This window comes from Streptomyces sp. NPDC031474 (assembly GCF_055581185.1).
Genome location: NZ_JBVIJX010000005.1, coordinates 454,386 through 509,757, shown reverse-complemented (window position 1 = coordinate 509,757; position 55,372 = coordinate 454,386). Strand labels below are relative to the sequence as shown.

The window sequence follows — 55,372 nt, the reverse complement described above, 5'->3', positions numbered from 1 at the left end:
CCAGGACGACGCTCGAGTACGCGCCCGACCAGGCGGACCAGGCACGCAAGCTCGCCGCCGTCATGGGGCTGCCCGGTACGGCTCTGAAGCCGGGCAAGAGCGTCCTGAACTCCCAGGGTCTGCCGACGATGACGCTGACGCTGGGCAAGGACTTCAAGGGCGCGGGCGTCTCGCTCACGGCGACGGCGAAAGTCCCGGACTCGGTCCAGAAGTCCACAGCGGACAAGGTCCAGTGCGCCAAGTAGGTAACCCTTCGGGCCCGTCAAGCGTCTGACTTGACGCGGGACGGGCCCGTGTCAGGCGCACGGCGGGGAGGGGCAGGGGAATTGGCGGGGAGCAGTGGGGTGCGAGGTGAGGTTCCCGCGGTCGAGGACACGATGTCCTTGACCGCCCGGGAGCAGGACCAGGACGCATCCGATAAGGACGGCAGACACGGCGGCGGGCACAAGGGGGGCCACGGCGGCCGTGGGCCGGGGCGCAAAGGCCGGGGTCGACGCGCGTTGCGCTGGTCGGCGACGGTGCTCGCGGTGGTGATACTCGGCGGCGCGGGGGCCGGATACCTCTACTACGAACACCTCAACGCGAACATCAAGCACGACGACCTGAACATCGGCGACGCCAAGGACCGGGCGGCCGGCACCAAGGCCAACTCGGCCGGCCAGACGGCGCTGAACATCCTGCTGATCGGCTCGGACGCCCGCGACACCGCGGCGAACCAGAAGCTCGGCGGCGCCAAGTACGACTTCGGCGGCCCGCCGCTCGCGGACGTCCAGATGCTGCTGCACGTGTCGGCGGACCGCAGCAACATGTCGGTGGTGAGCATTCCACGCGACACCCTGCTGTCCATCCCCAAGTGCACGAACCCCGACGACGGGACCACGTACAAGGCGCTGACCAGCGAGATGGCGAACGCGTCGCTCAGCCGGGGCGGGCCGGGCTGCACGGTGGCCACGTGGGAGAAGCTCACCGACATCCACATCGACCACTTCATGATGATCGACTTCTCGGGTGTCGTCTCGATGGCGGACGCGATAGGCGGCGTCCCGGTCTGTGTGGACGCCAACGTCTACTCGCACACCAGCACCGGCAAGGGCTCCGGCCTGAAACTGGAGAGGGGCACGCACTCCATCAAGGGCGAGCAGGCCCTGGAGTGGCTGCGCACCCGCTACGGCTTCGAGGACGACACCGACCTCGCGCGCGCCAAGGCGCAGCACATGTACATGAACTCGATGGTCCGCGAGCTGCGCGCCAACGCCAAGCTGACCAACCCCAACAAGCTGCGCAAGCTCGCCGAGGCGGCCACGAAGGCGATCACCGTCGACGACGGCCTGGACACCATCACGAAGATGTACGACCTGGCGGGCGAGCTGCAGAAGGTGCCCACCGACCGCATCACGATGACGACGATGCCGAACCGCTACCAGGGCGAGCGGGTGGTGCCCACGGAGGATGCCAAGCAGCTGTTCCGCCTGGTGCGCGAGGACATCGCGCTGGACGGCAAGGACGCCAAGAAGGCCACCGCGAGCCCGTCGCCGACGACGACGCCCGCTGACCCGGCCGCCCCCAACGACAAGATCGCGGTGCAGGTCCACAACGGCACGCGCACCGACGAGCTGGGCGCGGTCCGCGGCCGCGCGTCCGACGTGACGCAGGCGCTGACGGGCAAGGGCTTCACCGAGGCCGTCGCGGACACCTCGGCGGCCACGGCCGTCGTGAGGACGGTCGTCCGGTACCCGAGCGCCGACCTGCAGGGCGACGCCCAGGCGGTCGCGAAGGCCCTCGGCATCCCGACGAGCCAGGTGAAGAAGTCCACCGAGGTCACCGGGGTCACGCTCATCGTGGGCGCGGACTGGCGGTCGGGGACGACGTACAAGGCGCCGGTGAAGAACGACAGGACGCCCGTCTCGGCCGGGGCGATCAACGCCTCCGACACCAGCCAGTGCATGCACGTGGACCCGAACTACACCTGGTAGCCCGGGTCCGGCGGTCTGTGACGGCGCCTCGGGGGCGCCGTCCTCAGTCAGTGGGTGTCGCTGTGGGTGTCGCTGTGGGTGTCGCTGCCGGTCTCGACGGGGGTGTCGCCGAGGACCGCGGGGCGTCGTGACGCGATGACCTTCCTGGCCAGCGCCTTCGGGCTGGTCAGGAAGCCGAAGCCCCACGACATGTGCATGGTGGCGAGGGCGACGGGGATCTGCAGCCGTGCCTTCACGGGCAGCCCCTTGCCGGCCGGGAGCGACCCGGCGACGATCGCCGCGAGGTAGCCGCCGGGGATCAGGAAGCCCAGCGGGGTGAGCGCGGCGCCGACCACGATCCCGGCCGCTATCGCGCACACCGCGGTCGGCGGGGCGAGGTAGCGCAGGTTGATGGAGCCCTCGTGGTAGCGGGCGACGACGTGCCGCCACCGGCCGTAGTCCTTGTACTGCTTGGCGAGCGCCCGCACGCTGGGCCGCGGACGGTAGGACACCTTCAGCTCGGGCGAGAACCAGATCAGGCCGCCCGCCTCGCGGATGCGGAAGTTCAGCTCCCAGTCCTGGGCGCGGATGAACTCCTCGTTGTAGCCGCCCTGTTGCTCCAGCGCCTCGCGCCGGAACACCCCGAGGTACACCGTGTCGGCGGGCCCGGCCTGCCCTCCCGTGTGGAAGGCGGCGTTGCCGACCCCGATCTTCGAGGTCATGGCGGCGGCGACCGCGTGCTCCCAGTCGTTCTCGCCCTCGGCGTGCATCAGGCCGCCGACGTTCTGCGCGCCGGTCTCCTCAAGGAGCCGCACGGCGGTGGCGATGTAGTTCGGCGAGAGCATGCCGTGGCCGTCGACGCGGACGACGATCGGATGGCGGGAGGCCTTGATCGCGGCGTTGAGAGCGGCCGGCGTGCGACCGGTGGGGTTCGGGACGGTGTGCACGCGCGGGTCTTCTGCCACGAGCTGGGCCGCGATCTCGTCCGTACGGTCCTTGGACGGACCGATGGCGATCACGACTTCCAGCTCGCCGGCGTACTCCTGCGCGAGGATCGCTTGGACGGCTCCGCGCAGATGCCGCTCCTCGTCGAGGACGGGCATGATGACGGAAACGGCGGGGAGCTGCACGTCGGGATTGGCGTTCATAGGGGGCTCACGTTACCGCGAACGGGGGACACGGCCCGCCCCGCCGGGTGCGCTGCACCGGTCGGCAGATCGTATGGGCCTACCGTTCTCACGGCTTCCCCCGCCCACCGCCGCCGCCCGGAGGTGCCCCCGTATGCCCACCACTTCGCCCCGGCCCCCGCGCCGCCCCCACCCGCAGCGCCACGCGCCGCGTTCGTCCGTCCGGCCCGCCCGGCGCAGTCGTCGTCCGCGCTGGGCCATGCGGGCGGCGACGACACTGTCGGTGGTGCTGCTCGCCGCCGCCGGGATCGGCCACTCGGTGATCAGCAGCATCGACGCGGGCATCGCCCGGGTCGACCCGTTCAAGGACATGAAGAACCGTCCCCGGGCCGGTCACGGCATGAACGTCCTGCTGGTCGGCACCGACGGCCGCGACCGGATCACCCCGGCCGAGCGCCGCCGCTACCGTCTGGGCGGGGCGCCCTGCCACTGCACCGACACGATCATGATCGTGCACATCTCGGCGGACCGGGAGCGGGCCAGCGTGGTCAGCCTCCCGCGCGACTCCTACGCCGAGACGCCCCCGCACACCGACCAGGTCACCGGCGAGGAGCACCACGGCCACCCCGTCAAGCTCAACGCGGCGTACGCGGAGGGCGGCCCGCAGCTCACCGTGCGCACCGTCGAGAACATGACCCACGTCAAGATCGACCACTATCTGGAGGTCGACTTCGTCAGCTTCATGAAGACGGTGGACGTGCTGGGCGGCGTGCGGATCTGCACGGCCACGCCCCTGAAGGACTCCTACACGGGCCTGGACCTGGCGCCGGGCACCCACACGCTGCTGGGCGGCGAAGCCCTGCAGTACGTGCGCTCCCGGCACGCGGACGCCACCTCCGACCTGGGCAGGATGAAACGCCAGCAGCGCTTTCTGGCGGCCCTGGTGGAGCGGGCGACGTCCTCCGGGATCCTGCTGAACCCGCTGAAGTTCCGCGACGTCACCCGGGCCGTCCTCGGCTCGGTCCGCGCCGACCGCGGCTTCGGCGCCGACGAACTCCTGGACCTCGGCCGGGCCATGCGCACCTTCTCCCCTTCCTCCTCCGAGTTCACCACCGTCCCCATCGGCCGGATGGGATACGTCGTGAAGGGCATCGGCTCGACGCTGAAGTGGGACCCGGTGGAGTCGCAGCGCCTCTTCGCGTCCCTGCGTGACGACGAGCCCCTCGCCGTCCGGCATCCCGACCGCCGGGTCACGCGCGTGGACGTCGCCCCGCAGCAGATCCGGGTCCAGGTCGAGAACGGCACCCGCACGGCGGGATTCGGCAGGCGCGTCGACAGCGCCCTGGCGGCGACGGGCTTCCGCACGACCCGCCACCCGGTCAGCGCGACCGCCCCCGCCGCCCGGCGCACGGTCGTCGCCTACGACCCCCGCTGGGACCGCTCCGCGAAGTCCCTCGCGACGGCCCTGCCGGGCAGCGAACTGCGCGCCGTCCCCGGCCTCGGCCCCACCCTGAAGGTGATCACGGGCACGGACTTCCGGGGCGTGCGGAAGGTGCGGGGGGACGCGAACGGGGACGCGGCGGAGGCGGCGTTCGGGGTGGTTCGGGGCGACGAGGTGGGGTGTTCCTGAGGGGTGTGCCGTAGGGGGCGACGGCCGGACCGTAACCCTGATGGACCTGCGGCGCTGCCGACGATGTGCCGGTGGGTCGCCGACGGGACGTCGTTGAGACGTCCGGTCGAATGTGCGTTTCCGTTGCGAATCGGTGCGGATCGGTGCGGATCGGGGCCGTCCGCCCAATGGCGTGGGGGCCCCGGAGGGCGTAGGACGGAAACGCACGCGCGGGCCCGCCCCGGGCCCCCTCACCCCCCAGGAGGAGCCATGACCCAGCCCGGAACCATGACCGCCATGAGCAAGCAGATGCAGGACTGCGTCGAGGCGTGCATGTCCTGCCACAGCATGTGCGAGGAGACGATGAGCTCCTGCATGCAGATGGGCGGCCAGGCCCAGATGCAGATCATGCGCGCGCTCATGGACTGCTCCGAGATGACCCGTATGTGCGCCGACATGATGATGCGGCGCTCGCCCATGTCGGCCGAGATGTGCGCGCTGTGCGCCAAGGCGTGCGACATGTGCGCCGAGGCGTGTATGGCCATGCCGGACGATCGGCAGATGATGCGCTGTGCCGAGTCCTGTCGCCGCTGCGCCGAGATGTGCCGCGCGATGGCGGGCGCCCGGATGTGACCGCCGTCTGAACGAGCTCGGGGGCACCCTGTGTGGGTGCCCCCTAGCAGGCCCGTGGCCTGCCGGTCCGCCGCCGGGTCAGTTGCCCGAGACGGTGACCTTCTCGTCGTTGTTCAGCTCGCTCACCAGCTGCTTCACCTTCGCCTTGTCCCAGACGAGGTTGCCGCCGGTGGAGCCGGAGATCGGCATGTTCATCGAGGTGCCGTCGCCGCCGTTGACGCCCTTCATCGCGAAGAACATCGATCCCAGGTCGTACAGGCCCATGTCCTTGTCGACGATCAGGGAGTCCAGGCCCGCGCCCAGCGTCGGGTACAGCTTGAACGGGTTCATGACCGTCGACGGGGTCGCCACCTCGTGGGCCAGGGCCGCGAGGAACTTCTGCTGGTTCTTCGTACGCTCCAGGTCGGACGCGGCGAACGCGTGCCGGGTACGGACGAAGGCGAGCGCCTCCTCACCGTTCAGCTTCTGCTTGCCCGCCTGGAAGTCGGCGCCCGAGTACTTGTCCTTGAACGCCTTGTCGATGGTGATCTCGACGCCGCCGACCGCGTCCACGATCTTCGCGAAGCCTGCGAAGCCGATCTCGACGTAGTGGTCGATGCGCAGGCCGGTGTTGAACTCGACGGTGCGCACCAGCAGCTCCGGGCCGTCCATCGCGTACGCGGCGTTCAGCTTCACATGCCGGCCGGTGCCCTTGAAGGTCTTGCCGGACTCGGAGCCGACGAACGTCGGGATCTCCACGTCCGAGTCGCGTGGCAGCGAGACCAGCGTGTCGCCGTTGGACCCGACGTGCAGGATCATCATCGAGTCGGTGCGCTTGCCCTCGGCGGAACCGGTGTGCAGCTCCTGCTTCTCCGCGGCGGACAGGCCCTCACGGCTGTCGGAGCCGACGATGAGGTAGTTGGTGCCGTCGCCCCCTTCCGGCCGGTCGATGACCTTGGACAGGTCGACCTCGCGGCGCAGCTTGGAGTCGGCCCAGAAGTAGGTGGCGACCGACGTCACGACCAGCACGGTCACGACGGTGATCGCGGTCCACTTGATACGGCGTCGCCAGTTCGGCGCGGGCCGCGGACCCCGGGTGGCCGTACCGCCGGGGCCGGCCGGTCCGCCCGGCCCCCCGGAGTCACCGCCGCCTCCGTAGACCTGGCCCGTGTTGTAGCCGCTGTCGTACCCCGACCCCCGCGCGTCGGTGTAGTCGCCGTATCCCTGACCGTTGACGTACGACGGCTGCGGCGGGACGCCGGGGCCGTGCGGCGGGGCGGCCGGGCCGCGGCGGACCTGCCGCATGACGCGTGCGCTCTCGGGCTGTGCGCTCGCGCTGCCGCTTCCGTACCGGTTGCCGCGGTCGTTGTCGGACCATCCCTCGGGCCAATCGTTCATGCGGACCAGTGTGCAGGGCAGCACTGTGTGCCGTACAAGGGCCGTCGGAGAATCAGGGCCCCGCTGTTGCCAAGCTGACACAAAGTCCCGGGTTGTCCCCCTCGGCATAAGGTGGAGGACATGACAGACCAGGTCACCGCGGCGGACTCGGGCAGCACCCCGGACATCCCGGGCAAGCCCACATCCGCGTCGCGCACCACTCTCAGCCACATCATGACCCACGCCGACACCAACCTGCTGGGCACGGTGCACGGCGGTGTGATCATGAAGCTCGTCGACGACGCGGCGGGCGCCGTGGCCGGACGGCACTCCGGCGGGCCCGCCGTCACCGCGTCCATGGACGAGATGGCGTTCCTGGAGCCGGTCCGCGTCGGCGACCTCGTCCATGTGAAGGCCCAGGTCAACTGGACCGGCCGGACGTCGATGGAGGTAGGCGTCCGGGTCCTTGCCGAGCGCTGGAACGAGTCCGCCCCGGCCACCCAGGTCGGTTCGGCCTACCTGGTCTTCGCCGCCGTCGACGCCGACGGCAAGCCCCGGGCGGTCCCCCCGGTCCTCCCGGAGACGGAACGCGACGAACGCCGCTACCAGGAGGCCCAGATCCGCCGCACCCACCGCCTGGCCCGCCGCCGGGCCATCAGGGAACTACGGGAGCGCCGAGTGGCCGAGGGCTTGGACGACTGAGGCCACGGGGGGGCTGGGCTTCCGTGGCCTCAGTCGTCCAAGCCTGGCCGCCCTATCCGCCGCCCTACCCGCCACTTCACCTGCTGCTTTACCTGCCGCTTTACCTGGTCGGCCCGGCATGATCAGCTTCCTCCTGTCATGTACAGACGGCCTCTGGGGAGGGGCCGGGGAGGGAGGTGGCGTCGATGAGCGTCGGCACGCAGGAAAGAACCCGGCCGTGTCCGCAGTGCGGGGCCGGGATCGGCGGGGACGAGCGGTTCACCGTCTGGTGCGCGGCCTGCGACTGGAACGTCGACCCGGCAGGGCCGCGCAAGGAGCCGGGGCGGCTCGAACGGATGCGGCGCGCACTGGCCCGCCGGCACGGCGAGAAGCTGCTCGCCGAGGTCGTTTCCGGCGAGACACTACGCGCCCGCAGGGACACCCCCGCCCTCCTGGCCGCCGTGATCGCGCTCGCCGTGCACGGCGTGACGGTGGCGCTGGCGGCCGGCGGGATCTGGTGCATCGTCCGCGGCTGGGGCGGCTTGCTGATGCTGCCCGGCTTGTTCCTGTTGCTGCTGACCTGGCCTCTCAGGCCCCGGTTGCCCCGGCTCCCCGACAACGTGCCGGTGTTGTACCGCGTCGACGCACCTGCCCTGTTCGCGTTGGTCGACGAGGTGGCCGAAGCGGCCGGCACCCGGGGCGTGGACGCGGTCGTGGCCGACGACACGGTCAACGCGAGCGTCCAGACGTACGGACTGCGGGGGCGCAGGATGTTGGTCCTGGGGTTGCCGTGCTGGGAGATCCTCACTCCTCAGGAGCAGGTCGCCCTGCTGGGTCACGAACTCGGCCATTACTGCAACGGCGATGTCCGCCATCACCTGGTCCTGGGGAACGCGTACGCGTCGCTGACCACTTGGTGGTACTACTTCGCACCCGTCGAGCACCCCGACACGGCCATGGAAGTGATTCTCGACCTGCTTCTCACGGTCCCGCGCTCACTCGTCACCGGTGTGCTGCTCCTGCTGGACCGACTGACGCTGCGCGCGGCCCGGCGCTCCGAGTACCTCGCCGACCGGACGGCCGCCCGCATCGGCTCCACCGAGGCCGCCGTAGGGCTGCTGGACCGTGCGCTGGTGGTCGACTCGGCCGAGGGCGTCCTGCTCCGGGAGGCGAACCGGGCTGCCCTGACCGGGCCGCACGGCTCCCGAAGCGCCGCGGACCGGGCGGACGAGCTGTGGGAGCAGTTGACCGCGCACATGGCGTCCATCCCGGAGTCCGAGTACGAATGTCAGCGACGAGTCGGCGCGTTGCGCGGCCACAGCGTGGACGCGACCCACCCGCCGACCCACCTGCGGCGCGCCAGTCTGCTCGCCGGCGATCCCATGCCGGGGGCCGTGGTGACGGACACCGGGCGGCACCGCCGCATCGCCACGGAACTCGCCGCAGCACGCCGTCTGATAGGCGCACGGATCATCCGGGACGGACCGTCTTCCGGCGCCTGAACAGCGACGCCCGTGCCTCGCACGCACGTCGCCCCCGCCCGGCGAGGACGCGGGCGGGGGCGACCATGGCGTCAAGGCCCCCAGGGACCCCTGGGGAACCCTGAGGAACCCTAGGGAAGGTTCCTTGCCATCACTATGCGCTGGACTTGGTTCGTGCCCTCGTAAATCTGGGTGATCTTGGCGTCGCGCATCATGCGTTCCACCGGGTAGTCGCGGGTGTAGCCGTAGCCGCCGAGGAGTTGGACCGCGTCCGTCGTGACCTCCATGGCGACGTCCGAGGCGAAGCACTTCGCGGCCGCGCCCTGGAAGGTGAGGTCGGAGTCCAGGCGTTCGGACTTGGCGGCTGCCGCGTAGGTCAGCTGGCGGGCGGCCTCGATCTTCATGGCCATGTCGGCGAGCATGAACTGGATGCCCTGGAAGTCGGCGATCGCCTTGCCGAACTGCTTGCGCTCCTGGACGTAGCCCTTGGCGTAGTCGAACGCGCCCTGGGCGACGCCGAGGGCCTGGGCCGCGATGGTGATGCGGGTGTGGTCCAGGGTCTTCATGGCGGTGGCGAAGCCGGTGCCCTCCTCGCCGATCATGCGGTCCGCCGGGATGCGCACGTTGTCGAAGTAGACCTCACGGGTCGGGGAGCCCTTGATGCCCAGCTTCTTCTCCGGCGCGCCGAAGGAGACGCCCGGGTCGGACTTCTCCACGACGAAGGCCGAGATGCCCTTGCTGCGCTTGGTGGGGTCCGTGACCGCCATCACCGTGTAGTACTCGGAGACGCCCGCGTTGGTGATCCAGCGCTTCACGCCGTTCAGGATCCAGTGGTCGCCGTCCCTGACCGCCTTGGTCTTCATGCCGGCCGCGTCCGAGCCCGCGTCCGGCTCGGAGAGGGCGTACGAGAACATCGCGTCGCCCTTGGCCAGGGGCGTGAGGTACTTCTTCTTCAGGTCCTCCGAGCCGGAGAGGATCACCGGCAGGGAACCCAGTTTGTTCACGGCGGGGATGAGGGAGGAGGACACGCAGGCGCGCGCCACCTCCTCGATCACGATGACCGTCGCCAGCGCGTCGGCGCCCGCGCCGCCGTACGACTCGGGAACGTGCACCGCGTGCAGATCGCTCGCCACCAGGGCGTCCAGCGCCTCCTGCGGGAAGCGGGCCTCCTCGTCCACCGCGGCGGCGTACGGCGCGATCTTCGCCTCGGCCAGCGAGCGGATGGCGTCGCGGAGCATGTCGTGCTCCTCGGACGGGCGGTACAGGTCGAAGTCAGCCGATCCGGCCAAGGTGTCTCACGCTCCAAAGACGCTACGGTCACTGACGCTAATTACCGTTAAGTAACTCAAATTTTAGGGGTCCGCCCGACCGAGTGATACGTGAGCTTGGCGACAGGCGGCGCCCCTCCCACATCTGCCCGGTGAAGAGCGCCGACACGCCCCGACTATGCTCGGGCGCGCAGTGACGGCATCCCCCACCAGGAGCATCCATGGCCCTCAAGATCACCGTGATCGGCACCGGCTATCTCGGCGCCACGCACGCCGCGGCCATGGCCGAGCTGGGTTTCGAGGTGCTCGCGCTCGACGTCGTGCCGGAGAAGATCGCGATGCTCGAGCGGGGCGAGACCCCGATGTACGAGCCGGGGCTCGAGGAGCTGCTGCGCAAGCACGTCGCCGGGTTCGAGGGGACCAGCGGGCGGCTGCGGTTCACGATGGACTGGGCCGAGGTGGGGGCCTTTGGCGACGTCCACTTCGTCTGCGTGAACACTCCGCAGAAGCACGGTGAGTACGCGTGCGACATGTCCTACGTCGAGTCCGCGATCGCATCGCTCGCCCCGCATCTGACGCGTCCGGCTCTCGTCGTCGGCAAGTCCACCGTGCCGGTGGGGTCCGCCGAGCGGCTGGCCCGGACGATCGCCGAGCTCGCTCCCGCCGGTGAGGACGCCGAGCTCGCCTGGAACCCGGAGTTCCTGCGGGAGGGCTTCGCCGTCGACGACACGCTGCACCCGGACCGAATCGTCGTCGGGGTGCGCAGCGAGCGGGCCGAGGCGATGCTGCGGCAGGTGTACGAGTCCCCGATCGGGGAGGGGTCGCCGTTCGTGGTCACCGACTTCCCGACCGCCGAGCTGGTGAAGACCTCCGCGAACTCCTTCCTGGCCACCAAGATCTCCTTCATCAACGCGATGGCGGAGATGTGCGAGGCCTCCGGCGGTGACGTCGCCAAGCTGGCCGAGGCCATCGGGCACGACGACCGGATCGGGAAGAAGTTCCTGCGGGCCGGGATCGGGTTCGGCGGCGGGTGTCTGCCCAAGGACATCCGGGCGTTCATGGCGCGTGCCGGTGAGCTCGGGGCCGACCAGGCGCTCACCTTCCTGCGCGAGATCGACTCCATCAACATGCGCCAGCGCGGGCAGATGGTCGAGCTGGCCCGGGAGGCGCTGGGGGGCGGGTCGTTCCTGGGCAAGCGGGTCGCCGTGCTGGGCGCCACCTTCAAGCCGGACTCGGACGACGTACGGGACTCGCCCGCCCTCAACGTCGCCGGGCAGATCCATCTGCAGGGCGGACAGGTCACGGTGTACGACCCGAAGGGGATGGAGAACGCCCGCCGGGTCTTTCCGACGCTCGGGTACGCCGATTCGGCCCTCGCGGCGGTACGGGGCGCCGACGCCGTGCTGCACCTGACGGAGTGGCGGGAGTTCCGCGAGCTGGACCCGGCGGCGCTCGGCGAGGTCGCGACGACCCGCCTGATCCTCGACGGACGCAACGCGCTCGACCCCGTCCTGTGGCGCAAGGCCGGGTGGACGTACCGGGCGATGGGGCGTCCCACCGCCTGACCTGTACGAGACCGCGCACGACATACGAGACCGCGCACGACAGGTGACGCCGGTTCGGCCGAGGCTCAGTCGGCCGAACCGGCGTCTGCTTGCATTCTGCACCACCGGCCCGTGCCGTGGCTGGTGAACTTCGCCCGGGACTGCTTCGCCCGGGACTACTTCGCGCGGTACCGGCGCATCTTGGCGCGCGCGCCGCACACCTGCATCGAGCACCAGCGGCCCCGGCCGGCCGGGCTGCGGTCGTAGTACGCCCAGTGGCAGTCGGTGGCCTCGCAGGCCTTCAGCCGGGTCCAGGTGCCCGCGATCAGCGCCTGCGCCACGGCGGCGGCCGTACGGGTGAGCAGCGCGGGCTCCTCTGCCTGCGCGGGGGCGAGACGGGCCGAGCCGTCGTGCGCGTCCACGGTCACCAGCAGGGGGGCCGAGGCCAGCAGCTCGCCCAGCGGGGTGACCTCGCGGTGCGGTGAGTGGCCGGCGTGGGCCAGGAGGGCCGCGCGCAGGGACTCCCGCAGCTCGCGGGCCCGCTCCGCCTCCTCGCCCTCGGCGAGCCCGAACCGCGCCCGGCCCTCCGGCGTGTCGAGCGCGTCGGCGCCCGATTCGATGTCCAGCGTGTTCACCAGGGACTCGACCAGGGCCAGGTCTCCGGGCGCGGCCGATCTGTCACTCATGCTTGCGACGTTACCGCCAATACGGGAGCATGCAGTAACCGTTACCGGTTACCCGTCCATACAGGTAACCGTACAGGTAACCGCCGTACAGCTAACTTCAAGGAGGAAGTCATGGCTCTCGCCAAGCTGGGTTCCGTCGTCCTGGACTGTCCCGACCCGCGCGCGCTGGCCGAGTTCTACGCCGAGGTGCTGGGCGGCAGCGTCGTGGACGAGGAGGACTGGGTGGACCTGAAGCTGCCCGGCGGGCAGGCGCTGGCCTTCCAGGCCGCCCCCGGGTTCGTACCGCCGAAGTGGCCCGCGCCCGACGCCTCGCAGCAGTTCCATCTGGACCTGACGGTCGACGACCTGGACGCGGCGGAGAAGGGCGTGCTGGCGCTCGGCGCGAAGCCGCTGGACGCCGAGGACCGCTCGCGGACCTTCCGGGTTTACGCCGATCCGGCCGGGCACCCGTTCTGTCTCTGCGCCGGCTGACCCCTGGAGGCACCATGCCGCCCGTCGCCCGTTTCCGTAGCGTCGTGATCGACTGCCCCGACCCGCGCGCGCTCGCCGACTTCTACGCGGCGGTCGTGGGCGGTACGCCCGAGGCCGAGGAGGGCGAGGAGGACTGGCTCGTCCTGCCGGTCCCCGGCGGTCCCCGGATCGCGTTCCAGCAGGTGGAGGGGTTCACCCCGCCCGAGTGGCCGCGGGCCGACCGCAACCCCCAGCAGTTCCACCTCGACTTCGACGGCGGCGCCACCTGGGCGGAGATGGACGCGGCCCATGAGCGGGTGCTGGCGCTGGGCGCGCGGCCGCTGGATCTTCAGGATCGAGAGAAGAAGGAGTTCCAGGTGTACGCCGATCCGGCGGGGCATCCGTTCTGCCTCTGCCGGATCGATCACCCCTGAGGCCGTGAGGCCCTCGGACCCTGGGCTGGTTCAGCCGTCCAGGTGGGCGATGTGTGCCGTCGACGGCTCGCGGCGTTCCTGGGCCGCGCGGGCCGCGAAGTCGGCGCTGCGCAGAACGCGCTGTATGTTTCCCCAGGTCAGCAGGGCGATCTCGGGCTCCGGCCAGCCGCGGCGGAGGAGTTCGGCGATCAGGTACGGGTAGCCGGAGGCGTCGGCGAGGCCCTGCGGGTGGGCGGTGCCGGAGTCGTATGTGCCGGACAGGCCGACGCTGTCCGGGCCGGCGAGTGCACGGACGTGGTCGAGATGGTCGGCGACGTCCCGGACGCTCGGGCCGGTCTGCTCGGCGGTCAGCGGCACCAGGCACAGGCCCTTGGCCGCGCCCAGCTCGGCGAGCAGGTCGTCGGGAAGGTTGTCGGGGTGGGGGCGCAGGGCGCGGGCGGCGGAGCGGGTGCACAGGACCGGGGTCTTGGAGAGGGTGAGGGCGCGGCGGACCGTGGCGTCGGAGGCGCCGGAGAGGTCGGCGAGCACGCCGAGCCGGTTCATCTCCCGTACGACCTCCTCGCCGAACCGGGTCAGCCCCGCCTCACTCGCCCAGGAGGTGCCGGTGAGGGTGAGGACGCGCAGGCCGAGGGAGTGCAGCGCCCGCAGGATGCCGAGGGAGTCGTCGAGCGCGGCGGCTGTGGCCGGGCCCAGGACGACGGCGACGCGGCCGCAGTGGCGGGCGTCGATGACCTGCCCGGCGCTGAGCGCGAGCCGCAGCCCCTCGGGGTGGGCGGCTATCACCGACCGGACGAGGTCGAGCTGCTCCAGGGTGGCGCCGACGGCCCGGGCGGCGGCGAGGCCCTCGGGCAGGTGCAGCGACCACAGCAGGGCGCCGACGTGGCCCTCGCGCAGCCGGGGCACATCGGTGTCGATGGCGCTCTCGCCGAGCTGGAGGTCGTAGCAGGGCAGATGGCGCAGGGCCCAGGGCAGTCCGCTGTAGCCGTCGGCGACGGGGTGCGCGCCAAGGAGGGCGCGGGCGCGGTCCAGGTCGTCGGCTTCGGCCGGGGCCTGGGGGCGGCCGGGGGCGCGAGGGGCCTCCCGCGTCGCGTGATGCGCCCCGTCCTGCGTCTCGTCCTTCGCCCCGTCCTTCGCCCCGTCCTGCGTCTCGTCCTGCGTCTCGTGGTCGCCGGCCTCGGGGAGAGAGCGCAGTTCGTCCTGGAGGTCGGCCATGACGGTCTCCGTACGTCGATCAGCAGTACGGTCACGGTCGCACGGCCACAAGTGCGCTTCCTGGTGGGCGGGGCGTTCGGGGTACCGCCGGGCGGGGCGGCCGGCTGCACCGACTGCCCCGCCCTTACCCATGCACCGATACGCCGACCTGCGAGCGGGGTCAGCCGTCCAGTGAGCCGATCGTCGCGTTGGACGGTGCGCGGGTCGCCCGGAGGTCGCGGGCGACGTCCTCCGCCGCGCCCAGCACCCGCACCGCGTTCTGCCAGGTCAGCTTGGCGAGGTCCGGCTTGGACCAGCCGCGGTCGAGGAGTTCCGCGAGCAGGTTCGGGTAGCCGGAGACATCGTCCAGGCCGTCGGGGGTGAAGGCCGTGCCGTCGTAGTCGCCGCCGATGCCGAGGCAGTCGACGCCGGCGACCTCGCGCATGTGGTCGAGGTGGTCGGCGACCGTGGCGACGGTGGCGATCGGGCGGGGGTTGGTCTCCTCGAAGGCCCGGTGGACCTTCATCGCCTCGGGGGTGGTCGCGAGGTGGTGGAAGCCGTGGGCGCGCATGTTGTCGTCGGCCGCGGCCGTCCAGTCGACCGCCGCCTGGAGGACGAACTTCGGCACGAACGTCACCATCGCCATGCCGCCGTTGCCCGGCAGGCGTTCCAGGACGTCGTCCGGGATGTTGCGGGGGTGGTCGCAGACGGCGCGGGCGGAGGAGTGGGAGAAGATCACCGGGGCGGTCGAGGCGTCCAGCGCGTCGCGCATCGTCGTCGCCGCCACGTGCGAGAGGTCGACCAGCATGCCCTCGCGGTTCATCTCCCGCACGACCTCACGGCCGAAGGCCGACAGGCCGCCGACGCGGGGCTCGTCGGTCGCCGAGTCCGCCCAGTCCACGTTGTCGTTGTGGGTGAGCGTCATGTAGCGCACGCCCAGTGCGTACAGGCCGCGCAGGGCGCCGAGCGAGTTGGCGATGGAGTGACCGCCCTCCGCGCCCATCAGCGAGGCGATACGGCCCTCCGCGCGCGCCGCCTCCATGTCGGCGGCGGTGAGCGCGGCGCGCAGGTCGGCCGGGTTACGGGCGATGAGCTGCCGTACGCAGTCGATCTGCTCCAGCGTCGCCGGGACCGCGTCGGGCAGGTCCGCGCGCACGTACACCGACCAGTACTGCGCGCCGACCCCGCCCGCGCGCAGCCGGGGGATGTCGGTGTGCAGGTGGCCCTGCTGGGGCGTGGCGATGTCGCGGGCGTCGAGGTCGTAGCGGACCTGTTCGCGCAGCGCCCAGGGCAGGTCGTTGTGGCCGTCGACGACGGGGAACTCGCGCAGGAGCTCGCGGGCCTCGTCCAGTGAGGTCATCGGTGTCCGGGTCACTTTCCGAAGCCGAAGCCGTTGGAGCCCTCGACCTTGGCGCGCAGGCGTTTGCCCTTCTCGGTGGCCTGGTCGTTGAGCTCCTGCTGGAACTCCCGCATGCGGGTGAGCAGCTCCTCGTCCTGGGTGGCGAGGATGCGGGCGGCGAGCAGGCCCGCGTTGCGGGCGCCGCCGACGGAGACGGTCGCGACCGGGACGCCGGCCGGCATCTGCACGATCGACAGCAGGCTGTCCATGCCGTCCAGGTACTTCAGGGGCACGGGGACGCCGATGACGGGCAGCGGGGTGACCGAGGCGAGCATGCCGGGCAGGTGGGCCGCGCCGCCCGCGCCCGCGATGATCACCTTGAGCCCGCGCTCGGCCGCCTGCTCGCCGTACGCGACCATCTCGCGCGGCATGCGGTGCGCGGAGACGACGTCGACCTCGTAGTCGATCTCGAACTCGTCGAGGGCCTGGGCGGCGGCCTCCATGACGGGCCAGTCGGAGTCCGACCCCATGACGATGCCTACGACAGGACTCATTCGGTGATCGTGCCTCTCAGGTAACCGGCTGCGTGACGTGCGCGTTCGAGGACGTCGTCCAGGTCGTCGCCGTAGGTGTTGACGTGGCCGACCTTGCGGCCGGGCTTCACGTCCTTGCCGTACATGTGGATCTTCAGCTGGGGGTCGCGGGCCATGCAGTGCAGGTACGCGGAGTACATGTCGGGGTAGTCGCCGCCGAGGACGTTGACCATGACCGTCCACTGCGCGCGGGGGCGCGGGTCGCCCAGCGGCAGGTCCAGGACCGCGCGGACGTGGTTGGCGAACTGCGAGGTGATCGCGCCGTCCTGCGTCCAGTGGCCCGAGTTGTGGGGGCGCATCGCGAGCTCGTTGACGAGGATGCGGCCGTCGCGGGTCTCGAACAGTTCGACCGCGAGGTGGCCGACGACGTCGAGTTCCTTGGCGATGCGCAGCGCCATCTCCTCGGCGCGCAGACCGAGGGTCCGATCGAGATCGGGGGCGGGCGCGATCACGGTGTCGCAGACGCCGTTCACCTGCCGGGACTCGACCACCGGGTAGGCGACGGCCTGGCCGTGCGGGGAGCGGACGACGTTGGCGGCGAGCTCGCGGACGTAGTCCACCTTCTCCTCGGCGAGGACGGGCACGCCGGCGCGGAAGGGGTCCGCGGCGTCCTCGACGGAGTCGACGACCCACACGCCCTTGCCGTCGTAGCCGCCCCGGACGGTCTTCAGGACCACCGGGAAGCCTTCGCCCTCGGCGGCGAACGCGGCCACGTCGGCCGGGTCGGTCACGATCCGGTGCCTCGGGCAGGGGACGCCGATCGCGTCGAGCCTGGCGCGCATCACCCCCTTGTCCTGGGCGTGCACCAGCGCGTCGGGGCCCGGGCGGACGGGAATGCCGTCCGCCTCCAGTGCCTTGAGGTGCTCGGTGGGAACGTGTTCGTGATCGAAAGTGATCACATCGCACCCGCGCGCGAACGCACGCAGCGTGTCCAGATCGCGGTAGTCGCCGACGACGACCTCGCTCACGACCTGTGCCGCGGAATCCTGTGGGGTGTCACTGAGGAGCTTGAATCTGATGCCGAGCGGGATGCCCGCCTCGTGTGTCATACGAGCGAGCTGGCCCCCGCCGACCATGCCGACTACCGGAAACGTCACCACCCCAGGGTATCGGCCGCGCCGGCGCGGCCGGATCCCGCGCCTCTTACCCATGACTTTCCGGCCTCATACCCGCTGTTTCCCGGCTTCTTCCCCGCCCGTCACCGGCTGGTGAGGCGTACCACAGGAAACCGGCAAGAGTGGTGGTTAGCATGGCTGGGTTGACGAAACCGAACCCGAACGGGGGCCTGTCCGACCATGCCGCATGGTTCCTCGGGGCTGAAGAGGCTCTTCCGTGAGCTCGCGAAGTTCGGAGCCGTGGGCGGTGCGGGGGTGCTGGTCAACCTCGGCGTGTTCAACCTCGTGCGGCATCTCACCGATCTTCAGGTGGTGCGGGCGAGCGTCATAGCCACCGTCGTGTCGATCGTCTTCAACTACGTCGGGTTCCGCTACTTCACCTACCGTGACCGCGACAAGAGCGGGCGTACGAAGGAACTGACGCTGTTCCTGCTGTTCAGCATGGTGGGACTGGTGATCGAGAACGGGTTGCTGTTCGCGGCGACGTACGGGTTCGGGTGGGACAGCCCCCTGCAGAGCAACGTGTTCAAGTTCGTCGGGATCGGGATCGCGACGCTGTTCCGGTTCTGGTCCTACCGGACGTGGGTGTTCCGGGCGCTGCCCGCGAAGGAGGCGGTGGCCGACGCGGAGTCGTTCCTCGCGGCGGCGGAACAGACCAGGCCCAGGCCACCGGAGCCGCAGGCCCCGGCCACGGCCCCGGGCACAGCCCCGGCCCCGGCTGCGGCTTCAGCCACGGCCGCGCAGCGGATGCGTTGAGCAACGGCCTGGAATTGCCTACCTGACCGTCGGTTCCTCGTCGTTCGTGGTGCGTTTCTGCGGGGCCGTGCGGGACAGGAACAGGCCGAAGACCGGGGGTTGGGCCTGGAGCATCTCCAGGCGGCCGCCGTCGGCCTCCGCGAGGTCGCGGGCCACGGCCAGGCCGATGCCGGTGGAGTTGCGGCCGCTGATGGCCCGCTCGAAGATGCGGGCGCCCAGGTCGGCGGGGACGCCGGGGCCCTCGTCCGTCACCTCGACCACGGACTGGTTGCCGGTGACACGGGTGCGCAGGGCCACCGTGCCGCCGCCGTGCATCAGGGAGTTCTCGATCAGCGCGGCCAGCACCTGGGCGACCGCGCCGGGCGTGCCCACCGCCCGCAGATGGCGCTTGCCGGAGCTGACGATGGCCCGGCCCACCCCGCGGTAGGCGGGCCGCCACTCGGCGAGCTGCTGCTGGATGACCTCGTCGAGGTCGAAGGTGACCGCCGAGCCGGTGCGCGGGTCCCGGGCGTTGGTCAGGAGGCGCTCCACGACGTCCGTCAGGCGCTCCACCTGCGTCAACGCGATCGTCGCCTCCTCCTTCACGGTGTCCGGGTCGTCGGTGAGGGTGATCTCCTCCAGGCGCATGGAGAGCGCGGTGAGGGGGGTGCGCAGCTGGTGGGAGGCGTCCGCCGCGAGCCGGCGTTCGGCGGTGAGCATGCGGGCGATGCGTTCCGCGGAGGAGTCGAGGACGTCGGCGACCCGGTCCAGCTCCGGGACGCCGTACCGCTTGTGGCGGGGGCGCGGGTCGCCCGAGCCCAGGCGTTCCGCGGTCTCGGCGAGGTCGGTCAGCGGCGAGGCGAGGCGGTTGGCCTGGCGGATGGCCAGCAGCACGGCGGCGACCACCGCGAGCAGCGCCACCAGGCCGATGATCAGCAGGGTCCGGCCGACCTCCCGGGTCACCGTGGAGCGGGGCTCCTGGACCAGGACGCTCTCGCCCTCCTCGCCGTCGGCCGTCGACCTGATGACATCGCCCTCGGGCTTGGCCCCGACCGCGATGACCGGCCGGCCGGGGATCCGGATCTCGGCGTAACGGTCCTGGGTGACCTGGTCGCGCAGTATCTCGGCGGTGATGTTCTCCGAGCCGACCAGCCGGCTGTCCACGATGCTGGCCAGCCGCAGCGCCTCGGAGTCCACCCGCTCCTGGGCGCTGTTGCTGATCGTGCGGGTCTCGACGAGAACGAGGGACACCCCGAAGACGGCGATGACGACGAGCACGACGGCAAGCGTGGACTGAATGAGACGGCGACGCACAAGGCCCTCCGGGCGGTGACTCTATGAGACCGGTTGGGGCGCCCCCTGGCTGCGCGGTGACTCTGCAAGACCGGCCAGGGCCACCCCCTTGGCTGCGCGGTGACTCTGCAAGACCGGCCAGGGCAACCCCCTAGGGGCGCGGGGAACTGCGCGAGAAGCCCCACCGGCCCGCACCCGACAACGCAACGCGCATAATCGGCCAAGCCCGCGGCAGCGTCAACTCTTCTCGAAGCGGAAGCCCACCCCGCGCACCGTGGCGATGTAGCGGGGATTCGCCGCGTCGTCGCCGAGCTTCTTGCGCAGCCAGGAGATGTGCATGTCGAGCGTCTTGGTCGACGACCACCACGTGGTGTCCCAGACCTCCCGCATCAGCTGGTCGCGGGTGACGACCCGCCCCGCGTCGCGGACGAGGACCCGCAGGAGGTCGAACTCCTTGGCCGTCAGCTGGAGTTCCTCGTCGCCCATCCACGCGCGGTGCGACTCGACGTCGATGCGCACGCCGTGGGTGGCGGGCGGCTGCTGCGGCTCGGACGCGCCGCGCCGCAGCAGGGCCCGGACGCGGGCGAGGAGCTCGGCGAGCCGGAAGGGCTTGGTGACGTAGTCGTCGGCGCCCGCGTCCAGACCGACGACGGTGTCCACCTCGTCGGCGCGCGCGGTGAGGATGAGGATCGGGATGGCGTGGCCCTCGGAGCGCAGCCGGCGGGCCACCTCCAGGCCGTCCATGCCGGGCAGACCGAGGTCCAGCACGACCAGGTCGACACCGCCCTGCATTCCGGCGTCGAGTGCGGTGGGGCCGTCCTCACGCACCTCGACCTCGTACCCTTCCCGGCGCAGGGCGCGGGCCAGCGGCTCCGAGATGGACGCGTCGTCCTCGGCGAGCAGTACACGGGTCATGAGCTGATGGTAGTCCGCGCGGGGCGGCCGTCGAAGTGTGATCGCCCGCACTGTCTCTTACCTACGGACATGCCGGACAGGCGGGGTACGGGACGGTGACCACTCTCTCGGTGATCTTGGTACGTACCTACGGTCGAGGGATGGCATGCTGGTACATACCTTCGAATCACGGCTCGCGGTTCCTTGATCACCTGTGATCCGTGTCTCAAGTCCTTCCATATCCGGCGTTGTGCTGTCGTATGGTGAAAGAACGCCTGTAGTACGCAATGACCTTTGGCGGTCGGCTTGACGCTGAGGGTCCCTTTTGTGTGCGGGCCGGTTCGCGCCGGCCTTGAAAGGAACGACCTGTGGCCGGGCCCCCGACTCGAGGGGGCGTGGATCCCGGTGGTCGCCGTCCGCCGTTTCCGAGACCCGGAGCGGGATCCCCCCGGGCGTAGGGGTGGACGACGTGTCCGCCGGTGCCGGCCGCCCCCCACCGGGCGCGCACCGCCGCTGTGCAGCGCGTCCCGAGCAGCAAGGAACGACATGGCGTCCAGCCTGACGAAGGACTCGGTCCGCCCGGACACCCCCGGCTCCGGGAAGACCTTCTTCGGCCACCCCCGCGGACTGGCCACCCTCTTCATGACCGAGATGTGGGAACGGTTCTCCTACTACGGCATGAGGGCCCTGCTCCCGCTGTACCTGGTCGCCCCCGGCGGCCTGCACCTCAGCGCGGCGACCGCGACGGCGATCTACTCGGTGTATCTGTCGCTCGTGTACCTGCTCGCCCTGCCCGGCGGCTGGTTCGCGGACCGTGTGCTCGGGCCCCGCAAGACGGTCGCGGTCGCCGGCGCGGTCATCATGCTCGGCCACCTCACCCTCGCGCTGCCGAACGCCGGCACCTTCTACGGGGGCCTCGGTCTGGTCGCCATCGGCTCCGGCCTGCTCAAGGCCAACATCTCCACCATGGTCGGCCACCTCTACGAGGGCCCCGACGACCCGCGCCGTGACGGTGGCTTCACGCTCTTCTACATCGGCATCAACGCGGGCGCGTTCGCCGCGCCGCTGGTCATCGGCACCATCGGCGAGAACGTCAACTGGCACCTGGGCTTCGCGCTGGCCGCGCTCGGCATGGCGCTGGGCCTGGCGCAGTTCCTGCTGGGCAGCCGCCACCTGAGCTCCCGCTCGGACGTCGTGCCGACCCCGCTGTCCGCGCAGGAGAAGGCGGCCACGCTGCGCAAGGCCGCGTTCTGGGCGGCTGTCGCGATCGTCTTCTACGCCGTCGTCGGCGTCTCGGGCCTCTACACGCTGAACTGGCTGCTGGTCCCGATCACCATCGCCGGCCTGGTCATCCCGGTCGTCGTCATCGCCCGGATGAAGCGGGACAAGGAACTGGACCGCGCCGAGCAGTCCAAGCTGACCGCGTACATCTGGTTCTTCGTGGCCGCGGCCGTGTTCTGGATGATCTACGACCAGGGCGGCTCGACGGTGTCCCTGTTCGCCGAGTCCTCCGCGGACAACAGCGTCTTCGGCTGGGACTTCCCGGTCTCCTGGTACCAGTCGGTCAACCCGGTCATGATCATGGCGCTGGCCCCGCTCTTCGCCTGGGCCTGGCTGGCGCTGGCCCGGCGCGGCAAGGAGCCGAGCACCGCGACGAAGTTCGCGATGGGTCTGGCGCTGATCGGCGCGTCCTTCTTCCTCTTCCTGGCCCCGCTGTCGATCGCCGAGGGCGGTCACAAGGCGGCCGCGCTGTGGCTGGCGGCGATCTACTTCGTCCAGACCGTCGGTGAGCTGACCGTCTCCCCGGTCGGTCTGTCGGTCACCACGAAGATGGCTCCCGCGAAGTACGCCTCGCAGATGATGGGCGTCTGGTTCCTGGCCGTCACCGCCGGTGACGCCACGACCGGCCTGCTGTCCATCGCCGGCGTCGACCTCAACAAGACGGGCATCGTGGCCCTGGAGGCCGTGCTCGCCGTCATCGCCGGTGCGGCGGTGTGGATGTACCGTAAGAAGGTCAGGGAACTCATGGGCGACGTGCACTGACGTCCGGCACGAGCGAGGGAGGGCCGCCGCATCCATGGGGATGCGGCGGCCCTCGCCGTTGTGAATCCGGGCGCTCAGCGCAGACGGCGCCGTCCCGGCATGAACGTGAAGACCGCGCCGCCCAGCAGGATCGCCGTGCCCGCCACCAGGCCCAGCGCCTTCAGGGCGCCGTGGTCGCCGGAGCCCGTTTCCGCGAGGCCGCCGCCGGTCGACGTGCTGCCGCCCGAGGACGAGCCGCTGCCGCCGGACGCGCCGCTCGCCTGTTGCGCGGTGTTCAGGGTCAGGGAGACGGCCGTGCTGTCCGGGGTGCACGTGGTGGTGGTGCCCATGGCCTCGATCACCAGGACGCCCGGGGAGAGCGTGGACTCACCGGTCGCGCCGGGCTTGTAGGTGCCCTTGAGGTCCGGGATCTGGATCGGGGAGTTCTGCGGGATCGGCGCCGAGTTCAGCGGCCCCTGCACCTTCACCGAGCCCGAGTCGGCGCCGCCGAGCACGATCTGCATGGTCGGCTTCACCTTGCCGGCCGGGATGTCGATCGGGCTGTCCATCACCGACTTCTTGAACTGCACGGTGAGGTCGTAACTCCCGTTGTTCTTCTTGGCGTTGATCTGGATCGGCGAGGTCGCCTTCTTCGTCCCGATGGGCGAGGCGCAGGTGTAGGGGATGTCGACGACCTTGCCGGTGAAGTCGGTCCGGCCGTCGTCACCGCCGGTCGGGGACGACGACGGGGAGGTACTGGGCGAGGTGGACGCGCTCGACGACGGCGACCCGCTCGGACTCTGGCTCTGGGACGGGCTCTGGCTCTGGCTCTGCGACGGGGAGGTGCTCGACGAGGGCGAGCCCGAACTCCCCTGCCCCGCCGTCACCGTGATGGTCGCCGCCGGCTGGACCGCCTCCGTCGGCGCGCAGTCGGTGTTCGTCCCCAGCGCGTTGACGACGTACGCGTCCGGCGTCAGCGTCACCTGCCCCGCCGCCGTCAGTTTCAGCGTGCCCTTCATGTCGGACAGCGTCATCGCGCCGCCCTTGGGGATCGCCGGGTTCTCACGGGGCCCCTGCATCGCGATGTCCGCGGTCTGCGCGCCGGCCGCCTTGAGGGTGCCGGACGGCTGGACCGAGTTCGCGGGCAGGTCGATGATGTCGGGGTTCTTCGACGCGGCCTGCGTGAACTTCCACACGATGTCGACGGTGTCGCCGACCTTCGCCGTGGCCGGCGCGGTGATGTCGACCTTGGTGGTGCCGTTGACGTCGGGCAGGCCGATGCCCGAGGGCGGCACGCACTTGGTGGCGTAGGACACCTCGGCGGCCTGCGCCTGCCCGGCGGTCACGCCCAGCAGGACGGCCGCCCCGGTGAGCATGACGGCGACACCGGCCGCCGCCGCCCGCTTGCGCACGGGCACGTGATCAGGCGCATGCTCTGGTGGTGGTACGGCTCTCTCGCTCAACTCGTTGCCTTCCCTCCGGGAGTCGTGGGAGTCGTGGGAGTCGTGGGACCCGTCGGAGTCGTGGGACTCGTGGGAGTCGTAGGACTCGTGCGTCGTCGGTCTTCGTGCGGTGCGGAGAGCCGGCCCGCCGGGTCCGGACCGGTGTCCGGGGTGAACCACGGCAGGGTCACGGTCGAGGAGGGCGGCACGGACCCCGAGGCCGAGGAGGCCGGGGCGGGGACCTTCGTCCCGGTCCGGCGCCACGGGGTGCGCGGCGGCCGTCCGGCGCGGGCCGGGCGGCGGACCGCGTGCCGCGGTCGCACCCGGTCCACCACCGCCATCCCGATGCGGAACAGCGCCGCCGGCACCACCACGCAGAGCAGGATCCAGAACAGGGTCACGCCCCAGGGCCTGCCCACGCCCCACGGCTGCTCGGCGAGGACCTTGCCGCCGTACTTCAGGGAGACCGTGTAGTCGCCGTGGGCGCCGGCGGCGAGTTCGACGGGCAGTTCGACACGGGCCTTCCCACCGGGGTCGATCGTGCCGCGCCACTGCCGCTCGTCCCACTGCGGCGCGAACACCCCGTGGGCGGTGCCGACCTGGAACACCGGGTTCTCGACGGGTGCGGTGCCGACGTTGCCGACGGTGAAGACCAGCGTGCGGGCGGGCGGCGCCCCGAACCAGGTCAGCAGACCGCCGGAGCCGTCGAGCCGGGTGTCGGTGAGCACGGACAGGCGTCCGCCGGAGGTCGCCGCGGGCAGCGGCCGGACCGGGTGGCCGGCCACCTGGAACACGGCGTCCGCCTGCGCCTTCACACCGGTCGCGGTGGCCACGTGCACCACACAGGGGCAGGGCGCCGGCGGCTCGGCCACCGGCAGGGCCCGGCTGAAGCGGCCGTCGGCGTCGGTGGTGGCGGCACGGCCGTCGGCGTTGGCGCAGGAGTTGGTGCCGCCGACCACGCCCCGGGCGGGTGTCGCCTGCCCGCAGACCAGCAGCATCAGCAGCGTGCGCGCACGCCAGCCGCTGCCGCTGACGGTGATCGAACCGCCGGTCCCCGCCTGGGACTTGGAGAGGGTGACGGTCGGCCCGCCGGCCGCCGCGGCGGTGCCGGCCAGGGACAGCGGGCCCAGGAAGAGGAGCAACAGCGGGAGCAGGAACAGAAGCAGGGCCGACACCGGCGCCGTCCTCCGCGGCTCGCCTCTCACGTCTCCCCCATCTCCCCCATCTCTCACGTCAGCGCTCCCTCCGGATCGGCTTGCGTCGTCGTACGACCACGACGGCCGCACCGGTCGCACCGGCCGCCGCGACCGACAGCGCGCCGGCTGCCGTCCCCGGGGGCACGAACCGCGCCGACGCCCGCCCGGTGGCCTGCCCCGCGCCGGGCGCGGTGACCGTCAGACGGACGGTGACGGCGTCCAGGGCCGGGCGGTCGGGCCACGGCTCGTCGAGAGCGAGACGGCGACCCGGCGCCAGCTGGACGGGCAGGGTGCGCGGGGGACGGTCCAGGACGGCGCCGAGGACACCGTCCGCGTGGACGGCGAGCCGTGGCACGAGGGCCGTGGTACCCCGGTTGACCAGCTCGTACGTGATGCGGTCGCCGCGCACGGCCACGTGCTCGACGGTCAGCGCGGCCAGCTCGGGTCCGCCGACCCGGATCAGCAGCCGCACGGTGGCCTCGCGGCCGGCCGCGTCCCGTACGACGATCTCGCCGACGCGGTCGCCGGGCTCCGCGTCCACCGGGACCGTCACCGTGAAGGGCACCTCGGCGCGGGTGCGGGCGGGGACGGTGGGGGCGGCGTCGGCGAAGACGACCCCAAGACCAGCCCCGGCATTGGTCCCTGCACCAGCCCCGGCATGGGTCCCGGCACCGGTGGCGTGCAGCCGTACGGTGAGCGGCTCGGCGCCCCGGTTGGTCACGGAGACCGTGTCCTGGAGCACCGTCCCGGGCGCGCCCTCCGCGTAGAAGGACGGCCGTCCGCCGCCGGAGGGCGCGACCGACCAGCCGCGGGGCGTGGCGGCCGGTGTGCCGGCCGGCGTCACGGCCGGCGTCACGGCCGGCGTGGCGGCGATCAGCAGCGGGAGGGTCAGGAGCAGGGCTCGGGCGGGCGCGTACGGCATCAACGGCTCCAGCACTCGTACGAGGGGCGGTCAGCGGCGGACGCGTGCCGTCTGGCCTCGCCGGGTCAGCCACAGGGCGCCCGCGGCGCCCGCAAGCAGCACCGTGCCGCCGAGGGTGCCGAGGGCGATCGCGGAGTCCTCGGGTCCGGTCTGCGGAAGGTCGTCGCCAGAGCCGCCGGAGGCACCGGAGTCGCCGGATCCGCCGTCGCTCTTGGCGCCGCCGCCCGCCGCCGTCACGTCGAGGGTGAGGGACGGCCCTGGGCTGTTGCGGGGCGTGCAGGTGGTGATCGTGCCGAGCGCCCTGATGGTGAGCACGCCGGGCGTGAAGGTGACCTTGCCGGTCTCCTTCGGGGTGTACGTGCCGCTCAGGTCGCTGATCTTGATGGGGGTGTTCTCGGGGATCGCGGCCTCGTTGGCGGGGCCGGTGACGTTCAGGGTGCCGCTGTCGGCGCCGCCCAGCTTGATCGTGGCGCTCGGCTTCATCGAGCCCGCGCCGAGTTCGACGGGGCTGGAGGACACGCCCTTCTGCCAGGACATGGTGATCTTGTAGCCGTCGCCGCTCTTGACGCCCTTGATGTCGATCGGTGAGACGGCGCTCTTGTCGCCGATGGGCGTCTTGCAGCCGTAGTTGACGTTCACGACCTCGGCCACGGCCACCGGGGCGGCCATCCACACCGCCGAGCCGGCCAGGGCCGCTGCCGTCGCGAGCGCGGCGGTTCGCTTCCGGTTCGACACGGTCCCGTCCCCTCACTCCCACCGCCCCGCCCTTACTGACGAGGCATCAGATTGAGCCGTCAAGGTACGCCCGGGGCGATGAGGAGGGAAGAGAAGGTGCGCGCCGGAGTTGTGGGGATCCGGCGCACGGGTTCAGGGGGTTCCGAGAACGTCCGGAACTCCCCGGCGACGCAGCGCTTCGGGGACGACGACCGTCCCGTCGGGGTGCTGACACTGTTTCAGGAGAGCCGGAAGCGGCCGACCGGTGGCCGGCTCCGAGGCGTTGAGGGTGTGCCCGTACCGCGACGTCCCGCCGCCGACCGGGCGACAGCGCACCGGGCGTGCGGTCAGGCCGGGGCGCCCAGTTCCGCCCAGACCGTCTTGCCCGCGATGCCCGGCGCCCGTACGACGCCCCAGTCCAGGCAGAGGCGCTGGACGATGAACATGCCGTGTCCGCCGGGGCGGCCCGCGCGGTGCGGGGTGCGCGGGGCGGGCTGGCCCGTGCCGCGGTCGGAGACCTCGACGCGGATCACCTTGTTGTCGCAGCCGAGGACCATCCGGTCCGGTCCCTCGGCATGCAGACACGCGTTGGTGACCAGTTCGGAGACGACGAGCAGCACGTCCTCCGCGGCAGCCCGCCGGTCGGCGGTGGCGGCCGGCAGCCAGCCCCACGCGTACAGCGCCTGGCGGGCGAAGTCGCGGGCGAGCGGGACGACCCCGCTGGCGTCGTCGAAGCTCAGCCGGCGCACCTGACGGCTGCCCGACGCGCCGGACGACCCCGACGCACCGGACGACCCCGACGCACCGGAGGCACCGGAGGCCCCGGACGCTCTGGGCGACGCCGACGCCTCTGCCGCCGCGCCCCTTTCGGACGACCCGGAAGCGCCGCTGGGCTCCGGCCCGCGGTCGCCCGGCGAGTAAGGCCGGGTGGTGCTCATCAGCGCTTCACCTCACCGATTCCCCGATTAACCGGTTCACAATTCAAGAGTCAGATCTCTACAGAGTCTGTACGTGGGTAGTACGTGGACCGACAGCGTTCGCGTCGACCTTGCCGCCGACATGTTCAGGTCCAGGATGTCTCCTGCCCGGGGGGACCGGCGGAACACCCACCCGTTCCCACCCGTTCGCACCCCTTCCCGAGCGGGCGGCGAAGTTCAGCCGTCGTCGGCCAGCGCCGCCTCGACCGTGGCGTGCACGGTGAACACCGCGTCCGCGCCGGTGATCTCGAAGACCCGCGCCACCATGGGCAGCATCCCCGCGAGATGGACCCCGCCACCGGCCGCCTCCGCCTTCAGACGTGCTCCGAGCAGCACGTTCAGTCCGGTGGAGTCACAGAACTCCAGGCGGGCGCAGTCCACCACCAGCCGGTTGTGCCCCCGGGCGAGGCAGTCTTCGAGTGGCTCACGCAACAGATCGGCGGTGTGGTGATCCAACTCACCCGCCGGGGTCACGACGGCACTGGAGCCCTCTTCCCGCACCTCGACCAGAAGCCGGCCAGACTGTGCGCTGCCGACCGTCCCGCGGTCCATGCCGTCTCTTCTCCTGGGGTCGTGAACTGCTTGCTGACGCCCTCGAACCCTACGCCTTCGACCCGCACCTCAACACCCGAACAATCACCCACAAACGGACATAACCACACAAAAGCCACTTGCGGTTGGCCGAGTAAAGCGGGTAGGGCTAGTAGGAACACGTAACCGACACGGCCGGCTTTGGAGGCGCCGCACACCGTAGTGCGCTCACTGGCTTCGGCAGCCATACGCCGAGAACGATGGAGGACATCATGTCACCCCGGCTCGACGCACCGCATACCCGCGGAGCGACGTCGACACCCCCTCCGGATCAGGAACATCTGGAACCCATCGCCCAGAACACGGCGCTGGACGTCGACCCCACCGACGCCCTCGCCGGACTTCCGGAGATCCCCCCGTACGACGAGGTCGGCCCCGTCGACGCACGGGCCCTGTCAAAGACCCTGTTCGCGCGGCTCGAGTCCCTCGAGGAGGGCACGCACGAATACTCGTACGTACGCAACACCCTCGTCGAACTGAACCTCGCGCTGGTCAAGTTCGCCGCCTCCCGGTTCCGCTCCCGCAGTGAGCCGATGGAGGACATCATCCAGGTCGGCACCATCGGCCTGATCAAGGCGATCGACCGCTTCGAGCTCTCGCGCGGCGTCGAGTTCCCGACCTTCGCGATGCCAACCATCATCGGCGAGATCAAGCGCTTCTTCCGCGACACCTCGTGGTCGGTGCGCGTCCCGCGCCGGCTCCAGGAGCTCCGGCTCGACCTGGCCAAGGCGGGCGACGAACTGGCCCAGAAGCTCGACCGCGCGCCCACCGTCGCGGAGTTGGCCGAGCGCCTCGACCTCTCACGGGAGGAGGTCGTCGAGGGCATGGCGGCGTCGAACGCGTACACCGCCTCGTCGCTCGACGCGCAGCCGGAGGAGGACGACGCGGAAGGCGCGCTCGCCGACCGCATCGGCTACGAGGACCACGGACTCGAAGGCATCGAGTACGTCGAGTCGTTGAAGCCGCTGATCGCCGAACTCCCGCCCCGCGACCGGCAGATCCTCTCGCTCCGCTTCGTCGCCGGCCTGACCCAGTCGGAGATCGGCGAGGAGCTCGGCATCTCCCAGATGCACGTGTCCCGCCTGCTGTCCCGCACCCTGGTGCGCCTGCGCAAGGGCCTGACCCTGGAGGAATGACGGTCTGACGGTGGAGGAGCAAGGCTCTGACCGCGGCTCGGCTGAAGGAACGAGGCCTTCCCGGGGGCTCCGGCCCCCGGGGCTCCGGCCCCCGCGACCCCGGCACCGGTGTCAGAACCCTTCGTCGAACAAATCCCAGGCGTCGGTGACCTGGTAGGAGCGGTCGAGCCAGACACCCAGCTCGTCCATGTCGGCGCAGGGGAGAACGCGCTCGCGGACGGAGTCGGGGATGTCGACCTGCCGCCACCTGAGGTTACGCAGAACAGTCTCCGCCCTCTCCTGCGCTCGACCCTCTTCCCGACCTTGCTCGCGCACCTCGGCTCTCCTTTCTGTCTTACGTGATCAACGAGCTACGCCGCGTTCAGTTCGCACCAGACCAACTTGCCTCGATGCCCCATGCGGGACAGCGGCTGCCAGTGCCAGAGGTCGGAACAGGCCCGCACCAAGGCCATGCCCCGGCCGCTCTCGGCCTCGCCGAGCTCCTCCAACCGGCTTGGCGGCTCAGGGGGTTCGGGGTCCGCGTCCCAGGCTCCGATCTGGAGGACGTCGCCCCGGAAACGGACGCGTAGACAGGCGGGGCCTTTGGTGTGCAGGACGACGTTGGACATCAACTCCGAGGCGAGCAACTCCGCCGTGTCGACGAGGTGGCCGAGTCCGTGCAGGGTGAGGATCAGGCGAAGGGTGCGGCGACAGACGGTGACGGCCCGTGGGTCGGTGGGGATGTAGAGGGAGTACTCCCAGGAGTCGGAGGTGGGGGCACTTTCGGGCATGGGGCAGCTCCGGGTGGGGGGGTTGGGTGGATGAGGGCGCGGTGGCATTGCCGCAGCCGTCATGGCAGGACGGAACGGTGCGCTTCCGCAGCGTGAAGGTTGCGTCACTGACGGTAGATCTAAATATAGAGACGCGGCAAGCGGATCGCGTAATCTGACGCCGAACGAGTCGCGTCCGCGGGCGCGTTGAACCTAGGAGCGGTCGAGAGCTTTGAGGCGCGAACCAACGGCACGTCAACTGCGGCTGGCGACTGAACTGCGCAGACTTCGTGAGGCGGCAGGCCTCACTGCCCGCCAGGCAGCGGCACTGCTCGGCGTGAGCCCCGCCCAGATCACCCACATCGAGTCAGGGCTCGCGGGCGTGAGCGAGAAGCGACTTCGCCGCCTCGCATCCCACTACGCCTGCACGAATGAGGAGTTCATCGACGCCCTGGTCAGCATGGCGACCGATCGCACACAGGGGTGGTGGGAGGAGTACCGGGGCTCGCTGCCGACCTCGTTCCTGGACCTGTCGGAACTGGATCACCACGCCACGTTCCGACGCGAGGTGGCCGTCTTGTTCGTTCCCGGCCTATTGCAAACGGAGAACTACGCTCGCGCAGTCTTCTCGTCCAGAGTTCCCGAACTCACCACTGAAGAACTTGAGTTGCGCGTCCAGCACCGAATGGCCCGCCAAGTATTCACCTTCCCGTACACAGTGGTGATCCATGAGGCGGCGCTACGCATCAGGGTCAGCGACCGCACAGCCTCACAGGCTCAACTCGCCCGGCTGACTGAGCTTTCGGAGGCGGAGCACATCACCCTGCGCGTCGTTCCCTTCGACCTGGACGGTTTCTCCAGGGCCTCAAGCACCATGACGTATGTGGACGGCCCCGTGCCCAAGCTGGACACTGTGGTCCGTGACGCGCCCCACGGCTCGGTCTTCATCGATTCCGAGGCTCAGCTCAATGCCTATCGAACACGCTTCCATAAAGTGGAGGGTGTGGCACTCGATCCCGAACGGTCGCGTGACTTCATCCACCAACTGACGAAGGAGCTGTGAGGCATCCCCATGACCTCCCCCGACAACTGGCGGAAGTCGTCATACTCCGGCGAGGGCGATGGCAATGACTGCGTCGAACTCGCCTCCACCCCCACCACCCTCCACCTCCGCGAATCCGACGACCCCACCACCGTCCTCACCACCACCCACACTCCCCTCACCCACCTCCTGCATGCCATACACACCCGTTCACTGCCCGGCCGCCCCCTCGGCTGAGTCAGTCGAAGAGGGCGACGAGGCCGTTCACCCAGATCGCGAGGAACGCGAGGACTGCCACCAGGCATCCAGCCCCTGTCAGGAAGTCGACGAGCGCACTTCCGCTGCTGTCTGGCTTTCCACCGGACGGCATCGTGTCCCAGTCGACAGGGCGTCCCATGGCCTCGGAGCAGGCCTCTCGTACTGCTGCCAGTTGCTCCCTGGCAAAGGCCGAATCGGCAAGCGACTCGGGGCCCCGCCAGGCAAGTGCCTGCATGCGCTTCGGAGCTGTGTCGTACCTCGCCTCGAAGGCGGAGGTCTCGGCTGCGTCGCGGTCCTCTTCGAGGTACATCCAGCGACCCGCTTCCGCGGGCTCTCCGTACAGTCGGTACACGTCCGCCAGTCGGCGGCGAAGCGTCAGGTCGTCCGGGAAGGACGACACCAGCCCACGTAGGCGCTGGCGCGCGACGGGGACCCGGCCGGCGGCCAGGTCCCCGTCGACTCGGGCAAGGGTGTCTCTCAGCGGCATATGCGCATGATCGGGTAACGCGACGACCGCCGTCGACCGGTTTGGTCGCTGCTCACCGTCCTCATGGTGGAAACCCGTTGGCCGGATTCCTCCCGCTGACTACGCTGTCCCTGCCCTCTGACCAGCAGAGCCGCTGGGCCTGTCACGTCGTCCGTCCGTGAGGAGCCCTGTGGCCCACTCCCCCGCTGCGACCGCCGTCCCGTCCCGGCTCGCCGATGTTCCCGTTCTGTTGGTCGCCGTCGTGTGGGGGTCCAGTTATCTCGCGGCGAAGGGGGTCACGACCTCTGGCACCGTGCTGGCCGTCCTCGTGCTGCGGTTCGCTGTGGTGTTGCCGGTGCTGGTGGTCGCGGGGTGGCGGCGGCTGCGGGCGTTGAGCGGCACGCAGGTGCGGGGGGCCGGGGGGTTGGGGGTGATCCTCGCCGGGATCTTCCTGCTGGAGACGTACGGGGTTGTGCACACCTCTGCCACCAACGCCGGGCTGATCATCAGTCTGACCATGGTGTTCACGCCGCTCGCGGAGAGCCGGGTGCGGAGGGTGCGGCTGCCGGGGGCCTTCCTCGCGGCGGCGGGGCTGTCGGTGCTCGGCGTGGCGCTGCTGACGCAGGGGGCCGGGTTCACCGCGCCCTCCGGCGGCGATCTGCTGATGCTGGCCGCCGCCGTCGCGCGGACCGTGCACGTGCTGGCCATGGCCCGCATGGAATCGGTGCGCGGGGCCGACGCGTTGTCGCTGACGACCGTCCAACTGGGCGGCGCGGTGGCCGTGTTCGCGGTGCTGGTGGCGGTGCCGGGGACGGGCGCGTCGCCGTGGGCCGCCGCCGCGGACTTCGACCGCGGGGACTGGCTCGGTCTGGTCTACCTCTCCGCGTTCTGCACGCTGTTCGCGTTCTTCGTGCAGATGTGGGCGGTCCGCCGTACGTCACCGTCCCGGGTCAGTCTGCTGTTGGGCACCGAACCGGTGTGGGCGGCGGCTGTCGGCATCGCGCTCGCCGGGGACCGGCCGGGCCGGCTCGGCTACGTGGGCGCGGTGCTCGTGCTCGTCGGCACCGGGTGGGGGCGGACGGTCGCGGACCGGGGGCGGGGATCGGGGGCGGTGCCTGCTCAGACGACTCGTCGGCCGCGCCGCCACACCCCCGACACCAGCGGCACGCCCGGCCGGTAGGCCAGGTGGACGTGGCTCGGGGCGTCCAGCAGGGTCAGGTCGGCGTACGCGCCCGGGGTCACGCGGCCCACGTCCGTGCGACGCAGGGCCGCCGCGCCGCCCGCCGTCGCCGACCACACCGCCTCGTCCGGCGTCATCCGCATGTCCCGGACGGCGAGCGCGATGCAGAACGGCACGGATGACGTGAAGGACGAGCCCGGGTTGCAGTCCGTGGAGAGGGCGACGGTGACGCCCGCGTCCAGCAGCCGGCGGGCGTCCGGCCACTCCGCGCGCGTGGAGAACTCCGCGCCGGGCAGGAGCGTGGCGACCGTGTTCCCGTTCGCCAGCGCGTCCACGTCGGCGTCGGTGAGGTGGGTGCAGTGGTCGGCGCTGGCCGCGTCCAGCTCGACCGCCAACCGCACGCCGGGGCCGTAGGAGAGCTGGTTGGCGTGGATGCGGGGGTGCAGGCCCCTGGCCTTGCCGGCGGTGAGGATCGCGCGGGCCTGGTCGCCGTCGAACGCGCCCTTCTCGCAGAACACGTCGATCCAGCGGGCGTGCGGGGCGCAGGCGTCGAGCATCTCGCCGGTGACGAGGGCTACGTACGCGGCCGGGTCGTCGGCGTAGTCGGGGGAGACGATGTGCGCGCCGAGGTACGTCACCTCGTCGGTGTGCTTCGCCGCGAGGCGCAGAGCGCGGGCCTCGTCGGCGACGGTGAGGCCGTAGCCGGACTTGGTCTCGAAGGTGGTGGTGCCCTGGCGGAGGGCCTCGGCGAGGAAACGGACGACGTTCGCTTCGAGTTCCTCGTCGCTCGCCGCTCGCGTCGCCGCGACCGTCGTACGGATGCCGCCCGCCGTGTAACCGCGGCCCGACATGCGGGCGTTGAACTCCTGCGTGCGGTCGCCCGCGAAGACCAGGTGGGAGTGGGAGTCGACGAAGCCCGGGAGCACCGCCCGGCGGCCCGCGTCGACCCGATTGTCAGTGGCGGGTGCTTTGCTTGATTCACCGGTCCACGCGACGCGGTCGCCGTCGATGACGACGGCCGCGTCCTGGATCAGTCCGAGAGGGGAGCCGTCTCCGAGGGAGGGGTCGTTGGTGACCAGCGTGGCGATGTTGGTGATGACGGTGGTCGTGCCGGTGCTGCTGCTCATCGTCGTGTCCTCGGTCGTGTCCTCGTGGGGGCGGGGTCCTGTGGTCGCTACGCGCGCAGGGCTGCCACGGCCCGCGCGAGGGCCTGCGGCACGTCCGGTACGAGCGTGTGCGCCCCGTCGCGTACGACGTGACGTCCGGCGACGACCGTATGCCGTACGTCCGCCGCGGTCGCCGCGAATACGGCCGTCTCGGCGCCGAGCCTGGGCACCGGGCCGGCCGTCCTGACCGAGTCGAGGGCGATCGTCGTGAAGTCGGCGGCCGAACCGGCCTCCAGGGTGCCCGCGTCCGGGTTGCCGAGGGCGGCGTGGCCGTCGGCGGAGGCGGCGCGCAGCAGGGCGGCCGCCGTCCAGTGACCGCGGGTGCGGGTGCGCAGCCGCTCGTTCAGCTCCATCGCGCGGGCCTCTTCGAGCAGGTCGATGACGGCGTGGCTGTCGGAGCCGAGGGAGAGCGGGGAGCCCTCGTTCTGGAGGGCGACGGCCGGCCCGATGCCGTCCGCGAGGTCCCGCTCGGTCGTCGGGCACATACAGGTGCCGGTCCCGCTGCCGCCGATGAGGGAGATGTCCTCGGCGGTGAGGTGGGTGTTGTGGACGCCGGTCGTGCGCGGCCCCAGGACTCCGTGCAGGGCGAGGAGCTGCGTCGGGGTGCAGCCGTGGACCTCGAGGCACGCCTCGTTCTCGGCGGTCTGCTCGGACAGGTGCACATGCAGGGGGGCCTGCCGCTCCTCGGCCCACCGGGCGACGGTCTCCAACTGGTCGGCGGGCACGGCCCGTACGGAGTGGACGGCCGCCCCGATCCTCGCGTGATCCCGTTCCTTGAGAAGTGAACAGCGTTCGGCCCAGGCGTCCGCGTCGCCGTCGGAGAAGCGGAGCTGGTGGGCGCTGGGCGGCTGTCCGAAGCCGGAGGAAAGGTAGGCGGTGTCGAGGAGGGTGATGCGGATGCCGGCTTCGGCGGCGGCCTCGATCAGGGCCTCGCCCATGGCGTTGGGGTCGGCGTACGGGGTACCGCCGGGGGCGTGGTGCAGATAGTGGAACTCGCCGACGGCGGTGATGCCGGCCAGCGCCATCTCGGCGTACACGGCGCGGGCCAGCTGGTGGTAGGTCTCCGGGGTCAGCCGGTCGGCGACCGAGTACATGACCTCGCGCCAGGTCCAGAAGGTGCCGGAGCCGACCTGGACGGTGCCGCGCAGGGCACGGTGGAAGGCGTGGCTGTGGGCGTTCGCCAGGCCCGGAAGGGTCAGCCCGCGCAGGATCTCGGCGCCGGGCGGCGGGGAGTCGACGCCCGTGCGGACGTCGGTGATGCGGCCGCCCGTCCCCGCGCCGGAGCCGCTCGTCGACACCGTGAGGGCGACGCCCGGCTCGACGTTCGTGTCGAGCCAGGCGTGCTCCAGCCAGTACGTCCGTGTCCGATGCGTGGGGGTCACCGGCAGGCCAGTCCTTCCAGTACGTCGGCGAGGGCGTGCACCCCGGCCACGCAGTCGTCCTCGGCGGCGAACTCGGCCGGGGAGTGCGAGACGCCCGTGGGGTTGCGCACGAACAGCATGGCGGCCGGCACGGTCCCGGAGAGGATCCCGGCGTCGTGTCCGGCGCCGGTGCCGAGGACGGGGACCGTGAGGTCGGTGTCCTTGTCCTTGCCGAGGATGCGGGCGAGTTCGTCACGCAGGGCATGGTCGAACTCGACGACGGGCGTGAACGACTCACGGACGACGTCGAGATCGACGCCCTGGGCGACGGCGTACTCACGGGCGGCCTGCTCGATGCCCGTGACCACCGTGTCGAGGGTGGCCTGGTCGGCGGCGCGGGAGTCGAGCCAGCCGCGCACCAGGGAGGGGATGGCGTTGACTCCGTTCGGCTCGACGGAGATCTTGCCGAAGGTGGCGACGGCGCCCGCGAGCCGGGCCTCGCGGCGGGCGGCGAGGACCGTCTCCGCGTACGACAGCATCGGGTCGCGGCGGTCCACGAGGCGGGTGGTGCCGGCGTGGTTGGCCTCGCCCCGGAAGTCGAACCGCCAGCGCCCGTGCGGCCAGATGGCGCCGGCGATGCCCACCTGGTCCCCGCTCAGGTCGAGGGCGCGGCCCTGCTCGACGTGCAGCTCGACGAACGCGCCGATGCGGGCGAGCCGCTCCGGGTCCGCACCGATGGCGTCGGGATCGTACCCGGCGGCCTCCATGGCCCGCGGGAGGGTGACCCCGTCGCCGTCGGTGAGCCGGTGCGCCTGCTCGACGGTGAGCTGCCCGGCGGCCAGCCGGGAGCCGACGCAGGCGAGCCCGAATCTGGCGCCCTCCTCGTCGCCGAAGTTGACCAGGGCGAGGGGCTTGGTGAACGTGACGCCCCGCGCGCGCAGTTCGTCGAGCGCGGCGAAGGAGGACACGACGCCGAGGGGCCCGTCGAAGGCGCCGCCGTCCGGCACGGAGTCGAGATGCGACCCGGTGACGACGGCATCCCCGGCGCGCGGATCCCCGAGCCAGGCCCACTGGTTCCCGTTCCGGTCGACCTCGTACGCCAGCCCCCGCCCCTCGGCCTGCTCCTTGAACCAGGCCCGGCACTCGGCGTCGGCGGCCGTCCAGGCGAACCGCCGGTAGCCCTGCGAGTCGGGATGCCGCCCGATGGGAAGCAGCTCACGCCACATCTCATGGAAGGAGCCGCCACCCGCCGGACCCGCGCTCGGCGACGAGAGCTCGGCCCCCGCCGGAGAGTCGCCGTGCCCGCCGTGCCCCCCGTTGCGATGGCTCACGCGTCGTCACCCTCGCGCATCGGCACCCGCACGCCCCGCTCGTCGGCGGCCGTCTCGGCGATGTCGTAGCCGGCGTCGACGTGCCGGATGACGCCCATGCCGGGGTCGTTGGTCAGCACACGGCGCAGCTTCTCACCGGCGAGCTTCGTGCCGTCCGCCACGGACACCTGGCCGGCGTGGATGGAGCGGCCCATGCCGACGCCGCCGCCGTGGTGGATGGAGACCCAGGAGGCGCCCGAGGCGACGTTCACCATGGCGTTCAGGAGCGGCCAGTCGGCGATCGCGTCGGAGCCGTCGAGCATGGCCTCGGTCTCGCGGTACGGGGAGGCCACGGAGCCGGAGTCGAGGTGGTCGCGGCCGATGGCGAGGGGCGCGGCGAGTTCACCGGACGCCACCATGTCGTTGAAGCGCTCGCCCGCCTTGTCGCGCTCGCCGTAGCCGAGCCAGCAGATGCGCGCCGGAAGGCCCTGGAAGTGGACCCGCTCGCCGGCCATCTTGATCCAGCGGTGCAGCGACTCGTTCTCGGGGAAGAGGTCGAGGATCGCCTTGTCCGTCTTGTGGATGTCGGAGGCCTCGCCGGACAGCGCGGCCCAGCGGAAGGGGCCCTTGCCCTCGCAGAACAGCGGGCGGATGTAGGCGGGGACGAAGCCGGGGAAGGCGAACGCGCGTTCGTATCCGGCGAGTTGGGCCTCGCCGCGGATGGAGTTGCCGTAGTCGAAGACCTCGGATCCGGCGTCCATGAAGCCGACCATCGCCTCGACGTGCCGGGCCATCGACTCGCGGGCCCGGGTCGTGAAACCGGCCGGGTCCTTCGCCGCGTACGACGCCATGTCGTCGAAGTCCACGCCCACCGGCAGGTACGACAGCGGGTCGTGGGCCGACGTCTGGTCGGTGACGATGTCGATGGGGGCGCCCTCGGCGAGCATGCGCGGCAGCAGTTCCGCCGCGTTGCCGAGGAGGCCGATGGAGAGCGGGCGGCGGGCGTCGCGGGCCTCGACGGCGAGCTGGAGGGCGTGCTCCAGGCTGTCGGCCCGCACGTCGAGGTAGCGGTGCTCGATGCGGCGTTCGATGGCGCGCGGGTCGACGTCGATGCAGATCGCGACGCCGTCGTTCATCGTCACGGCGAGCGGCTGGGCGCCGCCCATGCCGCCGAGGCCGGCGGTCAGGGTGATGGCGCCGGCGAGCGTGCCATCGAACTTCTTCGCGGCGACGGCGGCGAAGGTCTCGTAGGTGCCCTGGAGGATGCCCTGGGTGCCGATGTAGATCCACGACCCGGCGGTCATCTGGCCGTACATCGTCAGGCCCAGCTGTTCCAGCCTGCGGAACTCCTCCCAGTTGGCCCAGTCGCCGACGAGGTTGGAGTTGGCGATGAGGACGCGCGGGGCCCACTCGTGGGTCTGCATCACGCCGACGGGCCGGCCGGACTGGACGAGCATGGTCTCGTCCTGCTTCAGGGTCCGCAGCGTGCGCACCATCGCGTCGAAGGAGCGCCAGTCACGGGCCGCCTTGCCCGTGCCGCCGTAGACGACGAGCTTGTCGGGGTGTTCGGCGACCTCGGGGTCGAGGTTGTTCTGCAGCATGCGCAGGGCGGCCTCCTGCTGCCATCCCAGGGCGCTCAGTTCCGTACCGCGCGGTGCTCGTACGGGGCGGGGTCCTGACATGGTCGGCCTCCTTGCGGATGGGTGATCCCGGCGGGCTGTTGCTGTTGTTATTCACATCCTGACTTGATGAATAGAGCTAGTCAATAGGGGGAACGGTGGGGAGAACGGCGAGGAGGAGGGGGCGCGCACCGCCGCACTCACCACCCCGGACGGACGCGCGCGCCGTTGACGCACGCCGAGGCGCACGGTGTTGAAGGGAGACATGGGCGTCGACACAGCCCGGCACGCGGCCCGATGCGGGGTCAGCCGACCCACCCTAGTAACCCGGCAGCATGTTCCGCTGGAAAATGCCAGAAGACTCACCCCTCGCGCACACGTTGCGTAGCTTCTTCCTCACTCAGCCGAACCGACGGCAGGAGGGGAGCCAACGGTGCCCGGAATCGACGAGTGTCTACTGGAAGCCATGCGGCTGCCCGGCGCGCGGGGCGCCGCGCTGGTCGACTGGACGAGCGGGCTGGCCCTGGGCGCGGTCGGGGAGTTCCCCGGCGGCGACCACGAGGCGGCGGCCGCCGAGGCCGCGGAGGTCGCCCGCCTCACCACTGAACAGCGCGCCTTCACGCCCGAGGGCCATGCCTCCCACGGCGGTGGGACCGAGTCCGGGACCGGAGCGGAGTCCGGGACCGGAGCTGGGGTCGGGGCTGGGGCCGGGGCCGGGATCGCCGATCCACCGGTCGAGGACCTGATCATCAGCAACCGGGACAGCTATCACGTGCTCCGCTTCGTGCCGACGTCCTTCGACAGCAGTGTGTTCCTGCACGTCTGGCTGGGCCGGCCGGACGGCAACCTCGCGCTGGCCCGGATCCGGCTGGGCGAGATGGCCGGACGGCTGGTGCTGGGATGACCGCGGTGAGAACGACCCCGCAGGGCACCACCCCGCCGCCCAGGCTGCCCGTGCGGGAGAAGTCCGCGGGCCGGGAACGCGGCGGCGGACTGTCCCCGATGCTGACCCGGCTCGCGGCCGAGCGGGCGACCGGCGTCCTGGAACGCGAGCGCGGCTCGCTCTACCTCGCCGAGGGCCGCGTGGTGCACGCCGAGAGCCCCCTCGCCCCCGGCCTCGACGTGCTCCTCCTGGCCCACGGCACCCTCGCCCCGGCCGCCTGGCAGGACGCGGTGGACCGGGCCGACGAGGAACACGGCGCGGCCCGTCTGCTGCTCGACGCCGGCCGGGTCCCGCGCGGGGCGCTGGAGCTGTGCCATCTGGAGGCGGTGTTCGACGCGGCGTTCTTCGCGCTCGCCCCCAGCAGCACCCCGGGCCGGTTCCGGTACGGGGCCGGGCACTGGCTCGGCGCCCTGCGACCGGTCCCGGTCGACGCCGTGGAGCGCGAGACGCTGCGCCGCCGTGAGCTGCTGCACCGGCTGTGGCCGGACCCGCTGACCGACGGGGCGCCGCTGCGGCGGGCCGAGAGCGTCGCGGCGCCGGCGCCGACCGCCCGGCAGAGCGGGGTGCTGGCCCTGGTGGACGGCGTGCGCACCGCGTCGGACATAGCCCGCGAGCTGGGGCGACAGGCCTTCCACACCCTGGTGGACGTCCGGCGCCTGGCGGCGGCGGGCCTGCTCACCGCCCTCTTCCCACCCCCACGCCCCCACCACCCACCGCCGACCCCCCTCACCCAAGTCCCTCTACAAACCCCTCTGCAAGCCCCTCTCCAAGCCCACCCCCACGACCTTCCCCACGACCTTCCGTACGACCCTCCCCACGGTCTCCCCCACGACCTTCCGTACGACCCTCCCCACGGTCTCCCCCACGACCTTCCGTACGACCCTCCCCACGGTCTCCCCCACGACCTTCCGTACGACCTCCCCCACGGCTTTTCCCCCGCCCATCCCGACGGCTTCCCTCCCTCCCCTTCCCATCCCCATTCCCAACCCCAGACCCACCCCCGTCCCCATCCCATACCTCCCGCCCCCCACGCCGTCCCCGGTCCCCATACCGCCCACGCCCCCGCCCCCGACCCCCCGCCGGGCATCACCCTGCCCCGCGTCAACGACCCCGACATCACCCTGCTGAAGAGGCTCAGGGATGCGCTGGAGGCCCTTTGAACGCCAGCGACCGCGCGCCGAGAGGAGCGAGCTGATGGCGTCCGAGCCCGAGATACTCGACGAACTCCGGCGGCTGCGGGCCCGGGTGCCGCAGCTGACCGGCGCACTCGCGGCCGGCGTGGACGGTCTCGTCCTCGCCCACGACACGCCCGGCGTGGAGCCGGAGGTGGTGGCCGCGCTGACCGCCGCCGCCCTCGGCGTCGCGGTGCGGTTGGCGGACACGACCGGCCAGGGCGACTTCCGCGAGCTGCTCGTGCGCGGGATGTACGGCTACGTCGCCACCTACGCGGCCGGCGAGAGCGCCGTACTGACCCTGCTCGCGCAGGACCGCGTCAACGTCGGCCGGCTGCATCTGGAGGGCCGCCGGGCCGGCGCCCGGATCGGGGAGCTCGTCGACGCGCGGGAGGCGAAGGCGCGCGAGGCGCGCGCCGCACCCGCCGGGCCGCCGGCGAAGACACCCGCGAAGGCGCCCGTCCGGACGCCCTCCAAACCCCCGACCGTACGGACCAGATCGGCGCGCGGCACGGCCACCGCCAACGCGCGCACCACCACGGAAAGTTGACAGGACCCTAGGAGCACAGTCATGGCCAATACCGAGACCTGCCTGAAAGAGGCGCTCGCCTCCATCGAGGGTGCGACCGGCGTCGCGCTCGTCGACTACACCAGCGGCATGGCGCTGGGCACGCTGGGCGGCAGCAAGACCTTCGACCTGAACGTCGCCGCCGCCGGCAACACCGACGTGGTGCGCGCCAAGATGCGCACCATGGAGCACCTCGGGCTCAAGGCCCAGATCGAGGACATCCTGATCACCCTGTCCGACCAGTACCACCTGCTGCGCCTGATCAGCGGTCGCGGCGGCAACGGGCTCTTCCTCTACCTCGTCCTGGACGCCAAGCGGGCCAACCTGGCGATGGCCCGCCACCAGCTCAAGAGGATCGAGGAGGACCTGGAGGTCTGACGTCCCGAAAGGTCACACCAGTGCCGCGGTGCGGCGGCGGGCGCCGCCCGGGGCCGCGTCGCCGGCCGCGATGCCGGTGCTGCGGTACGCCTTGACGGTCTTGCCGGACGGGCGTCCGCCGCGCCGGTCCAGCCAGTCGACGCGCACCCACAGCAGCGCGTCCTCGTCCCGCTCGCGCCGGCCGAGCCAGGCGGCCTTCAGCCGCAGCCCGGTCCCGCAGCCGGCGAGCAGCATGCCGCCGGCCGCGGGCACCGCGAAGGAGCTGCCCAGCGCGGCCGCGAAGGCGAGCAGCAGCCACCAGCGGTGGCCGCGCCGCCAGGTGCGGACGGTCACCGCCCGGTCCTGGAGCACGTCGTGCTTGCCGGCCCGGGCGGCCCCGCGGCCGAGTTCCCGGTAGCGCCGTCGGCCGCGCCACGCCACCGCGGCGACGGCCACGATGAACAGCGCGGCCCCGGCCAGCACCCCGATCCGTCGTCCCGTGAGGCCGGGCACCAGGACCCCGACCCCCGCCGCGAACACCCCGCACCACCACAACGGCGCGGCCCCGGCCCGTACGACGACGGCCACCCGAGCCAGCCCCTGCCCTCCGCGTGCCACGTCCGTCTCCTCGTCACTCCGGCACAGTCTCGTGGCCCTTCAGACTAGTGAGCGAACGTGAGACGAGTCTGAGAAAGCGGGGCTACTCCACGAACAGCCCCCGGGCCGCGGCCCGTGTGTCGAACTCCTCCAGCCGGGCCTGCGCGTCGGGCAGGTCGTCGCACATCGCCTCCAGCAGCACCCGCCCGAGCAGCATCGGCGCGCACGCCGTGTCGAAGGCGAGCCCGGTGCCGACGGCGGCCGGCAGCAGCAGGTCGGAGACCTTGGCGACCGGCGCGAACGCGGAGTCGGCGACCGTCACCACGCTCAGCCCGGCCTCCCTCGCGTAGGCGAGGGTGTCGACGACCTCGCGCGGGTGCCGGGGCAGCGCGAAGCAGAGCAGCGCCGAGGCGCCCGCGCGGACGGCGGCGTCGATCCGGTCGTGGATCATCGTGCCGCCCTCGTTGAGCAGCCGTACGTCCGGGTGGACCTTGGCGGCGAAGTATGCGAAACCGTACGCCTGGGAGGCGGCGGCGCGCAGGCCGAGCACGGGGAGCGGCCGCGAGGCCGCAAGCAGCCGGCCCGCCCGCTGCACGGGCCGGGGATCGGCGAGCAGTTCGGCGAGGTGCCTCAGGTTCTCGATCTCGGCCTCGACGGCCTGCTGGTACTCGTTGTACGAGGCCGAGCCGGCCGGCTGTTCGGTGGGCGCGACCTCGCGCAGGTGCTTGCGCAGGGCGGGGTATCCGTCGAAGCCGAGGGCGACCGCGAAGCGGGTCACGGACGGCTGGCTGACCCCGGCGAGTTCGGCCAGCTCCACGCTGGACAGGAACGGCACGTCGGAGGCTCGGCGCACCATGCTGTGCGCGATGCGCCGCTGGGTCGGCGTCAGCCGGTGCCCCTCGAAGAGGGCCTGCAGCCGGCCCCCGGGGCTGTCCGGCACACCCGCACCCGGCTCCACGCCCGACTGCGCACCCGCAACCTCCGTATCCGGCCGCCCCACACCGACCCCCGTCTTCGTCTCCGTCTCCGTCCCCGTTTCGGCGCTCATGCCTCGCTCCCCCTCCAGATGTCCGTGAACCGGTCCAGCAGCCGGGCCGCCGCGCTCACGTCGTCCGTGAGCGGGCGGTCGGCCTGGTCCGCGTCGAGCACCGCCTCGGCCGATTCCAGCGCCCGCGCGGCCGGAAGTCCCGGCTCGGGCCGCAGTTCACGCTGACGCAGCGCCCGTACGGCGGCGACGAGTTCGCAGCCGACGACGAGACGGTACGCGGCGCAGGCGCGCAGTGTCTGCCGGGCGGCGAGCGAGGCGAAACTGGCCTGTTCCTCGACGCCCCGGGAGAGTACAGCGTGGCCGAGCGACGCGGGCGCGGAGAAGGCGCGCAGATCACCGAGGGCGGCCGCGGCGGCGTATTCGAGGATCATCACGCCGGAGGAGGCGGGCTCGGGGTCGGCGAGGAAGGGGCGCAGCCGGGTGTAGGCGGGTTCGTTGAGGGTCGAGAGGCGGGACGTGGACAGCCTCGCCACCTGGGTCAGCGCCAGCCTGAAGTGGTCTAGGGCGAGGGCGAGTTGGGCCTGGTAGAAGCCGCCGTGGTGGTAGGCGGCCATGTCCTCGGGGGAGATCAGCGGGTTCTCGGCGGCCGCGTTGATCTCGATGGCGACGACTTCCTCCAGGGCGTCGGCGGCGTCGTGCGCGGGGCCGTGGATCTGGGGCAGGCAGCGGAAGCCGTACGGGTCCTGGATGCGGCCGAGCGGCGGCGTGGGCCGGTCCTCGGCGCCGATCAACTCCCGCATGCGGCGGGCGACTTCGGCGGAGCCGCGGTGCGGTCGGGCGGCGTGCACGGGGGCGGCGTACGCCTCGTGCGAGCCGTCCACGGCGAGCAGGGAGAGCGCGGCGACGACCGGGGTGGCCTCCAGGAGTCCGCGCAGTTCGTGCAGGGCGAGCGCGGACTGGCCGAGGGTGAGGGCGTTGCTGCTGATGAGGGCGAGGGCGTCGTTGTTGTCGAGTTGCTGCGGTTCGGGGGCGCCGTCGCCGCGCCAGGGGTGTTCCCCGACGAGCGCCAGTCCGAGCTGGGCGAGCGCCGCCAGGTCCCCGGTGCCCACCGAGCCGAACTCGTTGACGACCGGGTGGGCGCCGCTCTCCAGTGCTTCGCACAGCGCCGTGACGACGCTGGGCCGCAGGCCCGCGCCCCCGGCGAGCAGTTGGTTGGCGCGGACCGCGAGCATGGCCCGGACCTGTCGGGCGGGCAGTTCCTCGCCGATGGCGCCGGCGTGGCTGCGCAGGAGGCGCAGGCCGTGTTCCGCTGCGGCCTCGGTGGGCACGTCCTCGTTGCGGTTGGCGCCGACGCCGGTGGAGCGGCCGTAGACGCGGCCGGTGGCGGCGATCTGGCGGGCGGCGTCCCAGGACTCGGTCATCCGCTTGGTCGCGTCGGTGCCGGGGACGGGCCGTGCGGTCCCGTCGGCGAGGCGCGCGACATCCGCGACGCCGAGGGCGATCCCGTCCAGGACGACGAGACCGGGGCCGGCCCCATGGCCGGTCTCATAACCGGGCCCATGAGCGGCGTCCACGATCCGAGATGACATAAGGCCACAAACTCCCCTCAATCCGGACACCCGATCTTGCCTGCCGGTCATCCGTTACCTCGGATTAACACCGAACCGTTGACGAGTTATTCACCTACAGAGAACTCTGCATGACGTTATACAGCCGGGCAAGGGACATCTCATGATCCAGTTCGATGCGGTCCACAAGCGCTTCCCCAACGGCACGACAGCAGTCCACGATCTCTCCCTCCACATGCCGGAGGGCGGCGTGACCGTGCTGGTCGGTTCCTCCGGTTGCGACAAGACGACCACCCTGCGGATGATCAACCGGATGGTCGACCCGACCTCCGGAACCATCGAGGTCGGCGGCAAGGACGTCACCCGCCAGGACGCGGCCGAGCTGCGCCGCTCCATCGGGTACGTCATCCAGCAGTCGGGCCTCTTCCCGCACCGCACGGTGCTGGACAACATCGCCACCGTGCCGCTGCTGCTTGGCCACGGCCGCCGCAGGGCGCGCGCCCGCGCCGCCGAGCTGCTGGAGACCGTCGGCCTGACCGCCGACGCAGGCAAGCGCTACCCGCACCAGCTCTCCGGCGGCCGGCAGCTGGGGGTGCCCCCAGGCCGTTAGGGCACTGGGGGAGCGTCGGCGTGGCCCGCGCGCTCGCCGCCGACCCGCCGGTGCTCCTCATGGACGAGCCCTTCGGCGCGGTCGACCCGGTGGTGCGCACCCAGCTCCAGGACGAACTGCTCAGACTCCAGAAGGAGTTGAGCAAGACCATCGTCTTCGTCACACACGACATCGACGAGGCCGTCCGGCTCGGCGCCCAGATCGCCGTGTTCCGCACCTGCGGCCACCTGGTCCAGTGCGCCGCGCCCGCCGAACTCCTCGCCCGCCCCGCCGACGACTTCGTGGCCGACTTCCTCGGCGCCGAGCGCGGTCTGAAGCTGCTCTCGCTGGCGACCCTCGCGGACGTCCCCCAGGGCCCGGCACCCGAGGGCGGCCCCTGGACCCTCGCCCTCGACGAGGCCCGCAGGCCGCTGCACTGGACGTCCAAGGAGGCCGAGGTACCCGTCCGCCCCCTGAAGGACGCCGACTCCCTCCTCGCGGCGCTCGACGAGTCGGTCGCCTCCCCCACCGGACTGGTCGCCCGCGTCGACGCCGACGGCGTCCTCACCGGCGTCACCTCCCGCGACGACATCCACACCCACGCGGGCCGGGCGCACACCACGGCCCGCGCCCACACGGACGCCGCGGTGGCCGCGCTGCGGCCACACCGATCGGGCCAACCGGCCTGACCGGGACCGCTTCCACTGCCGTCGCTGTGGGCTCGCTGGCCCCGCCGACGTCGTCGCCGGGGTCAACGTGCGCGACCGTGCACGCTCGGCGTGGGTATTCGTCACCATGCCCGTCCCGCCATCGGCATAGCCGGAGCGCGGGAGATGCGACCCGTGACCGTCCCGCTGTAGGGGGCAGTCGGGAGCGCGACGAGGCGTGAACAACCGAGCGCAGGAGCTCAGCCGTTCACGGCCGAGAAGGTGACCGAGAACCAGGTGCTGGGCTACCTCTACGCGGCCGTCCTGGAACAGGCCGGGGTGAAGGTGAAGGTGCGTCCCAACCTCGGCAGCCGCGAGATCGTGATCCCCGCGCTCAGGGGCGGCGACATCGACCTGCTGCCCGAGTACCAGGGCGCCCTGCTCAACTACCTCGACCCGAAGGCCACGGCCGCCGAGGAGGGCGCCATGCAGAACGCCCTCACCCTCGCCCTGCCCGGCGGCCTTCAGGTGCTGCCGTACGGCACGGCCGAGGACTCCGACGCGTTCGTCGTCACCCGCGAGACGGCGAAGAAGTACGGCCTGGCCCCCCTCGCCGACCTGAAGAAGCAGAACGGCAAGCTGGTCATCGGCGCGGCCCCCGAGGTCAAGAAGCGTCAGGTGGGCGTCGTCGGGCTGAAGGACGTGTACGGCGTCGAGTTCAAGGAGTTCAAGTCGCTGGACTCCGACGGTCCGCTGGTCAAGGGCGCCCTGAAGAAGGGCGATGTGGACGTGGCGAACCTCTTCACCACCGACACCGACATCGAGGCCAACGACTGGGTGGTGCTGGCCGACCCCGAGAACCTGATCCCGAGCCAGCACATCGTGCCGCTGATCGCCGACCGCAAGGCCGACGACACCGTCCGCAAGGCACTCGCGCGGCTCGGCAACGTCCTCACCACCGAGCAGCTCACCGAGCTCAACCGCCAGGTCGACAAGGACAAGAAGGACCCCGAGGACGTGGCGAACACCTATGCCAAGCAGCACGGGCTGGCGAAGTGAGCCGGACGTGAGCCGGACGTGACCCGCCTGCGGACCCGACCCCGCAGTGGGGGGCTATCCCCAGTGCGGCGGGCGTCCCGGCTCCCTAATCTTGGTGTCCATGACGGGATGGGAGACGGCCATGGACGCGCGGGACACGGACCTGAAGAAGGAACTCGACGCCACCTTGCAGACACGCAGGGAGCTGGGCGAGGAGTACGAGACCGCGCTGGTGGACTCGTTCCTGGAGAAGATCGACCAGCGCATCGACGGCGCGGTGGAGCGCCGGGTGCGGCGGCAGATGGCCGAGCAGCAGATGGTGGCCGCGCGGGGCTCCCGGACGCCGAAGCCCACCGACTCCTGGGGTGACCGCTTCGGGTTCGCCATCGTCTCGCTGATCCTGGCGATCCCGCTGTCGGCGATCGGCGGCGGCCTGGCGGGCTTCCCGGGCGTGCTCGCCGCCTGGGTCGGCATCGTCGGCGTGAACTGCCTCCAGGCCGCCCGCACCAACCCCGAGCTGTTCGCCGGCCGGCGGCGCCGTTCCGCCGGCAAGGGCGACGACTGGCAGGACTGAGCCGTCGGGCCCGGTCTCACGCCTGCCGGGTCGGCAGCACCATGATCTGCCGCAGGTTGACGTGCCGGGGGCGGCTGGTCGCATAGGCGACGACGTCGGCGATCTCCGCCGACGACAGCGCGCCGATCGCGCCGAACAAGCCGTCCAACTGCCCGGCCAGCTCGTCGTTGTCGAGGTGCGTCGCCAGCTCGCTCTCGGTCAGCCCCGGCTCCACGTTGGTGACCCGCACGTCCCGCGGCCCGAACTCGGTGCGCAGGGACTGCGAGAGGTAGGTGACGGCGGCCTTCGTCGCGCCGTACACCGCGTAGTTGGGGAAGGTGATGTGCGCGCCGATGGACGACACGTTCACCAGGTCGGCGCTGCGGCCCTCGGCGGCGGTGCCCACCAGGTCCCCGGTGAAGGCGCGGATCACCCGCAGCACCCCGGTGACGTTGGTGTCGAGCATCCGCTGCCACTCGTCGATCCGGCCGGCGTCGACCGGGTTCGGCAGCATCACGCCGGCGTTGTTGACGACCAGGTCGACGGTCCCGTAGGCCTCCCGGATCCGGTCCGCGGCCGCGGCCACCGACGCGTCGTCGGTGACGTCGGCGACGACCGCGAGGGCCTCGCCGCCGTCGGCGCGGATCTTCTCCACGACCGCCTCCAGCCGGTCCCCGCGCCGGGCCAGCAGCGCGACCCGGGCCCCCGAGGCGGCGAGCAGCACCGCCACCGCCTCGCCGATCCCGCTGGCGGCGCCGGTGACGACGGCGGTACGGCCGGCAAGGCTCGCGTAAGGGCTCGCGTACTGGTTGCCGTTCTGGTTCTCGTACGACATCTGTTGCTCCTGGGAAGGTGAGCCGGGGCGTCTCCCCGGCGGCACACACCACTCTCACCGCCGGCCACGGCCCTACCCAGGGATGAGCTTTTCCTGGGTCTGCCAGTACCAGGCTGGGATCGAGGCCCTGCTCTACGATCGAACCCATGGACGGGGACCTTGGGGACTTTCTGCGCTCACGCCGTGCTCGCATCCAGCCGGAGGAGGTCGGGCTGCCCTCGCACGGGCGCCGGCGCGTCCCCGGACTGCGGCGCGAGGAAGTGGCGCAGCTCGCCGGAGTGAGCGTCGACTACTACATCCGCCTCGAACAGGGCCGGGGGCCGAGCGTCAGCGACACGGTCCTGGACGCCGTGGCCCGCGTCCTGCGCCTGGACGACACGGAGCGCGCCTACCTGCACGCCGTCGCGCGCCCCCGCAAGCCGTCCGGGGGCAGCGCCGCGCCCCGCGTGCGCGCGGGCGTGCAGCTGATGCTCGACAGCATGGAGCGCACCCCGGCGTTCGTCCTGGACGTCCGGATGGACGTGCTGGCGTGGAACGCGCTCGCCGACGCCGTCTTCGGCTACAGCGGGAGCACGCCGGACGGCCGCAACATCCCGCGGCACGTCTTCCTCGACCCCGCCTCCCGCGACTTCTACCCGGAGTGGTCGGCGGTGGCCGTCCAGTGCGTCGCGCATCTGCGGATGCAGGCGGGCCACCACCAGGAGGACCGCCGGCTGACCTCGCTCGTCGGCGAACTCTCCCTGAAGAGCGAGGACTTCCGCCGCCTGTGGGCCGACCACCCGGTCCGGGCCTGCGCCTACGGCGTGAAACGCATCCAGCACCCGGTGGCGGGCCCGCTGACCTTCCCCTACGAAACCCTGACCATCGCCGAGGATCCGAACCAGTCCCTCCTGGTCTACACCCCCCAGCCGGGCTCGGACACCGCGGAACGCCTGGCACTGCTGGGCAGCTGGACGACGTCACCCGCCCCCGAAGCCACGAAACGCACCTGAGAGGTCGGCACAGCCGGCGAAATGGGCACGGTCGGCGAAATGGGCACAGTCGGCACAGCCGGCGAAGTCCAACCGCGGTGCGTGCCGCGGATCTTCTCATCCGCGCGGGCGGCGACAGGCGCCGGAAAAAGCTTTCGCGGGGACCGCCGCACCCCCGATACCGGGGGGCGGGACGACGGCGGTCCCCGCGAGGGACGCGGGCCGGGTCAGGCCGGGCTGCGCGTCCGTGGCGTCGGTGGAGGTCCGGGAGCCGCTCCGGAGGTCCGTGACGCCGTTTTGGTGCCGGTGGGGCGGGGAGCCGCTCCCGCCCTGCCGACATCCATAAATATGCAGGACGCGTGTTAAGCGAGTGCTGCGCGGACGTGACGCGCTCGTACCACTTCCGCGAAGTCCACTGTTTCGGTAGACAAACGGAAGTTCCCCGCCCGAAGGGGCCGTTCACCGGAGGTTTCCCGGAGGTTCCGGCTCCCGGCCCCCGGAAGTTACTTCCCGCCCTTGGCCAGGAAGGCGAGCAGGTCCTGGCGGCTGACGACCCCGGTGGGCTTGCCCTCGACGAGGACGATCGCCGCGTCGGCGCTGCCGAGCACCGACATCAGGTCGCCGACCGGCTCACCGGAGCCGACCTGCGGCAGCGGGGCCGACATGTGCTTCTCCAGGGGGTCGGAGAGCGAGGCCCGCTGGGTGAACAGCGCGTCGAGCAGCTCGCGCTCGACGACCGAGCCCACGACCTCCGCCGCCATGACGTCGGGGTGACCGGCGCCCGGCTTCACGATCGGCATCTGCGAGACGCCGTACTCGCGCAGCACCTCGATGGCCTGGCCGACGGTCTCGTCCGGGTGCATGTGGACGAGGGACGGGATGGAGCCGTGCGCCTTGTCGTTGAGGACGTCCGCGACACGGGCGCTGGGACCCTCGTCCTCCAGGAAGCCGTAGTCCGCCATCCACTCGTCGTTGAAGATTTTGCTGAGGTATCCGCGACCGCTGTCGGGCAGCAGGACCACCACGACGTCGTCCGGGCCGAGCCGCTCGGCGACCCGCAGCGCCGCGACCACGGCCATCCCGCAGGAGCCGCCGACCAGCAGCCCCTCCTCCTTGGCGAGCCGGCGGGTCATCTGGAAGGAGTCCTTGTCGGACACCGCGACGATCTCGTCGGCGACGGTCCGGTCGTAAGCGGTCGGCCAGAAGTCCTCGCCGACGCCCTCGACGAGGTACGGCCGCCCGGACCCGCCGGAGTACACCGAGCCCTCGGGGTCGGCGCCGACGACCTGCACCCGGCCCTCACTGGCGTCCTTCAGATAGCGGCCGGTGCCGGAAATGGTGCCGCCGGTGCCGACGCCCGCCACGAAATGGGTGATCCTGCCCTCCGTCTGCTCCCACAGCTCAGGGCCGGTGGAGTGGTAGTGGGAGAGCGGGTTGTTCGCGTTGGAGTACTGGTCGGGCTTCCACGCGCCCGGCGTCTCCCGCACCAGCCGGTCGGAGACGTTGTAGTACGAGTCCGGGTGCTCCGGATCCACGGCGGTCGGGCAGACGACGACCTCGGCGCCGTACGCCCGCAGCACGTTGATCTTGTCCGTGGACACCTTGTCGGGGCACACGAAGATGCACTTGTACCCCTTCTGCTGCGCCACGATGGCCAGCCCGACGCCGGTGTTCCCGCTGGTCGGCTCGACGATCGTGCCGCCCGGCTTGAGCTCCCCGCTCTGCTCTGCGGCCTCGATCATGCGCAGGGCGATGCGGTCCTTCACGGAACCGCCCGGGTTGAAGTACTCCACCTTGGCCAGGACGGTCGCCTGGATGCCCTTGGTCACGCTGTTGAGCTTCACCAGCGGGGTGTTGCCGACGAGGCTGATCATCGAGTCGTGGAATCGCACCGTTGTCTCCGGTTGCTTGCAAAAACTGTGGTCGTAGTGGTGAAGCCAGCCTACGGGCCGGGTCGCGGCCGGGGCGGCACGTTCACTCCTGGTGGAGATTGGGCGACGCCCCGTACGGGGCAAGGAGATGGGTGTACGACACGAGGAGGTGGCGTCGAGGCATGACGAGCATGTCGAGGGCGAGAGTGGCCCGGCGCATCGCGGCCGGCGCGGCCTACGGCGGCGGCGGCATCGGACTGGCCGGAGCGGCGGCGGTCGGGCTGGTGCTGGCGGAGGTGCATCTGGCGCGCCGCCAGGTCAACAACGGGGCGCATCCGCACGTCCCGCAGGCGGACGGCCGCTACGGCCACGCCTACGACGCCCCCGGGCCCGGCAAGGAACCGCTGCTGCTGACGATGCTGGGCGACTCCACGGCGGCGGGCCAGGGCGTGAGCCGTTCCGGGCAGACCCCGGGCGCCCTGCTGGCGTCGGGGCTGGCGGCGGTCGCGGAACGCCCCGTGGAACTGCGCAACGTGGCGCTCCCGGGCGCCCAGTCCGACGACCTGGACCGGCAGGTGGCGCTGGTCCTCGGGGACTCCGATCGGGTGCCCGACATCTGCGTGATCATGATCGGCGCGAACGACGTGACCCACCGCATGCCGCCCACCCGCTCGGTCCGTCACCTGTCGGCGGCGGTACGGCGGCTGCGCACGGCCGGCGCGGAGGTCGTCGTCGGCACCTGCCCCGACCTGGGCACGATCGAGCCGGTCCAGCAGCCGCTGCGCTGGCTGGCCCGCCGGGCGTCCCGCCAGCTGGCGGCGGCCCAGACGATCGGCACGGTCGAGCAGGGCGGGCGCACGGTGTCGCTGGGCGACCTGCTGGGCCCCGAGTTCGAGGCGAACCCGCGCGAGCTGTTCGGCCCCGATCACTACCACCCGTCGGCGGAGGGGTACGCGACGGCGGCGATGGCGGTGCTGCCCACGGTCTGCGCGGCCCTCGGCCTGTGGCCGGCGGAGGAGGAGCGCCCGGACGTCTCCCGGCGCGAGGGTTTCCTGCCGGTGGCCCGGGCAGCGGCGGAGGCGGCGTCGGAGGCGGGCACGGAAGTCACGGCAGCGATGCCGACGGGGCCACGGGGCCCATGGGCCCTGCTGAAGCGGCGCAGGCGCAGGAGGGTCCCGGAGGCGGAGCAGATCAGTCCGTCGTGGGGGTCCCCCCGCTCGAGCGGAGTCGAGAGTGGGGGGGTGTGAGGACGAGGCCCGTTCAGGGCACACGGGGGTCTGGGGCACAGCCCCAGGGCCGGGGCGCCGCCCCACCCGCACATCTGCCGCCCACCGCCCACCGCCCGAGGCAGCCCAAGACCCAAGCAAGCGCTTAGAAAGTGCGGTCAGGGTCACACCGCAACCCGCGTGACCCAAGCCATACGTACCGGTAACTTCCCAAGCAGCCGTGTCCGTACGGAACCCTTCCCGCCAATGGAGCCGTGATGCCCGAAGCCGTCATCGTCTCGACCGCCCGCTCGCCCATCGGCCGCGCTTTCAAGGGCTCCCTGAAGGACCTGCGCCCGGACGACCTCACCGCCACGATCATCCAGGCGGCCCTCGCCAAGGTCCCCGAGCTCGACCCGAGGGACATCGACGACCTGATGCTCGGCTGCGGTCTGCCCGGCGGCGAGCAGGGCAACAACCTGGGCCGTATCGTCGCCGTGCAGATGGGGATGGACCACCTCCCCGGCTGCACGGTCACCCGCTACTGTTCCTCCTCGCTCCAGACCAGCCGGATGGCCCTGCACGCCATCAAGGCCGGCGAGGGCGACGTCTTCATCTCGGCCGGTGTCGAGATGGTGTCCCGGTTCACCAAGGGCAACTCCGACAGCCTGCCGGACACGCACAACCCGTTCTTCGCCGAGGCGGAGGCCCGCACGGCCGCCGTCGCCGAGCAGGAGGGCACCTCCTGGCACGACCCGCGCGAGGACGGCCTCGTCCCGGACGCCTACATCGCGATGGGGCAGACCGCCGAGAACCTGGCCCGCTCCAAGGGCGTGACCCGCCAGGACATGGACGAGTTCGGCGTCCGTTCCCAGAACCTCGCCGAGGAAGCCATCAAGAACGGCTTCTGGGAGCGCGAGATCACCCCCGTCACCCTGCCCGACGGCACGGTCGTCGCCAAGGACGACGGTCCGCGCGCCGGGGTCACCCTGGAGGGCGTCCAGGGCCTGAAGCCGGTCTTCCGCCCGGACGGGATGGTCACCGCCGGCAACTGCTGCCCGCTGAACGACGGCGCCGCCGCGGTCGTCATCATGAGCGACACCAAGGCCCGCGAGCTCCGCCTGACCCCGCTCGCCCGCATCGTGTCGACCGGCGTCTCGGGCCTCTCCCCCGAGATCATGGGCCTCGGCCCGGTGGACGCCAGCAACCAGGCGCTGCGTCGCGCCGGCCTCACCATCGACGACATCGACCTGGTCGAGATCAACGAGGCGTTCGCCGCGCAGGTGATCCCCTCCTACCGCGACCTCGGCATCGACCTCGACAAGCTGAACGTCAACGGCGGCGCCATCGCCGTCGGCCACCCCTTCGGCATGACGGGCGCCCGCATCACCGGCACGCTCATCAACTCGCTCCAGTTCCACGACAAGCAGTTCGGTCTGGAGACGATGTGCGTCGGCGGCGGCCAGGGCATGGCGATGGTCATCGAGCGCCTCAGCTGAACCTCTCGGTGACCGCATGGGCACCCACCGTGAGTTGACGGCCCGGAGTCCGGAACGCACCTGGACTCCGGGCCGTTTTGTGATCCAATCTCCCCCAGGATGTGACCTATCTCCCTCCCGGAGGGATTTACGCAGCTCAGCGCGGTTCAACACCAAACCTCAGGCCCAAAGTCCTGTCCGTTTCGTGACGTTACGCACTGACAGCGGGATAGTCCACCCTTCAAGCTGATGTAGGAAGTCGGGGGTCGACTTTGAACCGGGAGTACGTCAGTGAGCGCCATGCCGATCGCCTTGTTGGTCACCACGGCCGCCACGGGCGCCGTGGGCGTCGCCGTCCTGCGCACCCTCTTGCAGCTGCGCCGGCAGGTCGCCGCCCTGCACACCCAGCTCGCCGAGAACCACGCCGCGGAGCTGCGCGGCCGGGTTCCGGCCGCCCGCACGAGCGCCGACACGGCTGAGATACGCGCCGCGGTGGCCGAGGCGCTCGCGGAGGAGCGGGAGCGGGAGCTCGCCGAGGCGCGCGCCTTCTGGGCCGCCCAGGAGGCGCGTGACGCCTCCGACGCCCCCTCCCTGCTGGGCCTGCCGGACAGCGAGCTGTTCCTGCCCCGGCAGAGCGACTTCGTGGGCCTGGAGCCCCTGGAGCCGGTGACCGAGGCGACCGCGGACGCCGACGAGTTCGCCGGGGAGTCCCCCGAGCTGGCCGCGGCCCGCCGCCGCCACCCGTCCCACCCCGACTTCGTGCCGGTCCAGTCACCGATGGTCAACGATCACGAACGCACCGTCGCCACCCTCGAGGAACTGGCCGCGTCCCGCATCGAGCTGACCGACGTCCGCCCGGGCCCGCTCGGCACCCTCGACGTCTACGTCTTCGCCGACGGCACGACCCTGTGCATGACCCCGGGCCACCGCGAGACGGCGGAACGTCTCGCCACGGCTCTCACGGCCGGCGAAACCCCGTTCCTGCTGGGCGGCTCGGGCATCTCGGGCGCCTACACCCTGACCTTCGCGTGCGGCGAGGAGAACGTCTACATCCTGGCGGACCGGGTCATAGCGAGCCTGTAGCGGCCTCGCCCCCGCACCGCCGTCACACCCCCGCCCGCTTCTGCGCCTCCTGCACCAGCCGCACGGCCTCGGCCACCTGCTCCTCGTCCGACAGCACGAGGGCCAAATCGTGCACCGCCACGGTGATTTGGTCGGCGGCCGCGAACATCCCGACGTCGGGCATCTCCCGGGGCTCCACCCCGGGCTCCTCGATACGCTGGGCCCAGGCGGCCAACTCCCGGGCCAACCCCAGCGCCTGCGCGGCAGCGCTTCTCTGGAGTCGGCTCTGCGGAGCGGCACGCAGACGATCGGCGAAGTGATCCACCGCACGGGTCAGGGACGTCGTATCCACCACGCCGCGAGACTACGCGTCGGACCGGGACTGTTGCCAACAGGCG

The 55,372-nt window shown here is 71.4% G+C and carries 54 protein-coding genes and 1 pseudogene (1 of these 55 running past the window's edge); 26 read left to right on the top strand and 29 right to left on the bottom strand.

The genetic code is table 11. The annotated features are described in order from the left end of the window. Both ACZ5SK_RS13015 and ACZ5SK_RS13010 read left to right on the top strand, forming a co-directional pair. Window positions 1-245 carry the end of an LCP family protein gene (locus tag ACZ5SK_RS13015; protein WP_361710289.1) on the top strand. It extends 1,600 nt beyond the left edge of the window, so 245 of the gene's 1,845 nt are visible here — the last part of the coding sequence; the start codon falls outside the window, past its left edge; it ends in the stop codon at window positions 243-245. 132 nt (window positions 246-377) lie between these two features. Further along, a complete protein-coding gene (locus ACZ5SK_RS13010) occupies window positions 378-1,973 on the top strand; it encodes an LCP family protein (protein ID WP_334579430.1) in 1,596 nt (531 codons plus the stop codon). 47 nt (window positions 1,974-2,020) lie between these two features. Here ACZ5SK_RS13010 and ACZ5SK_RS13005 read toward each other — a convergent pair whose 3' ends face one another. Beyond that, entirely contained in the window at window positions 2,021-3,100 is a 1,080-nt protein-coding gene (locus ACZ5SK_RS13005; RefSeq protein ID WP_334579429.1) for a glycosyltransferase family 2 protein, read from the bottom strand. 133 nt (window positions 3,101-3,233) lie between these two features. Between ACZ5SK_RS13005 and ACZ5SK_RS13000 the strand changes: the two genes are divergently transcribed. Together ACZ5SK_RS13000 and ACZ5SK_RS12995 are read left to right on the top strand one after the other, a co-directional pair. Next, the gene (locus ACZ5SK_RS13000; protein WP_334579428.1) at window positions 3,234-4,709 is read left to right on the top strand and encodes an LCP family protein; all 1,476 of its coding nucleotides are present in this window, start codon (window positions 3,234-3,236) and stop codon (window positions 4,707-4,709) included. Between the two features lie 249 nt (window positions 4,710-4,958). Next, on the top strand, window positions 4,959-5,321 hold the full coding sequence (locus ACZ5SK_RS12995; protein ID WP_334579427.1) for a four-helix bundle copper-binding protein: 363 nt from the start codon (window positions 4,959-4,961) through the stop codon (window positions 5,319-5,321). Between the two features lie 78 nt (window positions 5,322-5,399). On the opposite strand, the gene ACZ5SK_RS12990 is transcribed toward ACZ5SK_RS12995, so the two are convergent. Then, window positions 5,400-6,698, bottom strand: a complete 1,299-nt coding sequence (locus ACZ5SK_RS12990; RefSeq protein WP_334579426.1) for an LCP family protein — start codon at window positions 6,696-6,698, stop codon at window positions 5,400-5,402. A gap of 120 nt (window positions 6,699-6,818) precedes the next feature. Here ACZ5SK_RS12990 and ACZ5SK_RS12985 point away from each other — a divergent pair, with 120 nt between their 5' ends. After that, window positions 6,819-7,379 (top strand): acyl-CoA thioesterase, encoded by a 561-nt coding sequence (locus ACZ5SK_RS12985; RefSeq protein WP_079661848.1) that lies wholly within the window; start codon window positions 6,819-6,821, stop codon window positions 7,377-7,379. Between the two features lie 185 nt (window positions 7,380-7,564). Continuing rightward, window positions 7,565-8,860 (top strand): M48 family metallopeptidase, encoded by a 1,296-nt coding sequence (locus ACZ5SK_RS12980; protein ID WP_457494464.1) that lies wholly within the window; start codon window positions 7,565-7,567, stop codon window positions 8,858-8,860. A gap of 110 nt (window positions 8,861-8,970) precedes the next feature. Here the strand turns inward: ACZ5SK_RS12980 and ACZ5SK_RS12975 are convergent, their stop codons facing one another. Then, on the bottom strand, window positions 8,971-10,128 hold the full coding sequence (locus ACZ5SK_RS12975; protein WP_079661847.1) for an acyl-CoA dehydrogenase family protein: 1,158 nt from the start codon (window positions 10,126-10,128) through the stop codon (window positions 8,971-8,973). Between the two features lie 200 nt (window positions 10,129-10,328). On the opposite strand from ACZ5SK_RS12975, the gene ACZ5SK_RS12970 reads away from it, so the two are divergent. Beyond that, window positions 10,329-11,672 carry a UDP-glucose dehydrogenase family protein gene (locus tag ACZ5SK_RS12970; protein ID WP_334579424.1) on the top strand — a complete coding sequence of 448 codons (1,344 nt, stop codon included), beginning with the start codon at window positions 10,329-10,331 and terminating at the stop codon, window positions 11,670-11,672. A 155-nt stretch (window positions 11,673-11,827) separates the two neighbouring features. Here the strand turns inward: ACZ5SK_RS12970 and ACZ5SK_RS12965 are convergent, their stop codons facing one another. After that, entirely contained in the window at window positions 11,828-12,337 is a 510-nt protein-coding gene (locus tag ACZ5SK_RS12965; RefSeq protein WP_334579423.1) for a CGNR zinc finger domain-containing protein, read from the bottom strand. A gap of 111 nt (window positions 12,338-12,448) precedes the next feature. On the opposite strand from ACZ5SK_RS12965, the gene ACZ5SK_RS12960 reads away from it, so the two are divergent. After that, a complete protein-coding gene (locus ACZ5SK_RS12960) occupies window positions 12,449-12,808 on the top strand; it encodes a VOC family protein (RefSeq protein WP_334579422.1) in 360 nt (119 codons plus the stop codon). Window positions 12,809-12,822: 14 nt separating this feature from the next. Beyond that, window positions 12,823-13,221 carry a VOC family protein gene (locus tag ACZ5SK_RS12955; RefSeq protein ID WP_334579421.1) on the top strand — a complete coding sequence of 133 codons (399 nt, stop codon included), beginning with the start codon at window positions 12,823-12,825 and terminating at the stop codon, window positions 13,219-13,221. Window positions 13,222-13,251: 30 nt separating this feature from the next. On the opposite strand, the gene ACZ5SK_RS12950 is transcribed toward ACZ5SK_RS12955, so the two are convergent. The 4 genes from ACZ5SK_RS12950 to ACZ5SK_RS12935 form a co-directional block, all read right to left on the bottom strand. Then, entirely contained in the window at window positions 13,252-14,433 is a 1,182-nt protein-coding gene (locus tag ACZ5SK_RS12950; RefSeq protein ID WP_468156436.1) for a dipeptidase, read from the bottom strand. Between the two features lie 160 nt (window positions 14,434-14,593). Next, complete coding sequence (locus ACZ5SK_RS12945) at window positions 14,594-15,772, bottom strand: dipeptidase (RefSeq protein ID WP_334579419.1); 1,179 nt, start codon at window positions 15,770-15,772, stop codon at window positions 14,594-14,596. An 11-nt stretch (window positions 15,773-15,783) separates the two neighbouring features. Further along, window positions 15,784-16,305 (bottom strand): 5-(carboxyamino)imidazole ribonucleotide mutase, encoded by a 522-nt coding sequence (purE, locus tag ACZ5SK_RS12940; RefSeq protein ID WP_334579418.1) that lies wholly within the window; start codon window positions 16,303-16,305, stop codon window positions 15,784-15,786. After that, a complete protein-coding gene (locus ACZ5SK_RS12935; RefSeq protein WP_334579417.1) occupies window positions 16,302-17,441 on the bottom strand; it encodes a 5-(carboxyamino)imidazole ribonucleotide synthase in 1,140 nt (379 codons plus the stop codon). Before ACZ5SK_RS12935 ends, purE begins: the two co-directional genes overlap by 4 nt. Window positions 17,442-17,639: 198 nt before the next feature. Here ACZ5SK_RS12935 and ACZ5SK_RS12930 point away from each other — a divergent pair, with 198 nt between their 5' ends. Continuing rightward, a complete protein-coding gene (locus tag ACZ5SK_RS12930; protein WP_334579416.1) occupies window positions 17,640-18,215 on the top strand; it encodes a GtrA family protein in 576 nt (191 codons plus the stop codon). A gap of 18 nt (window positions 18,216-18,233) precedes the next feature. Here the strand turns inward: ACZ5SK_RS12930 and ACZ5SK_RS12925 are convergent, their stop codons facing one another. Both ACZ5SK_RS12925 and ACZ5SK_RS12920 read right to left on the bottom strand, forming a co-directional pair. Further along, complete coding sequence (locus ACZ5SK_RS12925; protein ID WP_334579415.1) at window positions 18,234-19,508, bottom strand: ATP-binding protein; 1,275 nt, start codon at window positions 19,506-19,508, stop codon at window positions 18,234-18,236. A 216-nt stretch (window positions 19,509-19,724) separates the two neighbouring features. Next, complete coding sequence (locus tag ACZ5SK_RS12920; RefSeq protein ID WP_069768534.1) at window positions 19,725-20,402, bottom strand: response regulator transcription factor; 678 nt, start codon at window positions 20,400-20,402, stop codon at window positions 19,725-19,727. 525 nt (window positions 20,403-20,927) lie between these two features. Between ACZ5SK_RS12920 and ACZ5SK_RS12915 the strand changes: the two genes are divergently transcribed. After that, window positions 20,928-22,424 (top strand): oligopeptide:H+ symporter, encoded by a 1,497-nt coding sequence (locus tag ACZ5SK_RS12915; protein ID WP_334579414.1) that lies wholly within the window; start codon window positions 20,928-20,930, stop codon window positions 22,422-22,424. A 74-nt stretch (window positions 22,425-22,498) separates the two neighbouring features. On the opposite strand, the gene ACZ5SK_RS12910 is transcribed toward ACZ5SK_RS12915, so the two are convergent. The 6 genes from ACZ5SK_RS12910 to ACZ5SK_RS12885 all read right to left on the bottom strand — a co-directional run bounded on the left by ACZ5SK_RS12910 (window position 22,499) and on the right by ACZ5SK_RS12885 (window position 28,206). Then, window positions 22,499-23,779 carry a hypothetical protein gene (locus tag ACZ5SK_RS12910; RefSeq protein ID WP_334581312.1) on the bottom strand — a complete coding sequence of 427 codons (1,281 nt, stop codon included), beginning with the start codon at window positions 23,777-23,779 and terminating at the stop codon, window positions 22,499-22,501. A gap of 83 nt (window positions 23,780-23,862) precedes the next feature. Further along, a complete protein-coding gene (locus ACZ5SK_RS12905; RefSeq protein WP_457494465.1) occupies window positions 23,863-25,020 on the bottom strand; it encodes a hypothetical protein in 1,158 nt (385 codons plus the stop codon). Between the two features lie 58 nt (window positions 25,021-25,078). After that, window positions 25,079-25,963, bottom strand: coding sequence for a hypothetical protein (locus ACZ5SK_RS12900; RefSeq protein ID WP_468575963.1), 885 nt, complete (start codon window positions 25,961-25,963; stop codon window positions 25,079-25,081). A gap of 30 nt (window positions 25,964-25,993) precedes the next feature. Beyond that, a complete protein-coding gene (locus ACZ5SK_RS12895) occupies window positions 25,994-26,698 on the bottom strand; it encodes an LPXTG cell wall anchor domain-containing protein (RefSeq protein WP_334579411.1) in 705 nt (234 codons plus the stop codon). Window positions 26,699-27,024: 326 nt separating this feature from the next. After that, a complete protein-coding gene (locus ACZ5SK_RS12890) occupies window positions 27,025-27,615 on the bottom strand; it encodes an ATP-binding protein (RefSeq protein ID WP_361705777.1) in 591 nt (196 codons plus the stop codon). Between the two features lie 216 nt (window positions 27,616-27,831). After that, on the bottom strand, window positions 27,832-28,206 hold the full coding sequence (locus ACZ5SK_RS12885) for an STAS domain-containing protein (RefSeq protein WP_334579409.1): 375 nt from the start codon (window positions 28,204-28,206) through the stop codon (window positions 27,832-27,834). A 239-nt stretch (window positions 28,207-28,445) separates the two neighbouring features. Between ACZ5SK_RS12885 and ACZ5SK_RS12880 the strand changes: the two genes are divergently transcribed. After that, window positions 28,446-29,381, top strand: a complete 936-nt coding sequence (locus ACZ5SK_RS12880) for an RNA polymerase sigma factor SigF (protein ID WP_079661831.1) — start codon at window positions 28,446-28,448, stop codon at window positions 29,379-29,381. Window positions 29,382-29,492: 111 nt separating this feature from the next. Here the strand turns inward: ACZ5SK_RS12880 and ACZ5SK_RS12875 are convergent, their stop codons facing one another. Next, window positions 29,493-29,696, bottom strand: coding sequence for a hypothetical protein (locus tag ACZ5SK_RS12875; protein WP_361705781.1), 204 nt, complete (start codon window positions 29,694-29,696; stop codon window positions 29,493-29,495). 35 nt (window positions 29,697-29,731) lie between these two features. Next, window positions 29,732-30,151: an ATP-binding protein gene (locus ACZ5SK_RS12870; RefSeq protein ID WP_334579407.1), complete on the bottom strand. Its 420-nt coding sequence runs from the start codon at window positions 30,149-30,151 to the stop codon at window positions 29,732-29,734. Window positions 30,152-30,362: 211 nt separating this feature from the next. Here ACZ5SK_RS12870 and ACZ5SK_RS12865 point away from each other — a divergent pair, with 211 nt between their 5' ends. Continuing rightward, window positions 30,363-31,193, top strand: a complete 831-nt coding sequence (locus ACZ5SK_RS12865) for a helix-turn-helix domain-containing protein (protein ID WP_334579406.1) — start codon at window positions 30,363-30,365, stop codon at window positions 31,191-31,193. Window positions 31,194-31,202: 9 nt separating this feature from the next. Beyond that, entirely contained in the window at window positions 31,203-31,409 is a 207-nt protein-coding gene (locus tag ACZ5SK_RS12860; RefSeq protein WP_334579405.1) for a DUF397 domain-containing protein, read from the top strand. 1 nt (window position 31,410) lies between these two features. Here ACZ5SK_RS12860 and ACZ5SK_RS12855 read toward each other — a convergent pair whose 3' ends face one another. Then, a complete protein-coding gene (locus tag ACZ5SK_RS12855) occupies window positions 31,411-31,917 on the bottom strand; it encodes a DUF6584 family protein (protein WP_334579404.1) in 507 nt (168 codons plus the stop codon). Window positions 31,918-32,086: 169 nt separating this feature from the next. Here ACZ5SK_RS12855 and ACZ5SK_RS12850 point away from each other — a divergent pair, with 169 nt between their 5' ends. Then, window positions 32,087-33,076: a DMT family transporter gene (locus ACZ5SK_RS12850; RefSeq protein ID WP_361705785.1), complete on the top strand. Its 990-nt coding sequence runs from the start codon at window positions 32,087-32,089 to the stop codon at window positions 33,074-33,076. Here ACZ5SK_RS12850 and hutI read toward each other — a convergent pair. From hutI to hutU, 4 genes are all read right to left on the bottom strand, one after another. Continuing rightward, a complete protein-coding gene (gene hutI / locus ACZ5SK_RS12845; protein ID WP_361705787.1) occupies window positions 33,016-34,203 on the bottom strand; it encodes an imidazolonepropionase in 1,188 nt (395 codons plus the stop codon). The genes ACZ5SK_RS12850 and hutI overlap by 61 nt on opposite strands. A gap of 47 nt (window positions 34,204-34,250) precedes the next feature. After that, complete coding sequence (locus tag ACZ5SK_RS12840; RefSeq protein ID WP_334579401.1) at window positions 34,251-35,624, bottom strand: formimidoylglutamate deiminase; 1,374 nt, start codon at window positions 35,622-35,624, stop codon at window positions 34,251-34,253. Further along, window positions 35,621-36,829, bottom strand: a complete 1,209-nt coding sequence (locus ACZ5SK_RS12835) for an allantoate amidohydrolase (RefSeq protein WP_334581311.1) — start codon at window positions 36,827-36,829, stop codon at window positions 35,621-35,623. The genes ACZ5SK_RS12840 and ACZ5SK_RS12835 overlap by 4 nt, the downstream gene beginning before the upstream one ends. Window positions 36,830-36,930: 101 nt before the next feature. Beyond that, window positions 36,931-38,595: a urocanate hydratase gene (gene hutU / locus ACZ5SK_RS12830; RefSeq protein ID WP_468575959.1), complete on the bottom strand. Its 1,665-nt coding sequence runs from the start codon at window positions 38,593-38,595 to the stop codon at window positions 36,931-36,933. 370 nt (window positions 38,596-38,965) lie between these two features. Between hutU and ACZ5SK_RS12825 the strand changes: the two genes are divergently transcribed. Genes ACZ5SK_RS12825 through ACZ5SK_RS12810 form a run of 4 tightly spaced genes read left to right on the top strand, consistent with a single transcriptional unit; the run spans window position 38,966 to window position 41,593 of the window. Continuing rightward, entirely contained in the window at window positions 38,966-39,436 is a 471-nt protein-coding gene (locus ACZ5SK_RS12825) for a hypothetical protein (RefSeq protein ID WP_457494467.1), read from the top strand. Beyond that, window positions 39,433-40,635 carry a transcriptional regulator gene (locus tag ACZ5SK_RS12820; RefSeq protein WP_468575958.1) on the top strand — a complete coding sequence of 401 codons (1,203 nt, stop codon included), beginning with the start codon at window positions 39,433-39,435 and terminating at the stop codon, window positions 40,633-40,635. Before ACZ5SK_RS12825 ends, ACZ5SK_RS12820 begins: the two co-directional genes overlap by 4 nt. A 34-nt stretch (window positions 40,636-40,669) precedes the next feature. After that, complete coding sequence (locus ACZ5SK_RS12815) at window positions 40,670-41,197, top strand: roadblock/LC7 domain-containing protein (protein WP_334579397.1); 528 nt, start codon at window positions 40,670-40,672, stop codon at window positions 41,195-41,197. A gap of 21 nt (window positions 41,198-41,218) precedes the next feature. Continuing rightward, window positions 41,219-41,593, top strand: a complete 375-nt coding sequence (locus ACZ5SK_RS12810) for a roadblock/LC7 domain-containing protein (protein WP_079661820.1) — start codon at window positions 41,219-41,221, stop codon at window positions 41,591-41,593. A gap of 12 nt (window positions 41,594-41,605) precedes the next feature. On the opposite strand, the gene ACZ5SK_RS12805 is transcribed toward ACZ5SK_RS12810, so the two are convergent. The 3 genes from ACZ5SK_RS12805 to ACZ5SK_RS12795 form a co-directional block, all read right to left on the bottom strand. Continuing rightward, on the bottom strand, window positions 41,606-42,190 hold the full coding sequence (locus ACZ5SK_RS12805) for a hypothetical protein (RefSeq protein WP_361705799.1): 585 nt from the start codon (window positions 42,188-42,190) through the stop codon (window positions 41,606-41,608). Window positions 42,191-42,272: 82 nt separating this feature from the next. Then, window positions 42,273-43,217 (bottom strand): MurR/RpiR family transcriptional regulator, encoded by a 945-nt coding sequence (locus ACZ5SK_RS12800; RefSeq protein ID WP_361705802.1) that lies wholly within the window; start codon window positions 43,215-43,217, stop codon window positions 42,273-42,275. Next, the gene (locus ACZ5SK_RS12795; RefSeq protein WP_334579394.1) at window positions 43,214-44,746 is read right to left on the bottom strand and encodes an aromatic amino acid ammonia-lyase; all 1,533 of its coding nucleotides are present in this window, start codon (window positions 44,744-44,746) and stop codon (window positions 43,214-43,216) included. Before ACZ5SK_RS12795 ends, ACZ5SK_RS12800 begins: the two co-directional genes overlap by 4 nt. A gap of 142 nt (window positions 44,747-44,888) precedes the next feature. Between ACZ5SK_RS12795 and ACZ5SK_RS12790 the strand changes: the two are divergent. The 3 genes and pseudogenes from ACZ5SK_RS12790 (at window position 44,889) to ACZ5SK_RS12780 (ending at window position 47,573) form a co-directional block, all read left to right on the top strand. Further along, window positions 44,889-46,003: pseudogene (locus ACZ5SK_RS12790) on the top strand (ABC transporter ATP-binding protein). A gap of 240 nt (window positions 46,004-46,243) precedes the next feature. Beyond that, window positions 46,244-47,020 (top strand): ABC transporter substrate-binding protein, encoded by a 777-nt coding sequence (locus ACZ5SK_RS12785; RefSeq protein WP_468575956.1) that lies wholly within the window; start codon window positions 46,244-46,246, stop codon window positions 47,018-47,020. A 121-nt stretch (window positions 47,021-47,141) separates the two neighbouring features. Then, window positions 47,142-47,573, top strand: coding sequence for a hypothetical protein (locus ACZ5SK_RS12780; RefSeq protein ID WP_334581310.1), 432 nt, complete (start codon window positions 47,142-47,144; stop codon window positions 47,571-47,573). Between the two features lie 16 nt (window positions 47,574-47,589). On the opposite strand, the gene ACZ5SK_RS12775 is transcribed toward ACZ5SK_RS12780, so the two are convergent. Continuing rightward, window positions 47,590-48,387: an SDR family oxidoreductase gene (locus ACZ5SK_RS12775; RefSeq protein ID WP_334579392.1), complete on the bottom strand. Its 798-nt coding sequence runs from the start codon at window positions 48,385-48,387 to the stop codon at window positions 47,590-47,592. Between the two features lie 146 nt (window positions 48,388-48,533). Here ACZ5SK_RS12775 and ACZ5SK_RS12770 point away from each other — a divergent pair, with 146 nt between their 5' ends. Then, complete coding sequence (locus ACZ5SK_RS12770; RefSeq protein ID WP_334579391.1) at window positions 48,534-49,379, top strand: helix-turn-helix transcriptional regulator; 846 nt, start codon at window positions 48,534-48,536, stop codon at window positions 49,377-49,379. 482 nt (window positions 49,380-49,861) lie between these two features. Here the strand turns inward: ACZ5SK_RS12770 and ACZ5SK_RS12765 are convergent, their stop codons facing one another. After that, window positions 49,862-51,250 carry a cystathionine beta-synthase gene (locus ACZ5SK_RS12765; protein WP_079661810.1) on the bottom strand — a complete coding sequence of 463 codons (1,389 nt, stop codon included), beginning with the start codon at window positions 51,248-51,250 and terminating at the stop codon, window positions 49,862-49,864. Between the two features lie 161 nt (window positions 51,251-51,411). On the opposite strand from ACZ5SK_RS12765, the gene ACZ5SK_RS12760 reads away from it, so the two are divergent. The 3 genes from ACZ5SK_RS12760 (at window position 51,412) to ACZ5SK_RS12750 (ending at window position 54,995) form a co-directional block, all read left to right on the top strand. After that, on the top strand, window positions 51,412-52,476 hold the full coding sequence (locus tag ACZ5SK_RS12760; RefSeq protein ID WP_334579390.1) for an SGNH/GDSL hydrolase family protein: 1,065 nt from the start codon (window positions 51,412-51,414) through the stop codon (window positions 52,474-52,476). A gap of 236 nt (window positions 52,477-52,712) precedes the next feature. Next, a complete protein-coding gene (locus ACZ5SK_RS12755; RefSeq protein ID WP_468575954.1) occupies window positions 52,713-53,933 on the top strand; it encodes an acetyl-CoA C-acetyltransferase in 1,221 nt (406 codons plus the stop codon). Between the two features lie 270 nt (window positions 53,934-54,203). Continuing rightward, window positions 54,204-54,995 carry a hypothetical protein gene (locus ACZ5SK_RS12750; protein ID WP_334579388.1) on the top strand — a complete coding sequence of 264 codons (792 nt, stop codon included), beginning with the start codon at window positions 54,204-54,206 and terminating at the stop codon, window positions 54,993-54,995. Between the two features lie 22 nt (window positions 54,996-55,017). Here the strand turns inward: ACZ5SK_RS12750 and ACZ5SK_RS12745 are convergent, their stop codons facing one another. Further along, window positions 55,018-55,329 carry a hypothetical protein gene (locus ACZ5SK_RS12745; RefSeq protein ID WP_334579387.1) on the bottom strand — a complete coding sequence of 104 codons (312 nt, stop codon included), beginning with the start codon at window positions 55,327-55,329 and terminating at the stop codon, window positions 55,018-55,020. Between the last annotated feature and the right edge of the window lie 43 nt (window positions 55,330-55,372).

Coding starts and splice junctions, on each gene's coding strand:
- ACZ5SK_RS13010 (WP_334579430.1), top strand. CDS start 378: ATGTCCTTGACCGCCCGGGAGCAGGACCAGGACGCATCCGATAAGGAC.
- ACZ5SK_RS13005 (WP_334579429.1), bottom strand. CDS start 3,100: ATGAACGCCAATCCCGACGTGCAGCTCCCCGCCGTTTCCGTCATCATG.
- ACZ5SK_RS13000 (WP_334579428.1), top strand. CDS start 3,234: ATGCCCACCACTTCGCCCCGGCCCCCGCGCCGCCCCCACCCGCAGCGC.
- ACZ5SK_RS12995 (WP_334579427.1), top strand. CDS start 4,959: ATGACCCAGCCCGGAACCATGACCGCCATGAGCAAGCAGATGCAGGAC.
- ACZ5SK_RS12990 (WP_334579426.1), bottom strand. CDS start 6,698: ATGAACGATTGGCCCGAGGGATGGTCCGACAACGACCGCGGCAACCGG.
- ACZ5SK_RS12985 (WP_079661848.1), top strand. CDS start 6,819: ATGACAGACCAGGTCACCGCGGCGGACTCGGGCAGCACCCCGGACATC.
- ACZ5SK_RS12980 (WP_457494464.1), top strand. CDS start 7,565: ATGAGCGTCGGCACGCAGGAAAGAACCCGGCCGTGTCCGCAGTGCGGG.
- ACZ5SK_RS12970 (WP_334579424.1), top strand. CDS start 10,329: ATGGCCCTCAAGATCACCGTGATCGGCACCGGCTATCTCGGCGCCACG.
- ACZ5SK_RS12965 (WP_334579423.1), bottom strand. CDS start 12,337: ATGAGTGACAGATCGGCCGCGCCCGGAGACCTGGCCCTGGTCGAGTCC.
- ACZ5SK_RS12960 (WP_334579422.1), top strand. CDS start 12,449: ATGGCTCTCGCCAAGCTGGGTTCCGTCGTCCTGGACTGTCCCGACCCG.
- ACZ5SK_RS12955 (WP_334579421.1), top strand. CDS start 12,823: ATGCCGCCCGTCGCCCGTTTCCGTAGCGTCGTGATCGACTGCCCCGAC.
- ACZ5SK_RS12950 (WP_468156436.1), bottom strand. CDS start 14,433: ATGGCCGACCTCCAGGACGAACTGCGCTCTCTCCCCGAGGCCGGCGAC.
- ACZ5SK_RS12945 (WP_334579419.1), bottom strand. CDS start 15,772: ATGACCTCACTGGACGAGGCCCGCGAGCTCCTGCGCGAGTTCCCCGTC.
- purE (WP_334579418.1), bottom strand. CDS start 16,305: ATGAGTCCTGTCGTAGGCATCGTCATGGGGTCGGACTCCGACTGGCCC.
- ACZ5SK_RS12930 (WP_334579416.1), top strand. CDS start 17,640: ATGCCGCATGGTTCCTCGGGGCTGAAGAGGCTCTTCCGTGAGCTCGCG.
- ACZ5SK_RS12920 (WP_069768534.1), bottom strand. CDS start 20,402: ATGACCCGTGTACTGCTCGCCGAGGACGACGCGTCCATCTCGGAGCCG.
- ACZ5SK_RS12915 (WP_334579414.1), top strand. CDS start 20,928: ATGGCGTCCAGCCTGACGAAGGACTCGGTCCGCCCGGACACCCCCGGC.
- ACZ5SK_RS12910 (WP_334581312.1), bottom strand. CDS start 23,779: ATGCTCACCGGGGCGGCCGTCCTGCTGGGCGTGACCGCCGGGCAGGCG.
- ACZ5SK_RS12900 (WP_468575963.1), bottom strand. CDS start 25,963: ATGCCGTACGCGCCCGCCCGAGCCCTGCTCCTGACCCTCCCGCTGCTG.
- ACZ5SK_RS12890 (WP_361705777.1), bottom strand. CDS start 27,615: ATGAGCACCACCCGGCCTTACTCGCCGGGCGACCGCGGGCCGGAGCCC.
- ACZ5SK_RS12885 (WP_334579409.1), bottom strand. CDS start 28,206: ATGGACCGCGGGACGGTCGGCAGCGCACAGTCTGGCCGGCTTCTGGTC.
- ACZ5SK_RS12880 (WP_079661831.1), top strand. CDS start 28,446: ATGGAGGACATCATGTCACCCCGGCTCGACGCACCGCATACCCGCGGA.
- ACZ5SK_RS12870 (WP_334579407.1), bottom strand. CDS start 30,151: ATGCCCGAAAGTGCCCCCACCTCCGACTCCTGGGAGTACTCCCTCTAC.
- ACZ5SK_RS12860 (WP_334579405.1), top strand. CDS start 31,203: ATGACCTCCCCCGACAACTGGCGGAAGTCGTCATACTCCGGCGAGGGC.
- ACZ5SK_RS12855 (WP_334579404.1), bottom strand. CDS start 31,917: ATGCCGCTGAGAGACACCCTTGCCCGAGTCGACGGGGACCTGGCCGCC.
- hutI (WP_361705787.1), bottom strand. CDS start 34,203: ATGAGCAGCAGCACCGGCACGACCACCGTCATCACCAACATCGCCACG.
- ACZ5SK_RS12835 (WP_334581311.1), bottom strand. CDS start 36,829: ATGTGGCGTGAGCTGCTTCCCATCGGGCGGCATCCCGACTCGCAGGGC.
- hutU (WP_468575959.1), bottom strand. CDS start 38,595: ATGTCAGGACCCCGCCCCGTACGAGCACCGCGCGGTACGGAACTGAGC.
- ACZ5SK_RS12820 (WP_468575958.1), top strand. CDS start 39,433: ATGACCGCGGTGAGAACGACCCCGCAGGGCACCACCCCGCCGCCCAGG.
- ACZ5SK_RS12815 (WP_334579397.1), top strand. CDS start 40,670: ATGGCGTCCGAGCCCGAGATACTCGACGAACTCCGGCGGCTGCGGGCC.
- ACZ5SK_RS12810 (WP_079661820.1), top strand. CDS start 41,219: ATGGCCAATACCGAGACCTGCCTGAAAGAGGCGCTCGCCTCCATCGAG.
- ACZ5SK_RS12800 (WP_361705802.1), bottom strand. CDS start 43,217: ATGAGCGCCGAAACGGGGACGGAGACGGAGACGAAGACGGGGGTCGGT.
- ACZ5SK_RS12795 (WP_334579394.1), bottom strand. CDS start 44,746: ATGTCATCTCGGATCGTGGACGCCGCTCATGGGCCCGGTTATGAGACC.
- ACZ5SK_RS12780 (WP_334581310.1), top strand. CDS start 47,142: ATGGACGCGCGGGACACGGACCTGAAGAAGGAACTCGACGCCACCTTG.
- ACZ5SK_RS12775 (WP_334579392.1), bottom strand. CDS start 48,387: ATGTCGTACGAGAACCAGAACGGCAACCAGTACGCGAGCCCTTACGCG.
- ACZ5SK_RS12770 (WP_334579391.1), top strand. CDS start 48,534: ATGGACGGGGACCTTGGGGACTTTCTGCGCTCACGCCGTGCTCGCATC.
- ACZ5SK_RS12760 (WP_334579390.1), top strand. CDS start 51,412: ATGACGAGCATGTCGAGGGCGAGAGTGGCCCGGCGCATCGCGGCCGGC.
- ACZ5SK_RS12755 (WP_468575954.1), top strand. CDS start 52,713: ATGCCCGAAGCCGTCATCGTCTCGACCGCCCGCTCGCCCATCGGCCGC.